Origin of the sequence: Parasedimentitalea denitrificans, assembly GCF_011813015.1 — a bacterium.
GTDB classification, from domain to species: domain Bacteria; phylum Pseudomonadota; class Alphaproteobacteria; order Rhodobacterales; family Rhodobacteraceae; genus Parasedimentitalea; species Parasedimentitalea denitrificans.
Window position 1 is genome coordinate 1 of sequence record NZ_QHLQ01000023.1, and the last position, 57,671, is coordinate 57,671.

Sequence of the window (57,671 nt, forward strand, 5' to 3'; positions counted from 1 at the left end):
TTTACTGCACTTGGCATCCCCAAGACAGAGGCGATAGGCTAAATCCGTCCGGTGTCAGGGGAGGTCCGACCTCAACCCTATTTGTGCAACAAAGCCGTTAACAGGCCGCAGATTGGAAGTTAGTTTCAGCAGATCCCTGTAGGGGCAGGAGGCTAACTTAGCTATGAGTTTTGGATTTTGATCTGCTTTGGCACAGGGTTGCCGAAAAATTTATCCTGCACCGAGGGGCTTGAGGTCAGCCGATGCCGCTATTCTAGCGGCAGTCAGCCGATATCTTATGTCGGGCGCACCGCCATTAACCGATCCTCGCGTGGCAGTAGTGTGCGTAGCGCCTTGAGGCAGCGGTAGTGGTTGTTCTGGATCACAGCCTCAGTTGCCTCTGCCAAAGAGGCGCGGCTGTCTGGGTCGGTGAACACCTGGCTCAGATCTTCGATCCGGCGCAGCATAGGCAGCCGATCTTCCTGGGCGTCGATGTCGCCAGTCAGGACCAATTGCGCAGCGTAACAGACACGACGCACCGGGGTGTTGGCTTCCTCGGGGTGGATCGCATCACGCAGGCGCAAAATGTTGGCGTCTGGTGTCACGATCGACAACCGGCTGCGGCGATCACCGTTTTCAATGACCGCGCCATTGACCAGGACGCGTTCTTTGGGGGCGAGTTTTAGGACTAATCCACTCATATCATGGGGCTCCGCTTCGTAGGCCACGCATGATGGCCGTGTTGATTTCAACCAGAGGTGCTACGCTGGCCTCGCGGGCCAGGACCTTGCTGGTGTGTTGTCGCGTGAACTCAGTCAGATAGGCGATGTGATCCTTCAACTCCGCAGGGAGCTCGTTGCTGGGGCTGGCAACATCGGCCATGAAGATGGTCCACAGCTTTCGATTGTCAGTCAGAGCGGCTACCAGAGTATTGAACCCGTCGGGTCCCTTTTTCGCAGCAGCAACCAGCCGGTGAGTAATGCGCGCGATGGCGTCGTACTCAAGGTTCTTTGGGGTGCGTGTCGGGGCTTTTGCCGCGGAGTAAGCTTGTTTCGCATGTCTGAGTGCGTTCACGTGAGTTCCTTACGTACTAATCTTCAGATTCTCTGAGACGGAAATCCGGGGCACGTGGGCGCCCCGGATCATAGTTGTTAGCGGAACAGCTGCATCAGTGCTTCTGGTGCGCCATTGGCGATCGACAGCGATTGCACGGCCAGTTGTTGTTGGGTCTGCAGAGCCTTCAGTCGAGCTGATGCTTCTTCCATGTCAGTGTCCGTCATTGAGCTGACACCCATTTTCATGGAGTCGGTCAGCTTAGAGACAAATTCGCCTTGATCCTTCAAGCGGGCACTGTCGGCACCCAAAGCGGCTGCACCGTTAATGGCAGTGGACAGGAAGGCCTCGATTTCGGTCAGGGCAGAGGCAGCGTCGGCGGAGTCTGTGATGACTGTCAGGTCTGCACCCAGATCAATGTTTGTGACAAAATCAAGAGCATTGATAGTGATCGGAGTACTTGTCGGAACGCCGGTTGCGCCAACACGGTCAAGCGAGGCCAGAACGCTCAGGCTTGTGGCTGTGCCGTCAATGGTATCCATAAGCAAGTTGGCACCGTTGAACTGGGCTGCAGCAATGATCGAAGCAACCTGATCACTTTTCTTTGCGATGTCGTTTTGGATCTTGGCGTGATCAACATTCTCGGATTGAGCGGAAACGATCAGCTCTTTAATTTCTGTCAGTTTCTCAACAATTTGCTCAGCACCGGCTGACGCTACTGCAACTGTCGCTTCGCCAACGTGTAGACTTTCTGAAATGGCTTCAAAGCCTGCGATGTCAGATTCCATGGTTTTTGAGATTGCCCAAACAGCAGCGTTGTCACTGGCGGCGCCGACACGTTTACCTGTCGAGATCTCGTTTTGAGCATCGGTCAGGTTGGTGTTGACAGCCGAAAGCGTCTGCAGCGCAACCATTGCGCCACTGTTTGTCAAAATACTGGTCATATCGTTTTCCTTGTTCTGCCAGGGTTTTACCCAGCGTAGTCTGCCCTGATAGGCATGGTTTCTCATGTCGTTTCTGACTGGTGCGTTCGGCCGGAAGCAGTCGTGCCACCCCGGTCCGAGGTGCAGGCAGACATTGGCCTAACAGGTGCTAAGGGAGTGCTAATGTCAGAAATTGCATACTTAGAATTTTCTCTAAATTGGCGACGTTAAGCTTGTCTTTAGAAATGCCATACAGGACAGCTCGGATGCTGGGCGGCGGAGTGAAGCGACATTGGGAACGATTGTTAATGTATTGGGAATGGTTGTTGATGAGTGAACTGTTCAATGGATGGGCGAGTCTATTTAAAAAGGCTGAGGAAAGGCAGAATCAAAATCTAATAGTCGCCTGCCTAAGGATGTTTCGGATGACTTGGGCTGTTGGTGTTGGCCTAAAGGTGCCATTCCGGCCACTTCTTAGTGGCGTGCCAAAATGCGGGAAGAACTACGCGGCAAAACGTAATCATTTCACGTGAGAGTAAGTGCGTATTTTCAGGGACTTGCTCACTGATGTGCTTTTTTTTGCCGGAAAGCTGCGAAAAAGCGGAAACACCGCTTGACGATGCCCGAGACCTAGGAATATTACAGCCCAACATTCAGCAGCGATGCTGGATGGGCAGCAAGCGGTTGTAGCTCAGCTGGTTAGAGTGCCGGCCTGTCACGCCGGAGGTCGCGGGTTCGAGCCCCGTCAACCGCGCCACGCTGCCTTACCCACCTTGGGGAATTCAAGGTCCGCCCCGGAGGGGACTAGATCGCAAGATCTGGTGAGAAGAAAATGCGCGGTTGTAGCTCAGCTGGTTAGAGTGCCGGCCTGTCACGCCGGAGGTCGCGGGTTCGAGCCCCGTCAACCGCGCCACTTCTTACTCAACCTTTCCTGATAGAATCAGGACCGCCCCGGAGGGGAGCGACCGCAAGGTCACTGCGCGGTTGTAGCTCAGCTGGTTAGAGTGCCGGCCTGTCACGCCGGAGGTCGCGGGTTCGAGCCCCGTCAACCGCGCCACTATTCCCCTATAGACGTTTTCTTCTGATACCCTGGATGGCCCTGCTGCACCACCGTTCTTGGCTTTCGGTGATTCTATTTTGTAGTGTAGTTGTGCGCCTGGGTGTTGGCGCAATTGTATTAGCGAGTGAATTCGACCTGTGGAGACGACACATGGTAATTTCTGTCAAAACCAAGATTCCCAAGCCAACTCAAAAGCCATTTTCTGTATCTGGTGTGGATATGACCGCGCTGGAAGATGCGCTGAATAAAAGGGACAGCTGGGGCAGTTACGCGGGTTATCCAGTATTTTCCGCCAAATTCGACAAGTCCAAGAAGGTGAGCGAGATCACTGTCAGTCTGAAACCGGTGACAAAGGTTCCAAAGTGGAAGGAATACGCAAAAAGCACCAAGAACCGGCAAGCCGAATGGGATCGAATGATCAAGGCGCTAGAGAAATATCTGTTGAGCCTGCACGCCCTGACACTTGAGGTAGTCGCCAAGTTTGCTGATTCTGTGAAGGACAAGGATTTAGATAAGGCCGGATTATCTACGGAAACAAAGGCCGCTAAGGCGGCCCTGGCTAAGGCTGTGGAGGATTACGCCAGCAAAACGTCAAACGGTAATACCGTTGGCGTCTCGCTCGAGTACATAGATCCCGATCCTGCCACTTTCAAAAAGACTGTACCTTCGCCTAAATCGTCGACCTACTCGGTGTCCGGTAAGACTATTAGGGCGGTTTTTGAGGCGCTGAAGAAAAGATCTTTCTGGGGGCGCTATCGGTCCAATGCCAGTTACAAGGCAACGTTTCAGCTGGATGGCCACATTGATGTCTTCACCCTTACCAGTAAGCCGTCCATCATCATGCCCAAGTGGAAGGAATACAGCAAAGGCAACACGGGGCAGAAAGCCAGCTGGGACAACATGTGGAAGAAGCTCAACACCCATGAGAACAACCACCACAAGATCTTTGAGGACTGTGTAGCTGATCTTGAGACAACTGTGACCACCACCGATGTTCTGGAGGCTGACGTTGCCAAATTCTGGAAAGACGAAACCAAGGGCTGGCAGGACATGCAGGATGCCTATGACAGCAAGACAAATCACGGGGTGAAAGAAGGGGTCGAGCTGGACGCCTCACATGATCCCTGACTTACAGCTTTCATCTATCCCAAGCATGCTCAAAGCGCGCTAGCGAGAGCGCGCAGCTGGCGTGTCCTGGCTGAAGCTGTTCAGCCAACCACCAGCGTTCCGTTCCCATAGCGAGGAAATATACATGACTTCGGTCTCGCTGCCGCCAACTGGGCGGTACTGCGCGCGATAACTTAGGAGCACTGCGTCGGGGGAAATGATCCTTAGTCGCGCTTGGCTCAGTTCATATGATTCCATGGTTGGCCCATCGGCCAGTTGTTCGCAGTGCCCTGCCTTGGCAGAGTAACCCGAGGGGTAGACGCCAAGGAAGTCTTCGGTCAGCATTTTTCCGTCGGCCTCGGCGTCGCCGGCCACAAGAGCTTCCCAGACCTTGGTTTCAAGTGCGATGATTTCGGCCAGCAATGGGCCATCTATTAGGTTTTGTTTTTTCATGCGGGCAAGGTGCTCTGAGGTTAGTCTCATTGCAAGCCCGGTGCGCTTTTGTTGACTTCCTGTTGAACGCTATACCTGCAGCTAGCAGGCAGAAGTGCCCTAGTCAGGAGAATGTAATGAATAAAAAGGTTCAGCCCCCCGACACTCAGCCCACGATTCGCGTGATTGCGATGCCAACAGATACCAACCCTGCGGGGGATATCTTTGGTGGATGGTTGATGAGCCAGATGGACCTTGCCGCTGGGACAATCGCCGCACGGGTCTCTAAGGGGCGGGCATCTACAGTGTCAGTAGACCAGATTCAGTTCCATCAGCCGGTCACTGTGGGGGATGAGGTGTCGTTTTACGCGGACCTATTGAAGATCGGGCGTACATCCATGCGAATCAAGGTTCGCGTGTGGAGCCGTGCACGGCATCAGGAGGAGAGTAATCCAGTGACTGAAGGTGTTTTTACCTTTGTCGCATTGGATGAAAACGCGCGTCCGCGTCCTGTTGTTCGGGACGCATAACCGGGGGCAAGGTGTAAAAAAGGGCAAAGACTGTGCTGTCTCTGCCCTTTGCTTTAGATTTCGTGTCGGACTTAGCCTTTGGTCAGCGCATCCAGGATACGTGCCCAAGAGCGGATGCCCTTGTGAAAGCTCTTCAGGTCGTATTTTTCATTAGGCGAGTGGATAGCATCATCGTCATTGGCATAGCCAACCAGCATTGCATCCATGCCCAGCACCGATTTGAAGAAACCAGCGATCGGGATAGATCCCCCCATACCGCAGAATACGGCCTCGCGGTTCCATTCGTCCGACAATGCCCCGCGGGCCGCTTCGAACTCGGGGCGGGAAATGTTCATCACCGAAGCTGGTGAACCTTCTAAGTCTTGATCCCAGACTACCTTGGCGTCAGGCGACAGTTGTGCGGCGACATGTGCGCGTATTTTTTCACGCAGGGCGTCAGGGTCCATGTCCCCCACCAAGCGACAAGTAATTTTGCAGTGTGCCTCGGACGGGAGTACGGTTTTTGAACCTGCACCGTTATATCCACCCCACAAACCGTTCACTTCCAATGTTGGCCGCGCCCATTGCTGTTCCAAAGTGGAATAGGCTTTTTCACCGTGTGCCTGAGAGTATCCAACTGAGTTCAGATACTCTGATTCGTCGAATCCGCAGTTTTGCCACTGTCGCAATTGGTCGGCGGGGACCTCGTGAACACCCTCATAGAAGCCTTCTACTGCAACCCGGCCGCTGTCCTGATCGTAGAAACTGTCGATGATTCGCGAAATTTCGCGCAGGGGGTTCAGGCCGGGGCCGCCATAGTGACCGGAATGAAGGTCGATGCGGGGCCCGATGATGGTGAACTCATCCTTCAACATGCCGCGCAGTTGCGAGGCAATTGACGGCACACCGCGCGACACCATCGAGGTATCACAGATCAGCGCGATGTCTGCCTTTAGCTCTTCGGCGTGTTCTTCCATGAAAGGAATCAGCGACGGCGAACCGGACTCTTCTTCCCCTTCAAAGAAGAAAGTGATGCGGCAGGGCAGGGAACCATGTACTTCTTTCCAGGCGCGGCAGGCCTCGACAAAGGTCATCAACTGCCCTTTGTCATCGGACGAACCGCGACCACGGATCACGGTGCCATTTGGAGTCTCTTCCAGCTGCGGTTCAAACGGCGGGTTGTCCCATAGGTCAAGTGGATCAACGGGTTGCACGTCGTAGTGGCCATAGAACAGTACATGCGGCACGTTGCTGTTTTCTTCACCGACATGCCCAACAACCATCGGATGGCCCGGGGTCGGGCGCTTCGCCGCATCAACACCGATGGTTCTCAGATCGGCAACAAGCCAATCGGCAGCCTTGTCGCAATCAGCCTTGTAGGCTGGGTCAGTTGAGATGGACTGGATCCGCAGCAGCTCCATCAGTCGGTTCGTGGCGGTTTCTAGATCGTCGTCGATCCGAGCCAATACATTATCAAGCGTCATCAATTTCTCCAGCCTATCGGGGTGTTTTGTCGCGGAGCCTAGCAGCGGCGAGGAGTGGGGGCCAGAGTAAGAAAACATGGTCATTTGTGATGTCCGATAAACGTCATCAGCTTCCTATCGGCGCCATTCTGCGCATATTCTGACGGTACTGAGACATTGCTGTTCTTGCCGGGGTTCAAACAAAGGTCTATTTGATCCACATCAAGGCTACGACGGTGCACCCGGACGTATTTGATTGATCGAAATTGGCGCTTAGGCTATTTATTCACAAACGTGAATATGGCAGGATCGCCTCAACTCCGGGGTGCCGGGATTAGCTATGGAGATGCCGGTGGACTATACCGCGAAACTCGACGCAGCCATCAACCAATTGCATGAAGAAGGTCGTTACAGAACCTTCATCGACATTGAGCGCTGTAACGGTCAGTTCCCGCACGCGGTCTGGACCCAACCCGATGGTAGCCAGAAAGTCATCACTGTTTGGTGCGGCAATGACTATCTAGGCATGGGGCAAAACCCGGTTGTGTTGCAGGCCATGCACGAGGCAATTGATGCCACAGGCGCTGGTTCGGGTGGCACACGCAATATCTCTGGCACAACCGTCTATCATAAGCGGCTTGAAGCTGAACTGGCTGATCTGCACGGCAAAGAGGCGGCATTGCTGTTCACTTCGGCCTATATCGCCAACGATGCCACACTTTCGACGCTGCCCAAGCTGTTTCCTGGTCTGATCATCTACTCTGATGCTTTGAACCATGCGTCGATGATCGAAGGCGTACGCCGTAACGGTGGTGCCAAGCGTGTATTCCGCCATAATGATGTCGAGCATCTTCGTGAATTGCTGGAAGCTGATGATTCGGCAGCTCCCAAACTGATCGCCTTTGAATCGGTTTATTCGATGGATGGCGACTTTGGTCCAATCGAAGAAATCATTGAACTGGCCGAAGAGTTTGGCGCACTGACCTATATTGATGAAGTTCACGCAGTAGGGATGTACGGTCCGCGTGGTGGTGGTGTGACGGAGCGGGACAATCTTGCGCATCGCATCGATATCATCAATGGCACCCTAGCCAAGGCCTATGGTGTAATGGGAGGCTACATCGCTGCCAGCGCAAAGATGGTGGACGCCATCCGCTCGTATGCGCCAGGCTTTATATTTACAACATCTTTGGCCCCAACAGTTGCTGCAGGTGCCGCGGCGTCGGTCGCCTATTTAAAGCAAGCACCTGAGCTGCGTGAAAAGCACCAGCAGCAGGCCAAGACCCTGAAAATGCGCCTTAAGGGGTTAGGCTTGCCAATTATTGATCACGGTAGCCACATCGTTCCCGTCATTGTCGGCAATCCTGTGCACACCAAGAAGCTTAGCGATATGTTGTTGGCAGATCATGGGATTTACGTACAGCCGATCAACTTCCCGACTGTGCCACGCGGTACTGAACGGCTACGCTTCACACCGTCTCCGGTGCATGGTCCTAAAGAAATTGATGCCTTGGTAAGTGCAATGGACGCCCTGTGGTCGCACTGTGCGCTGAATCGTGCCGATCTGGCTGGCTAAGTTACTAGCCCCCTGTATAAATATTTAGAATGTGTTACCTATTCGTCAACGAAAGAGTGCAATCGAATCGTTGGGACGGTTTTTTAGGCGCTCTGGATTGACAAGTGGCAGGCAGGAATAGGATTGCAGGGATGATTGGGCGCATCAAGCAGCGCAAGTCCAAAGTGCAAGAGGACAATGCACCTCGAAGCTTTGATGACTATGAATTTCGCCTCGGGGATGCAATGCGCGGTGAGCGTGCGACATTAGGCAAGTCGTTGCTTGATGTTCAGCGAGAACTGAGGATCAAAGCTTCCTATATCGCCGCAATTGAAAATTCTGATCCTTCCGTTTTTGATACCCCCGGCTTTATCGCTGGATATGTACGTTCCTATGCACGCTATCTGAGCATGGACCCAGATCAGGTGTTCGAAGACTTCTGTCGCGAAAGCGGATTTGAAGTTGCCCATGGGATGTCCACCAAAGCATCCGGTAAACGTACTGGCCCGCCTCCGATTGCTACTGGCATGGGGGGCTTGGAAAGCGACGCGTTTACCGCTCCGAATACCCCATTCTCACCTAACGAAAGCAGCTTCCTTTTAAATTTTGAGGCTCGCGCAATCGGATCTGTAATGGTCCTGCTGGCGTTGATTGGTGGCGTTGGTTTTGGCGGTTGGACAGTGTTGCAGCAGGTGCAGCAAGTACAAATGGCCCCAGTGGAGCAAACACCGGTGGTCCTTACCGAATTGGATCCGCTTTCTGCAGTTGATGATATGTCTCTTAATTCTGAGGCAGCGATCACTTCTGATGCGTTGAACCGGTTGTATCGTCCTCAGGCTTTGGATGTTCCAGTTCTTGCAGCGCGCGATGCGCCGATTTCAACACTGGACCCTAGCGCGTTTGGAAGCTTTGCCTCTACCGAGCAGCCGAGCTTGGTAGTTGCCGAGGCCAGAAGCTCGTCTCCGTCTACGGCTGTACAGCCGGTGCCAAGAGTTATGGAGCAGGCCGCTCCGCGAATGGAAATGGTGGCTGTTCGTGAATCCTGGGTCCGGGTCAGTTCTGCGGACGGCAGTGTGATCTTTGAGGGAATCATGCAGCCTGGCCAAAGTTATGAAATCCCTGCTACCGAAGAGGCGCCTTTGCTGCGCACCGGTGAGAGTAGCGCGATTTATTTTGCCTTGGATGGTGCGCATTTCGGTCCAGTTGGCGGCCGCGGCGAAGTGACTAAGAATCTGCCGTTGTCGATTGATAACGTCACCGATATATTTGATGTCGCCGATCTAGAACAGGATCGTGATCTGGCCAAGATGGTGGCACAGCTCGAGGCCGAAGTTTTCTCCGAATAAATTGACTGCGTTGGTTGTCGGCCAGTGTTGTCTCATGTGCCATTGCGGCGCATCGGATCCGAGCGTATCTAAAGGCAACTGACCTTTAGTCTGGATCCGCAAATGTCGATCAATCATATCCGTCCTTGGCGCAATATCGAGCGCCGAAAAAGCCGTCAGATCATGGTCGGCAATGTTCCTGTTGGTGGCGATGCACCTATTGCAGTGCAAACCATGACCAATACACTGACGACAGATGTGGCTGCCACAATCGCACAGGTGCAGGCCGCAGCAGAGGCGGGCGCTGATCTGGTTCGGATCTCTGTCCCGGATGAGGCATCGTCCAAGGCGTTGAAAGAGATCGTTGCGGAAAGCCCGGTGCCGATCATTGCTGACATTCATTTCCACTATAAACGCGGCATCGAGGCGGCAGAGGCAGGTGCGGCCTGCCTGAGGATCAACCCCGGGAACATTGGCAACGAATCCCGTGTGGCAGAGGTGATCAAGGCCGCCAAGGACCACAACTGTTCAATCCGTATTGGCGTGAATGCTGGATCGTTGGAAAAGCACTTGCTGGAGAAATACGGCGAGCCTTGTCCGGATGCGATGGTGGAAAGCGGGCTGGATCATATTCGTATCCTGCAGGATCACGATTTCCATAACTACAAGATTTCGGTCAAAGCATCGGACGTCTTCATGTCTGCTGCTGCCTATCAACAGCTGGCAGATGCCACAGATGCGCCGATACATCTGGGTATCACCGAGGCCGGCGGTTTTGTCTCTGGCTCTGTCAGATCTGCGATTGGACTAGGGCAGCTCTTGTGGATGGGTATTGGTGACACCCTGCGCGTCTCGCTTAGTGCCGATCCGGTGGAAGAAGTCAAAATTGGCTTTGAAATACTCAAATCCCTTGGCCTGCGCCACCGCGGCGTCAACATCATTTCCTGTCCGTCCTGTGCTCGGCAGGGATTTGATGTGATCAAAACTGTCGAAACTTTAGAAGAGCGCTTGGCCCATATCCACACCCCGATGAGCCTGTCGATCATCGGTTGCGTGGTCAACGGCCCCGGTGAAGCACTGATGACTGATGTTGGCTTTACTGGAGGTGGGGCAGGTGCCGGAATGGTCTATTTGGCGGGCAAGGCCAGCCACAAAATGAGCAACGATCAAATGGTTGATCACATCGTGCAAGAAGTTGAAAAGAAAGCGGCGCAATTGCAAACCGCTGCTGAAGCTGCCGAGTAATACAGCCTAGGCTGGAAAAGGGAGCGTGCTTGCACGCCCCCTAAACGGTTGTCAGCCGCGCTGATCGCGAATGTCTGCAGCAATAATCGACATTTGATTGGCAGGCAGATAGCCGCGCAATAGCTCGTCCTGCATAACGAATGTGGGTGTGCCAGATATTTTAAGCCGTTGAGCAAGAGCTCGGTTCTGGGCCAGTTCATGATTGACCGCTGTGTCGTTCATCATAGCCAAGATAGCATCAGCATCGAGCCCCAGTCCCTCTGCAAGACGTCGTAGGACCATTTCATTTGGTTCGCCAGTGAATTCGATCAGCGCGTCATGCACCTGTTTATAGGCATCGCCACCTGCAACCAGCCGGGTCGCGATTGCAAAGCGAGAAGAGATAACTGATGCGTCGCCAAGGATTGGGAACTCCTTGATGATCAGTTTGATATTGCCGTCTTCGGCAAGCAGTTGGGTCACATCAGTGGCCGCCCGTCGGCAATAGCCACAGCGGTAGTCCATGAATTCCACAAGCGTAATGTCGCCGTCCGGGTTTCCTCCGACCCAAGAAAAGCCGTCGTTGTGTAGCTCCTCCAAGTTCGTAGCGACCAACTCTTCGTCTTGCATGGCTTCGGCTTCGGCTTGACGCTCTTCCAGAAGGGTCACCGCTTCGATGATTACCTCAGGATTGTCTAGCAGGTATGCCCGCACTTCGGCACGAAATACAGCACGCTCGGCATCGCTCATAGCTGTCAGGTCCAGCGCCTGAGCAGGCGCCGTCAACAGTGCCAGTGACGTTGCAATACCCGTAAGGGCACGGGGGAAACGGATCATTTATTCTTCCTTTTTTGGTATTGTTCTGCAGCGACAAGCACATCTTGTGCCCGCCGCCAATTGGCTGAGCCGCGTGGCAGCAAAGAACTGGCACGTTTGGCGTGTCGGCCTGCATCTTCCATTCGGCCCTGTAGGGCATATCGTTCGGCAGTGACCAGCGCGGCCATGCCGTTCTGTCCTGCCTTGGCATAGGCGAGCGACATATCTCGCAATAGCCTAGCATCCCGGAAATCACGGCTGCGGGCTTTTTCCATCGCCTGAATGGCTTGCTTTGGTTTGCCTGCTGCCAGTAGGGCACGGCCATATCCACCTAGGATCAAGGGCTCCGAGGGCGCTAGGTTTACGGCACGTCCATAGGCGGCTAAGGCCTCGTTCCAGCGCCGGTTTTCCATCAGGATCTGGCCTTTGAGTTCGTAATAATAGGCGTCATTCGGAAGCTTCGCTAAGGCTCCGCTTAGTGATTTCAACGCCTTTTTCAGATTGTTCTGCCGGTGAAAGGCCACGGCTTCGCGCATCATGCGAACATCCGCCGCGCTTTCTTCGTGCGCGCGGCGTTTTGTCCATTTTGGCGATCGCTTGAAAGCCGACAGTTTGCCACGTACCCGAGCGAACCAGTAGTCAGCTTCGGCATTATGCGAGCTTCTATCGCCGTAGCTGGAAACATAAGATTTGGCAGCCCGTAGGCGGTCACGACTTAGGGGGTGTGACCGCATATAGGGGTCTTGGTTGGCTGCGCTCAGCAAGTCTTGTCCTGCAAAAATCTGGTGCAGATCAACCAAACCTTGGGGGCTGATACCAGCTTGTGTCAGGTACCCGGCGGCAGAGCGATCAGCCGAGGACTCTTCGGCGCGCGTGTGGGCCAGAAAGCTTCTGTAGGCGGAGCTTTGGGTGCCCGCTGCGATACCGCCTGCTGCTTCGCCTGCTCCGGCTGCGGCGGCCAACACAGCCAAGGCGAGACCAAGCCCAGAGATTGAACTGGCAGAGCGCATGTTCTGCATGCGACGTGACAAGTGACCGTTGGCAATATGTGCTGCTTCGTGACCTATCACCGCCTGAAGCATTTCTGGGCTGGAGACCTTTAGAATCAATCCGTAGTTCACAAAAATGGTTTGGGAATCCACGACAAAGGCGTTGAACGATGCGTCGTTGACCACCAGAACCCGAACGCGTTTGGCGTTCAGTCCAGCTGCAGTCAGAACAGGCGCTGCCAATTTTGTAAGCCCATATTCTATATCCGCATCGCGCAATAGACCAAGTGCCGCCGCAGGCAGCGCCGAGGCAACAAAGAACAGTGTGCTCAAAAGCAATGCCGGGATTGACGCCAGCCGATTTAAACGGTCAATAAACATGGCTGCACCATGGGAGATCAACATGCGAAACTCAACCCGATCAAATGTCGATCCCTTTATTGTGATGGATGTAATGGAGGCAGCCCGCAAAGCAGAGGACGCTGGCCGTCACATTATCCATATGGAGGTTGGTCAGCCATCGACCGGCGCCCCCCTGGGTGCTCGGCGCGCATTGGCTAACGCTCTTGAAGATAATGCATTGGGTTATACGGTGGCTTTGGGGCTTCCGGCACTGCGTCAACGTATCGCTCAGCTGTACGGAGAGTGGTATAATGTTGACCTAAATCCTAATCGTGTGATCGTGACGCCGGGGTCTTCGGGCGCCTTTTTGTTGGGGTTCACCGCGTTGTTTGACAGTGGCGACCGGGTCGGTATTGGCGCGCCTGGATATCCATCTTACCGACAGATCCTAAGCGCGTTGGGGCTAACGCCTGTCGATATCCAAACAGCGGCGGAAAATCGCCTGCAACCGGTGGCCGCGGATCTGGAAGGGCTGGATCTTGCCGGGTTGATGGTGGCTTCGCCTGCCAACCCAACGGGGACCATGCTGGATCATGCTGCCATGGGCGGCTTAATTGACGCCGCCAAAGCACAAAACGCCAGCTTTATCTCGGATGAGATTTATCACGGGCTGGAGTATGAGGCCAAAGCCGTGACGGCGTTGGAACTGACGGATGAATGCTACGTCATCAATTCCTTCTCCAAGTTCTTTTCGATGACCGGCTGGCGAGTCGGCTGGATGGTGGTGCCCGATGACCATGTGCGGGTGATCGAGCGGATTGCGCAGAACATGTTCATTTGCGCGCCTCATGCCAGCCAATTGGCGGCGTTGGCTGCTTTAGACTGTCAGGATGAGATGCGAGAAAATCTGGCTGTTTATGCACGTAATCGGGAATTGATGTTGCAAGGCCTGCCCAAGGCCGGGTTCACCAAGATCGCGCCACCCGATGGGGCGTTTTACGTTTATGCAGATGTTTCAGACTTGACCAAGGACAGTCGTGCCTTTGCGGCTGAGATCCTTGAGAGTGCCGGGGTCGCGGTAACTCCGGGTTTGGACTTTGATCCGGTTCGTGGGACCACCACGTTGCGGTTTTCCTATGCTCGGTCAACGGCTGACATCGAAGAGGGGCTGCAACGCCTTCAACAGTTCATGTTAACGCGCAGGCCTACAGTCTGATTGTGTGCGAAAAGGGCTTAGAAATATGAGCAAAGCACTGAAACTCATCGCTGTTGTTCTGGCGCTGTCCGGGCTGGGGGCTCCATCCTTTGCTCAAACAGAAGGGTTTAGTGGCCTTGCACGCATTGATCCCGCGTTCAGCCGGATTGAAGATCGTGGAACTGACGACGCCAGCATAGTGCTAAGCTTGAGCCAAGGAGTGCCCTATCGGTTGTTCACTTTGACCGACCCGCCGCGGCTTGTTCTTGATTTTCAAGAAGTGGACTGGCGTGGGCTGACGCCCGAAACTTTGTTGCAAGGGCAGCTTGTGACACAGGCGCAATTCGGCACCTACGTGCCCGGGTGGTCGCGGATGGTTCTGGAAATGGCTGAGCCACTGAAAGTGCAAAGTGCGGCGCTGGATATCAACGCAGTGACAGCACAGGCTGAGCTGAAACTTGAACTCACGAAAGTTAGCGCCGAGGTATTTGCCGACAATGCGGGGGCCCCAACAGATCCGCGCTGGGATTTGCCTGCGGCAGAGGTTTTGCCGGCACCGGTCATTCGAGGGGATGACGTGCCAATGTTGGTTGTACTGGATCCAGGGCATGGCGGCATTGATCCGGGCGCTGAAGTGAAAGGCGAGGGCGGGGCGGTGGTCGAAAAAGACTTGATCCTCGGCTTTGCTATTGAACTGGGCGACGTATTGGTGCGTTCTGGCCGTTTTCAGGTGCAGCTGACCCGAGATGGAGACTATTTTGTTTCCCTGGAGCGGCGCATCGCGCTGGCCCATCAGGCAGGGGCTGATCTGTTTGTATCCTTGCATGCGGATGCCCTGTCAGAAGGGCTAGCGCATGGTGCAACAGTACACGTTCTGTCGCCTGAGGCCTCGGATGTGGCGTCAGCAAAACTGGCAGAACGCCATGACCGCAGTGATCTGTTGGCCGGCGTGGACCTGAGTGATGCAGATGACCGCGTTACCGGAATTCTGTTGGACTTGGCACGGCAGGAAACCCAACCGCGCAGTGATGCTCTGGCCCAAGCGTTAGTTGATGGTATGTCCGGTCAGGGTGGGCCGATGAACCGCCGCCCATTACGTTCAGCGGGATTTTCAGTGCTTAAGGCGGCGGATATTCCTTCGGTTTTGATCGAGATCGGGTTCATGTCCAGTCCGCGAGATCTGGAAAACCTGCAAAACCCGGAATGGCGAGCAAAAATGGCGCGTGGAATTTTGAATGGGTTGGTGGCATGGCGTGAGGAAGACGCGGCACGGCGTGTATTGGTTCGGCAATAATTGTGAAAGGGCAGTTGGAGCGCTTCCCCAAACCCCGGGATATTTAGGGCCAGATGAAGATCCGGCTTGGGGGCGGCGGGGAAACGGCGCTTTCTCGCCATATGTTGTTTTGACCATTGGCGCTGGCCTGCCTATATAAGCCACATGTGCACAGGAAGGCAGTATAGTGCTTAGGATTATTCTCTCATTTTTTGGTTCCATCTTTAGTACCATCACGCTGGGTATAGCGATGGTGGCCCTGACGATTGGTGCAGTGTTTTGGATTTATGGACAGGATCTGCCCAGCCACGAATCTCTGGCCCAGTATCAGCCTCCGACGATCAGCCGGATTTACTCGGGCGAGGGGCAGCTGATTGATGAGTTTGCCAAAGAACGCCGGTTGTTCGCACCGTCAAATCAAATCCCTGATCTGGTGAAACAAGCGTTCATTTCGGCAGAAGATAAGAACTTCTATAGCCATAAGGGCTATGACATGCGCGGGATCGCGGCGGCTGCATTTGAGGCCGTACGTTCGCGAGGGTCCAATGTGCGCGGGGCCTCGACCATTACGCAGCAGGTCATGAAGAACTTCTTGCTGTCCGGTGACCGAAAAGCCGCCCGGAAGATCAAGGAACTTATTCTGGCGGCGCGGTTGGAAGAGACATTGAACAAGGATCAGATCCTTGAACTTTATATGAACGAAATTTTTCTGGGCCAAAATTCTTACGGGGTGGCGGCAGCGTCACAGACCTATTTCAATAAGACACTGGATGAATTGGCGCCGCATGAAGCGGCATTCCTAGCGTCACTGCCTAAAGCACCGTCGGACTTCCATCCGGTGCGCCGAAAAGAACGGCTGACAGAGCGGCGCGACTATGTGCTGCGGGAAATGTTCCAGAATGGATTTATTTCCGAAGCGGTCTACAAGGTTGAAGTCGAACAGCCGCTGCGGTCGGTTCAAAACGGTGATTTTGAAAGTTTCCGCACTGCACTGCCTCCACGCGACTATTTCACCGATGAAATTCGCCGTCAGTTGTCGGTTGATTTTGGCGAGGGTGAATTCTTTACCGGCGGTTTTACCGTGCGCGCTACAATTGATGAGGAAATGCAAACGGTTGCAGCGCTGTCCCTGCGTTCTGCGCTTGAGAAGTACGACCGTTCACGCGGGGTGTGGCGTGGCACCGAGCTGACCATTCCGGCAGACCAGCTAAATGATGACGCTGCATGGCGTGAAGCGTTGGCAAAACTAGAAGTGCCACGCGATGTCATTCTGGGCGGCGACTGGAAGGCCGCTGTCGTGCTGGGGGTTGGTGACAAGGAAATGCAGGTCGGCGTCGAAGGTGTTGACGCGCCTGGTGTTGTTCCACGCGCTGACATCAAATGGATGAAGGGCAGCTTCAAAGAAAACCTGACCGTAGGCGACGTGGTCCATGTTGTTGCCGTGACCAAGGATGACTCGTTCCAGCATTGGTCCCTGCGTCAAATACCTGAGGTGCAGGGCGGCTTTGTTGCGATGGATGTGAACACGGGCCGTGTTCTGGCGATGCAGGGCGGGTTTTCGTACCAGCACTCGGTGTTCAATCGTGCCACGCAGGCGCAGCGTCAGCCTGGTTCCAGTTTCAAACCATTCGTTTATGCGGCGGCGCTGGACAGTGGGTATAGCCCCGCGACCATCGTCGTGGATGCGCCGATTGAGGTCAACACACCGCAAGGCCTGTGGCGGCCGCGCAATTCGTCGAACAAGTTCTATGGACCAACACCGCTTCGTACTGGGATTGAGCGGTCGCGGAACCTGATGACAATCCGTTTGGCTCAGGAAATTGGTATGCCGGTGGTTGCGGGCTATGCCGAACGATTTGGTGTCTATGAAGAGATGGGGCCATATTTGGCGAACTCGCTGGGGTCTGAGGAAACCACGCTGTATAAAATGGTGACGGCCTATGCGATGTTTGCCAATGGTGGTGAGCGGCTGGAACCGACCCTGGTCGATCGTATTCAGGATCGTGAAGGACAGACTATCTATCGTCATGATGATCGTGATTGTGTGGATTGTTCATCAGCACTGCTACCCGAAGGTGCTGCGCCACGTATCGTAACCGATCGCGATCAGGTGATGGATCCGATTACCGCCTACCAGCTGACTTCGATGATGCGCGGTGTGGTGGAGCGTGGCACGGCTGCTGGGAATGTGAACCTAGGCGTGCCGACTGCAGGCAAGACCGGGACCACAAATGAGGCGCGTGATGTCTGGTTTGTTGGCTTTACATCGAACATTGTGGCGGGTTGCTATATTGGACATGACCGGCCACGACCATTGGGGCGTGGCACATTCGGTGGCAATACCTGTGGTCCAGTGTTCCAGCAGTTTATGAAAAAAGCCACGGCCAAGTATGGCGGCGGTCCCTTTGATGTGCCTCCCGGTGGCCATTTCATCAAGATCGACCGCTTTACCGGCGCCCGCCTGCCAAGTGAGGCCAGTGGTGACTATGTCGTTGCCGAGTATTTTCGCGACGGTGCCGAGCCGATTTTTGGGCTGAGCTACGATGGCGGGTTCGCCATGGGATCAAACTTGCCGCTTTTTGAAGAGATAAATCAATCTGGCCGACAGGTGACAACCTCAAGCGGGGGAACCGCTGTACTAGGCCCCAAGGCGACGTTTGGTACTGTCAGCTCCGGCGGGCTGTATTAACGCAGGATGCTGGCTTCCTTGCTCGACAGACATTGCCGTGCGGTCAACTCATAACCTAAGTTGCCCGTGCGGAGATCGGGGGCGATTTTGAATAGATCGTCGCGGACTTGTTCGTCCAGAGCACTCAGAGCCTGATCTCCCGGAAAGAAACTCTCGGTTGGTGCGTCTTCGGCAAAAATGATTTCGTGCTGATCCATAAGCAAGTGGAAGTAAGTGACCATCCCGCCGACCTGTCGGCGAATTGTCTGGTCATTGATCATATGTCTTGCGGTGACCAGTACTTCTGACTCGCCAAACAAGCACTGTGCCATGGACCCTTTGTATAGCATTCGGTGCTGAGGAGAGACCAACAGATCGCGTGTAGCCCCAAACTGGCCTTTGGCAATGCGGATTGGCGCGAGATCCCCTAGGGCAGGGGTGGTGGTTTGTCCTATCCAACGCACGGGCTGCGGGCCGTGGTCCCGTGTCATGACAAGGTCACCGGGCTGTAAGGTCTCAATTAACCGAGCGCCTGCCGGGGTTGCAATCCGGGTTCCAGAGGTGAAGCAAATGATGGTTTCAATGCCGGTAAAGGCAACGGTACTGCCATCCGTAAGCAAGGCAGTTCCGGTTAAACCTGTGACAGGGTCGGTAGACGTTATGTTGACGCTGCCGAGAACCAGGTTTCCGTTGAAATGGAGAGTGTCGCCCGCAATCTGGACGTCATTGCCGCCGATGATGTTGATGGATTGAGACCCGCTCTCCAACAGGTCGTCGATCACGAAATTGTCGTCACCAGACCCGCCGTCCAATGTGTCGCCCTGGGTAGCCCACAGCCAGTCGTCACCGGCACCACCTTCTACTTCATCGGCACCTTGCGCGCCTTTTAGAGTGTCGTTTCCTTCACCGCCAGTTAGGCTGTCGTCCCCATAGCCACCATCCAAGAGATCAGCGCCAGCGTCACCATGAAGGGTGTCACTGCCACCACCACCGTTAATAGAGTCATTTCCCTCACCGCCCATCAGAAGGTCACTGTCGTCGCCACCCATAAGGCTGTCATTCCCAGCGCCACCAACCAGTGTATCCTGGCCATAAGAGCCTTTGATGGTGTCGTTCCCGTCGCCACCAACTGCAAAGTCATCGCCGTCACCGCTAAACAGGGCATCGTCTCCGGCCTCACCCCAGAGCTGATCGTTGCCGTCGCCACCGGACAGAGAGTCGTTGCCAATCCCACCCATGACAGCGTCATCACCGGTGCCCGCGTCGACACTATCGGCTCCGTCTCCTGCATAGACCGTATCGTTGTCCGCGCCAGCAATGACGGTGTCGTCGCCGGCCCCAGCATTGATTGTGTCCTGATTTCCGCTGGTGCCACCGCCGCTGCCATTATCAACGCTGTCGCCATCGGAATCTACATAGTTTGCGTTGATTAGGTCACCGGTTGCGGTTCCATCAATAATTCCGTCTGCATCGGAGTAGCTTGGGGCTGTCGTTGCGGTGGCACTCTCCAGAATATCAACGGGTCCGTAATCTGGGACAAAATAGACAGTCCCGTCTGTTCCCTGATAATAGTTTCCGGTTTCGACCTCGTTCACATAGTAAGCCGATTCATCATCATCGTCAGTAACGTGTCCGGTCCAGGTCCAAGTCCCCGCGCCAAGCAGTGTGTCCGCTGTAAAAGTGGTGTAGGGACCAACAATAGTATCACCCGCGTCAAGCGAGCTGTCACCCAGTTGTACGATGTAACCCTGTGGCATTACTTAGTCCCTGCTCAGTCATTCGTTTTCAAACGGTCGTAAAACGTTCGTAAAACGACCGTGAAAATGAGCTACAGAACTAAAGTTACTTTTCTTTTTACTATGAAGAATTTTACCTCAGCCAGATTCCTCAATTTATAGATGAATTTAAATAAACTGTTGTGGTCAGCAGGAATTGTTCAGTTGGTTTAGTACGCTTGCCCGCAACGCGTGGGTGGTTTATCACGCAGCACTGACACGTCATTCCAAGGAAATCCCATGCGCGCCGAGATCCAAAACTTCGTGACTCAGATTGAAAAATCTCTGGAATTACTCGCCCAGCGAATGGACAAGGAAACCGCCGCCCATCGGCTTGAGGAATTCGATGCGCGTGTAGAGGATCCAAACCTGTGGGATGATCCCGAAGCGGCCCAAAAGCTGATGCGTGAACGCCAGATGCTGGTCGATGCAATGGACAGCTATAATGGCATCAAGCAGGACATGGCTGACAATATCGAGCTCATTGAAATGGGCGAGATGGAAGAGGATGACGAAGTCATTTCCGAAGCCGAAGAGGGGCTTCAGGCGTTGGCCGCTAAGGCTGCCAAGAAAGAGCTGGAAGCACTGTTGGATGGCGAGGCCGATAGCAATGACACCTTCCTTGAGATAAACTCAGGTGCAGGTGGCACCGAGAGCTGTGACTGGGCGTCGATGCTGGCACGGATGTATGTTCGTTGGGCTGAAAAGAAAGGCTACAAGGTTGAGTTGCAGTCTGAAAGTGCCGGTGAAGAAGCCGGAATTAAGTCAGCGGCCTATAAGATTACCGGCCACAATGCCTATGGTTGGCTAAAGTCTGAGAGCGGAGTGCACCGGTTGGTACGGATTTCGCCCTTTGACTCGGCCGCTAAGCGTCACACGTCATTTACGTCGGTCAAAGTGTACCCGGTTGTAGATGACAATATTGAAATTGAGGTCAACCCGGCTGACATTCGCATTGATACCTACCGGTCTTCTGGTGCTGGTGGTCAGCACGTTAACACCACTGACTCGGCTGTTCGGATTACTCACCATCCTACGGGCATTGTTGTTACCAGCTCAGAAAAGTCACAGCACCAGAACCGTGACATTGCCATGAAAGCCCTAAAATCGCGGCTTTATCAGATCGAGTTGGACAAGCGCAGCGCCTTGGTCAACGAAGCACACGAGAACGCTGGTGACGCGGGCTGGGGCAACCAGATCCGATCTTACGTTCTACAGCCGTATCAGATGGTCAAAGACCTGCGTACCAGCCATGAAACTTCGGACACCAAGGGGGTTCTGGACGGTGATCTGGATGGTTTTATGGCGGCCACGCTGGCAATGGATGTTTCTGGGAAGAGCCGAGCCGAAGCACAAGGCTAGACCGCCCTGCACTAAATTGGATAAAACGAAAGCCGGGACCTCCCGGCTTTTTTGCTGTTATCGGGGTCAATTTATCACCGTCGGACACCCGTTTTCGGGAAATGTGCATTTAAAAAAGATATATTTGAGTTGCGTGTTCATCTGCAAGGTTTCGCAGGTTAGGCTTTGATCGAAACTTTCGTGAACGCTCTTAGTCATGCTGCAAGCCTCTGTTCTGCCAATACTTCTCAGTCTGAGATTAGCGGAACATCTGGCAGTAGATTTCTAAGCTTAGTCATTGGAGGTAAGCGAATGTGACGCAAGGCAGGGCGAATGGCTCCTAACCTTGATGACACAAAACAACAGGTCATTGCTGACCTCATGGGCCTTTCACTCAGGTGTCAGGATAAGGGAGTCTTTGGGAGGAGACATTCATGATAACAGAAAAAGCTTTTGGCGTTCCTAAGCTTCGGCCTATGACAATGGCCATACTACGTCAGGCAGTACGTCGTGGCTGGAAGGATTTCCGGACGAGGCCTGAACTTGGGCTGATATTTTCCGGACTATATATACTGGCCGGTTGGGCCATGGTGTGGATTACCCAGGTAACTGGAACCACCTCCTGGTTGGTACTTGCTGCAATTGGTTTTCCGTTGGTTGGCCCGTTTGCCGCCGTGGGCCTTTACGAGGTTTCGCATCGGATAGAGCAGGGGAGATCCAAAAACCTGAGCGAGGTGCTACAGGCTGTATTGCAGCAGGGCAGTCGGCAGCTGCCGTCAATTTGCGCGATTATCGTAGTCGTATTTCTGTTCTGGTTTTTCCTAGGTCACCTAACATTTGCATTGTTTATGGGGCTATCCCCAATGACTAATGTGTCGTCTTCCATAGAGATCTTCCTATCTACCAGCGGTCTGATGATGCTCTGCGTTGGAACTGTGATTGGGGCATTGATTGCATTAATGCTATTCATGATAACCGTGCTGTCCCTACCGCTCTTGCTGGATCGAGAGATTGACTTTGTGACTGCAATAATCACTAGTTTTCAGTATGTTATGAATAATTTTCCGTTGATGCTCACCTGGGCTGCGTTTATTGCGATAACAACGTTTGTCGGGATGTTGCCGGGGTTTGTTGGGCTGTTTCTGGTCTTGCCATTGCTTGGTCATTCAAGTTGGCACATTTACCGCCTTATCGTCATCGAAGATGAGTGAACCAGCGGCACGTAGTTTGGTTCCAGATCGGTCTGAAGGCCTGAATGTACGTCAGATTAGCGGAACGGGTCACCGATCTGCAGCAATCTTCTGTGAAATGGATTTAAACCCGCTTCAGGAACGAAACCTGACTTGCGGGCTGCGCCGAGGATATCACTGAACTTTTTCCCCAGATGCTCATACACCATTCTGGTGGCCCGCACTCCACTGCTGCCTTCCCGCACGGTTCGGGTAACATATCCAACCCAGTAATTATTCTCTAGCGAGGCCACCCGAGCAAGATAGTTGAAGGAACAGGTCATTGCGCCTCGGCGTGCAATGATCAAGGAAACTCCATCATCCTGACGGGTGGCGTAGCCGCGAAACTCACGTGCGCGAGGGGATGATGGTAGGCCTTGGTGGTGCATTGCTTCCTTGGGCTCAAACCCTTTGATGTAGGTGACGCCGTCTGAGCGAAAAATATAGGACAGGCCAATAAGATACTGGCCTTCCTTTAGGAAACTACGTCGCGAAAACCGATAAATCCCAGATGGAAATGACTCTTCTGAAAGTGAACTGACTCCTTGTCCTAGGAAATCATTTAAAATCGGCCCGTTAAGGATTTTTCCTTTGGATTCAATGTCATTAACTGGTTCGAGAAGGATCCGAGCGTCCACCTCGAAAAAAGTGCAAATCCGGTCCAGTATGTCTGGTCTAGGGAAACTTTCGCCGGACAAGTAGCGATTGAACTGTGTCCTGTTGATACCCAACTGTCGTGATAACTCGGAAATGGACGGGTATTCTCTTGAGAGACGGCGCAAATTGGCACCGAACATGTTGCGCAAATCTGCCGGAGATCGGGATTCCTTTGACATTGGGATGCGACCTTAAAAAATAGTTAACTCAATAGTAGGTTACAGTGCCCGAAATTAAGATTTTGGGGCCGTATTGGTCTTGGTGACGCTCAGTAGCGACAGGTGTGACGCTACTTAACGTGAAAAGCTATCCTCTCAGACACAAAATGCAAGAGGCAGACGCCGAATTTGCCATGTTTGAACGTTCGTATTTAGAACAGAATTGAGAAGAGGTTAGTTGAGAGGTTTGTGATGCATGGTGTTGTACTATGGAGTGACGAAAGCCAGAACAAAGCTGTAATTTGGTGTGAGGATCAGGGTGACTTAGCGTTTTACTCTCAGAAGAAACCCCTGGAAACTGTTGATTTACACGAAGGTGACTTGATCTGTTTTGATCTGACTTTGCATCAGAATTGCCGGATGGCGGAGAACCTTCAGGTGCTAGAGCATTCAGCCAGCGTGGGCTTGGTGAAAAGCCTGACGACTGCGCAGGTTGAGAGTGCTTCAAAGCCGATCAGTGATCAGAATTCCGCTCAGGTCATTTCATTTTCTGCCCGTTTAGAGCAGAAGCAGCGCGAAAATGAACCGCGCCGCCATTGTGCTAGTTAGCCTTTTTAGGAGCGAGGCGTTTAATCGCCTCGCAATAGTGCAGCGACGCCAGTCCGGGCAACTTCTACCAGACCCAGCGGGCGCATCAGGTCTGCAAACGCGTCGATCTTGTCCGGCGCGCCAGTAATTTCAAACACAAAGCTGCTCAGGGTGCTGTCGACCACATTTGCGCGGAAGATGTCCGCCAAACGCAGGGCTTCGACCCGCTTGTCACCTTCGCCGGATACCTTAAAAATGGCCAGTTCCCGTTCTACTGTCGCACCCTCAACTGTGAGGTCATGTACGTCGTGGACCGTAACGATCCGACCCAGCTGGGCTTTGATCTGCTCAATCACCTGCGGGGTGCCCTTGGTGACGATAGTGATGCGGCTTAGGTGGCCGGTGTGGTCAACTTCGGCAACTGTTAGGCTTTCGATGTTGTAGCCACGTCCTGCGAACAGGCCTATGACGCGGGCTAGAACTCCGGGTTCGTTCTCGACCAGTACCGCAATTGTGTGCCGTTCTTGTACGTCCGAAAATGTAGGGCGTAGGTTATAGGCAGAGTGGCGGGTCGAGCCTTTTTTGATGTGTAGGGCAGACATTTATAGTCCCTTTCGGTTCTGTTTGGCCTGGAACTTTGGGTTCCGAGGCCGTTATCTGTTTCGAGAGCGGGGCAGGTTAAACCAGCACCGCGCCACCAGCCTGAATGGCACCTTCAGTGTCGGCCTCACCCAGCAACATTTCATTGTGCGCTTTACCTGATGGGATCATCGGGAAGCAGTTCTCATGTTTGGTCACGAGGCAGTCAAAGATAACTGGGCCGTCATGTTCAATCATTTCCATGATCGCGTCATCCAGATCGGCGGGATCTGAACAGATGATACCTTTGGCGCCAAAGGCCTCGGCCAGTTTGACAAAGTCGGGCAGGGACTCGGACCAGGACTGGGAATAGCGCGAGCCATGCAGCAATTCCTGCCACTGACGGACCATGCCAAGGCGCTCGTTGTTCAGGATGAACTGTTTAACTGGCAATTTGTACTGGGTTGCGGTGCCCATCTCCTGCATGTTCATCAACCACGATGCCTCGCCTGCAACGTTGATCACCAGAGAGTCCGGATGGGCCATCTGTACGCCGATCGAGGCTGGGAAGCCGTAGCCCATAGTGCCCAGTCCACCGGACGTCATCCAGCGGTTGGGATCTTCAAAGCCCAAGAACTGCGCAGCCCACATCTGGTGCTGGCCAACCTCAGTAGTGACATAGCGGTCGTATTTCTTGGTCAGTGCCTCAAGCCGCTGCAAAGCGTACTGTGGCTTGATGATCTCTTTGTCTTCGGCAAACTTAAGGCAGTCGACCTTACGCCATTCATCAACCTGTCGGTTCCACGACACTACGGCTTCGGCATTTGTTTTACGACCGCGTGACTTCCAGATTTTCAGGATGTCTTCCAGTACGTGGGCGACGTCGCCAACAATTGGGATATCAACGCGCACAACTTTGTTGATCGATGAAGGGTCGATGTCGATGTGGGCCTTGGTAGAGTTTGGCGAGAAGGAGCTGAGAACACCGGTAATGCGGTCATCAAATCGCGCACCGATGTTGATCATCAGATCGCAGCCATGCATTGCCATGTTGGCTTCGTACAGACCATGCATGCCCAACATGCCCAGCCAGTGCTTGCCGGATGCTGGATACGCGCCAAGACCCATCAAGGTAGAGGTTACGGGGAAGCCGGTTGAATCGACCAGTTCGCGCAGCAACTGGCTGGCTGCGGGACCAGAGTTGATAACGCCACCTCCGGTATAAAATACAGGGCGTTCTGCCTTCTCGATGGCCGCAACCAATTCGGTAATCGTTTCAATGTCACCCTTGACTGGCGGTTGGTAGTGCGAAGCGGAAGGTTTGGGGCCGTTATAGTTGCCTGTGGCAAACTGTACGTCCTTGGGAATGTCGATCAGAACTGGGCCAGGGCGGCCAGAGGTGGCGACATGGAACGCTTCGTGCAAAACGCCGGGCAGGTCGTCAGTGTCTTTTACCAGCCAGTTGTGTTTGGTGCAGGGGCGGGTGATGCCCACAGTGTCGGCCTCTTGAAAGGCATCGGAGCCGATCATGAAGCTGGGGACCTGCCCAGTCAGAACAATGATCGGGATCGAATCCAACAGTGCATCAGTCAAACCGGTAACCGCATTCGTGGCGCCGGGGCCAGACGTCACAAGAGCAACACCCGGTTTGCCGGTTGACCGGGCATAGCCCTCGGCTGCGTGGACTGCCCCCTGTTCGTGGCGCACCAGAATGTGCTGGATGTCGTTCTGCAGGAAGATTTCGTCATAGATCGGTAGGACAGCACCACCGGGGTATCCAAATACTGTGTCCACACCCTGATCCTTCAGGGCTTGAATCACCATTTTTGCACCGGTCATTTCACGTGTCATCTGCTTTGCTCCATTGACGTGGTCGTCTTGTCTTCAATTTCATTACGCATAAAAAAAGCCCCCGATTTTTTGTCGGAGGCGCATGGGTTCGAAAATGGTTTACCGTTACCGGCCCATGCGCTTGGTTCCTACGATGACGACTAGGGTGATCATAGCCCCTGACTCCTTTTGCGTTTCAACGGACATTATTGGCGGTAGGCGGGGCCGTCAACAGGCAATTGGGTCTGTTTTGGGGTGAATTTTGACATTTTATTACGCTGAGAGGTTGTTGTGCGACATTTTTGGAATGCTCGCCGGGTTTTGATGGCAAGTTGCGGCGATTTTCGAGATGCGATCATCACGGTGCACGGAAAACGCTGCTGTTTTGTCAGATTTACAGACTGGCGCCTGTTCCCTGAAGCACACCGTGTTCCAGCGCATATCGGGTGAGGCCGGCTGTGGAACTGATTCCCAGCTTACGCTTGATGTTTTTTCGGTGGGTCTCAACCGTGCGCACGGAAATGTCGAGCGCTAGGGCGACCTCTTTGTTGGACTTTCCCTGCGCCAGTTCCAACAGGATTGTCTGCTCGCGGGTTGTCAGTGACTCGCGCGCATTGCCGTCTTTCGGCTCAAGTGATCCTTTGGCGCCGGTGCACAGATATTTCTCGCCCTGCATTACTGCGTCAATGGCCAGTTTGATCTCGTCTGTGGGTACATCCTTGAGAATATAACCCATTGCCCCGTGGCTAAGGGCGCTGGATATGTATTCGGGGCTGTCATGCATCGTCAAGATCACGATGCGAGTAGTAGGAGCCCGCTCCAGCAGTATCTCGGTTGCACTAAGACCACCTAGGTCGGGCATGTTCAGATCCATCAAGATCACATCCGGAACCAATTCCGCAGCCTGATCGACGGCCTCGCGCCCATTGTTCAATGTGGCCACGACTTCGATGTCATCGTAGCTTTCAAGGATAGACTGGATTCCTTCGGCGACCATCGGATGATCATCCACTATTAGTACGCGGATTGGTTTGGTCATCGGCTTTCCCATAAGTGAACAGAGCGTTTCAGGTCCCCATACTCTGTATTACTGCATGGAGTTGGTGTCTATCCCACCGTCAGGGGGCAGAAGGTGGCTTAAGGGCAGCCGGGCTTCGATTACCGTGCCGCCTTGGGTGCCACGTGATGACAGAATGCGCAGGGTGCCGTCAAGCTGTTCGATACGCTCTTCCATATTGCGCAAGCCGATGCCGGGTCCGCCGCGGTCCTGACGCGCGGGCAGGCCTGTGCCATTGTCAGTGATGCGCATTGTGGCGCCTTTGGCGTGGCCGCGCAGATCCATGATGACATGCGTGGCGTTGGCGTGACGTTCGATATTTGTCAGCGCCTCTTGGGCGATACGATACAGCGCGATCTTACTGTCTTGATCCAATCGGTTACTAAAGACCACTGTGCTAAATTCGGTTTCAATCCCTGTGCGGGCTGCAAAGTCACTGGTCAGAGCCTTAAGGGCAGGGCCAAGGCCCAGATCGTCAAGAACACCAGGGCGTAGGTCACGGCTAATCCTACGGACCTCGGAAATTGCGGTGCCCAGATGTTCGAGCCCTTTGTCGAGCGGCGGCATTGCGTTACCGGGGTCTCCGCGGGCCATCCGTCGGCGGGCGTTGTCGAGGGTAAAACGAACGCCCACCAGAATCTGACTAATGCCGTCATGTAATTCCCGCGCAACTCTGCCGCGTTCCTCTTCCTGCGTGTCGAATACCCGCTGGGTCAATTCCTTCAGTTTGGCATCTGCCAAACGCCGCTCGCGGATATTCAACATCATACCCGACGCAAACACCACGATCAGAGCGATGAGGGCAATGGCACCGATGTAAACAAAAGTACGTTGCACGCGCGCCTCAACTTCTGCGCGGGCGGTCGCAACCGAGGCCAGCACATCATCGATGAACACACCGGTTCCTACGGCCCACTGCCAGTCTTGCAGTCCAACCACATAGGCAACCATTTGAGCGGATTCACCGGTGGAGGGCTTTTGCCACATAAAGCTGTGCCAGCCTGCACCCTCGCGCGCTAGCCTTATGAATTCATCTACCACCGGGACACCATTGTCATCAGTCAGGCCGGACCAGTTCTGATTGATAAACTCGGTCTGGCGCGGGCTAACTAAATTGGTGCCATCGTAGTCATACACAAAGAAAAAACCGTCTGTTCCATAAATCATCGAAGACAGAATTTGGGTTACTTGTGTTTTGGCCGCTTCATCGTTGGGGTGGGCGCGGCCGTATATAAAGGAGAACCCGTTGCGGGCTTGGGTAACATAATTCCGCAGTTCCGCCTTTTTGGCCTCAAGCAACTGGTGCTCCAATGCCTGTATTTCACGCTCAGCCAAGGCGCGGGATTGATAAGCCACCAGAACAGCGATCGCGGCCACTGCCGTAAGAAGAGGCAGTGTCGCCAGAAGTGACAGCTTTTGAGCGTAGTTTGGGCGAATAAGGGGACGAAAGAAGCGCATGAAGCGAATCGATACGCAATTGATCACGGAAATCAAAGGTCGGATGTGAATTTGGATGGGTTTTTGTACGAAAGGCGCACAGGTGGTGGGGCGGAGGCGGGAATGTTCCCTCGAATTCAGCTTTTTGGTCCAAAAAAGACCGGATCTACGCAGTAGTAGGTATTCACATTGAAGGCGCCATAGCTAGGCTATCGCCACTTGTATCGATCCGTCTTGCGCTCTTGACGCAGGGCAATCCGAATTTCTGGGAGGAATAACACTAATGGATCGTCGTTCATTTCTAAAAACATCCGCACTTGGCGGTACAGCTGCTGCCGCAACCACTCTGGCCGCTCCTGCTTATGCCACCGGCAAGCGCACCCTGACTATGGTTACGTCCTGGGGCCGTGGCCTGGCAGGCGTATTTGACGCTGCTCAGCACGCTGCCGACAGCATCAACGCCATGTCCGACGGCTCTCTGACCGTAGACATCAAAGCTGCCGGCGAGCTGGTTGGCGCGTTCGAAGTCTTTGACGCTGTGTCCTCGGGCCAGGCTGACATGTATCACGCTGCTGATTACTACTTTGTTGGCCAGCACCCAGGCTACGCCTTCTTTACGTCTGTTCCATTCGGCATGACTGCTCAGGAACTGCTGAACTGGTACCTTCACGGTGAAGGCCAAGCGATGCACGACGAACTGGGCCAGATCTTTGGTCTGAAGCCATTCCTGGCTGGTAACACAGGCGCACAGGCTGGTGGCTGGTACTCCAAAGAGATCAACGGTCCAGAAGACTTCAACGGTCTGAAGTTCCGTATGCCTGGTCTGGGCGGCAAAGCACTGGGTAAACTGGGCGCATCTGTTCAGAACATCCCAGGTTCCGAAGTGTACCAGGCTCTGTCCTCGGGTGCGATCGACGGAACTGAGTGGATTGGTCCATGGGCTGATGAAAAAGCCGGTTTCCAGGAAATCACCAAGACTTACTACACTGCTGGCTTCCACGAGCCAGGTGCTGCTTTGACACTGGCAACAAACCTCGACGTATTCGAGAGCCTGTCGCCTGCGCACCAGAAGATCATCGAAGTTGCTGCTGGTGACACTCACCAGTGGAACCTGGCTCAGTTCCTGAACAACAACGGTGCAGCACTGCAGCGTCTGCAGGCTGGTGGCGTTAAGGTTCTGGAATTCCCTGACTCGGTTTGGGATGCATTCGGCAAGGCTTCGGCAGAAGTCATGAGCGAAAACATGGGCGACGACCTGTTCAAGAAAATCAGCGACAGCTACACCGCGTCGATGAAAGAATCGTCTTCCTGGTTGAAGCAGTCGTCGGGCACTTACACTGCTCAGCGTGACCGCGTTCTGGGCTAAACCGCCTAATTGAAACCACTAGGATCCTCCGCAAACGCGGGGGGTCCTTTTACTAATTGCAGCAGACAGCATGGCGCACAGCCTGACAACTGCGGGCAATGACCGGGGGCAAAATGCAGGAAGAGAGTAGCATCTCCATGGCAGGGATATTCGGAGGGCTCTTTGATGGGCTCTGGTGGCTGGTGCAAAATATTGGCATGGCCTTTTACAATGTAGGCTACGCGATTAGCCATCCTCAGCTTTGGCTGGACTGGGTGACCTGGACTGGCACCACTGAGGAAAAACAATCCGTCATGCGCTTTGTCTACTATGGCGCCTCGGTTGAGTTCTTTTTTGTGGCGTTTACAGGCTTTTTGATCCTGACCGCCATTGGTTTGTACCACCGCGGTTTTATGTGGGGCATGGTTCGCGGGCTAGAAGGTTTCGCGAATACAGTGGGGCGCTTCTTTGCGTGGGCTGGTCTGCTGATGGTCGTGCAACAAATCATCATCGTGTTCATGCAACGTGTGTTTACACGGCCGGACATGAGTTTTGGTTTGGGTATCCCGCTAGAGATGGACATCAGTTGGTTTGCTGAAGAACTGAAGCTGTACAACGCAATGGTTGTCTGCCTTTGCGCAACATACACGTTTGTTCAAGGCGGCCATGTGCGTGTCGATCTGATCTACGCAGGAGTCAGTTTCCGTACCAAAAAGGTCATCGACATGATTGGTTCCATGATTTTCATGGTTCCGACTGCAGTGTTGATCTGGATGTATGGCTGGTTCTTTATGTGGCGGCATCTGATCGTACCAAAGCCTTCGGCGAGTGATGCGCTGGAACGGCTGGTTATGAAGTCCCGCGCGTTGCGTTGGAATGTGGAAACCATCGGGTTCAGCCCGAACGGATTTAACGGGTATTTCCTGTTCAAAATTCTGCTGGTAGCTTTTGCCGGCATGGTATTCCTGCACGCGATTGCATTCTTCTACCGCTCGTACCTCGAGTTTATCGAAGGACAGGGTAGCGAAAACAAATACCTCGACAAGGATAGCCTTGGTGAGGGTGAAGAAGCCTATGAAGGCGCTCATTAACTTAAAGGACATCGGATATGGGATTCGGTCTTGATGGCGTCGAAATCGGCTTGCTCATCGTGTTTTTCTGTCTCTTCGGAGGCATCCTCTCTGGTTTCCCGGTGGCTTTTGCCATCGGTGGAGCCGGTATCATTTCATTTGGTATCATTGCGTCATTGGACTCGGCTGGACTGCTGATCCATCAGGCGATTGATACCTCTTCTCAGGCCTATACAAATCTGATCAATTCAGGTGTCAAAGCAGATGTCGTATCGGTGTTCCGATACCCAGATCTGCCACGCATTGCCGAGCCGGTGTTTATCAACGGCTGGGAAACTGCGATGGACCGCAACATATCGTTCATCGTGAACCGCATGAACGAGCGGGTTCTGGCTGGTGCTTCTATCGAGACACTGCTGGCGGTGCTGATGTTTGTTCTGATGGGGATTACCCTGGAACGCTCAAAGATCGCTAATGATCTGCTGACCACCATGGCGCGGGTGTTTGGTCCGTTGCCCGGCGGTTTGGCTGTGTCGATTGTTGTCGTAGGTGCATTCCTTGCGGCGTCGACCGGTATTGTTGGTGCCACAGTGGTCACCATGGGTCTGCTGGCATTGCCCACTATGCTAAAGAACAACTACTCGCCTGAACTGGCGACGGGTGTGATTGCGGCCTCTGGTACGTTGGGGCAGATCATCCCGCCGTCGATTGTGATCGTTCTGTTGGGAACCCTGGCTGGTGACCTGTATTCTACTGCTCAGGAATCGCGCGCTATGGAGGCGGGGTGCTCTGATGCTCTGACCTATCTAGGCGAACCAGCTGTTGTATCAGTTGGGACACTGTTCCAGGCCGCGTTATTACCAGGTATCATGCTGGCGCTGCTCTATGCGTTGTATGCGTTTGGCTATGCGATGTTGAACCCGGACAAAGCCCCTGCAGTGGCGATGTCGGACAGTGGCAACGAGCCAATTACCCGTGCCGAGGGATTGACTTGGTTCCTTGCGGCTCCGATCGGTCTGATCGGCGGCGCTATGCTGCTCGGCTCGGTTGGTTTGATTGGCAGCCAGGACATCACGGTCTCATCATTCTCGGATATTGGCAAAACAGCTTCGCTGCGCACAAACGTTGGCGCCGAGTGTCAGGCGTCGATGATCGAACTACATGGGCAGGAATCCTGGGATCTGGCCGCGTCTGAGCAGGCAGCAATTAACGATGCCGGTGGCGTTAGCGAGAGCAAACGACTAAGCGACGAAGATTTGGCGGCTGCCAAGGCTGCCAAGATCGCAGCAACTTCACCAATTGGCACCGGACTGACTGTACTGATGGTGCTGATGGGGCTGACGCTGATCATCGGGCGTGGTGTTTCACCGTCCGGTGATACCAAGCCGCTGATCTTGGGTGCTGTTGGCATTCTGCTGATTGCACTGGTGGATGCTGTTTGGGTTGCCCCGACAACGACGCCAGGTGCCACTGTTGTGATGATTGCTTTGCCTGCTTTGTTAGCGCTGTACGGATGTCGCGAGGCAGCAGCCCGTTGTGCCCGAAACGATCTGATCCGGGTGGTGTTCCCACCTTTGGTTCTGATTATCGCGGTGCTGGGGTCAATTCTTGGCGGTATCACCAACCCAACACCCGCTGCGGCATTGGGCGCGGGTGGTGCTATCATGCTGGCAGCCTATCGTAAGCTGCAAGATGAGGGCCGGTCTGGTAAAATCATCATCTGGTCTACTTTTGCCGTGATGATCAGCATCCTGATTGGGGTGAATTTTGATCTGCGGATTAATCAGTCCAACGTCAGCTTTGAGACCTGGGTGGCCTTTGCATTTGCTTATGCCGCTTACCTTTATGCGCTGTTTGGCCTGTTGTTTGGCTGCTGGGTGCTGTTCAAGGGTGGAGTGCTGTCGCCGATCGTACGGGAAACCGCCAAGGTGACCTCGATGGTGTTCACCATCCTGATCGGATCGCAGCTGTTGAACCTGGTGGTGATCTCGTTTGGAGGTGAGCACTATATCCAGCAGTTCCTGCGGAGTTTTGACAACGAGCTGACGGTGTTCCTGATCGTGATGCTGGTTCTGTTCTTCCTTGGGTTTGTGTTGGATTTCCTGGAGATCATCTACATCGTGATCCCAATCGTTGGGCCGATTATCTATGGCGGGTCGTTTGATCCTAAGTGGGTGACCATCATGATCGCGGTGAACCTGCAGACGTCGTTCCTGACGCCGCCATTTGGCTTTGCGCTGTTCTACTTGCGTGGGGTGGCGCCTAAGGAAGTCACTACAGGGCACATCTATCGCGGCGTAATTCCGTTTGTGCTGATCCAGGTGGCCGGGCTTGCGTTGTTGTGGTTTGTCCCGTCAATCGTGACAATCGTTCCGGCGTTGATCGGGAACTGATTTCGCTGTAGAGCCGAACAAAGAATGACAAGGGGTCCTGCGGGGCCCCTTGTTGCATTCAGGGCAGGGGGCTCTGACCCCTCTTGGCCCATGGGGCCAATTCACCCTCGGGATATTTCAAGCCAGATGAAGGACACGGATCTTCAGATGAAGAGTGTCAAACAGGTCAAATGTGGTGAGTTTTGCCTAGGTGGGCTGAAGTAGATCCCAGCGATTTCCGAAGGGGTCCTGCCAGACTGCGACGGTTCCGTAGGGCTCGTTGCGTGGGGATTCTTCAAAAACCACACCCTTTGCGACCATGGCTGCGTGGTCACGGGCAAAATCATCCGTATGTAAGAATAGTCCGACCCGGCCCCCGAACTGGTTGCCGATGGCTGCGCGCTGTTGATCGTCGTCGGCACGGGCCAGAATGATGCTGCCCTGAGTGGCGCCAGGTGGCATGATGCGGATCCAGCGCTTGCGACCTTGGTCGACATCATCAACCAATTGAAAGCCTAAGGTGCCGCAATAGAATTCAATCGCGGCGTCATAATCTGGGATCACCAGTGAAAAGGCATGAAGAAATTGCATCAGCGAATTTTCAACCGACGATCAGGCAGGTTGATGTTCGCAACCTGCTCGGCGATGGGGTCGGTTGAAAGTGGGTGCAGATCTGCCTCAAAGGCTGCGGCATCCTGCATGGGCTGCCAAGCACCACGGCTGTAAATCTCAAGCCCGGAGAAACCGGCCTTGTAGCCCATCTTGGGGCTGCCAGGCACCCAATAGCCAAGGTAGACATAAGGCAGCCCAGCCTCGCGGGCGATTTCGATGTGATCGAGGATCATATATGTGCCAAGGGAATTCTTTGGTAGGTCAGGGGCGTAGAAAGAGTACACCATGCTGAGCCCGTCTTCGAGCACATCGGTGAGAGAGACGGCTGTGAGCTGATTATTCTCGGTGTTATTGTATTCGACTACTCGGCTGCGGATCGGTGTTTCTTCGATCATTGCAGCAAACTCGAACACATCCATATCCGCCATACCGCCGTCTGCGTGGCGGCTGTCCAGATACTGCCGAAATAAGGCGTACTGATCTTCTGATGCCCAAGGTGATGTGGCTCGGCGCTCCAGATTGGCATTGCGGCGCAAGGTGCGCTTTTGGCTGCGTGAAAGCTTGAATTCGGAAACTTTGATACGGGCGGACAGGCAGGCGGAACAGTCGGCACAAGAGGGCCGATACAACACGTTCTGTGATCGCCTGAACCCCTGTTGCGACAGGCTATTGTTCAATTGCTCTGCTTCATCACCTTGAAGGGCAGTGAACAATTTTCGCTCCATCCTGTCCGCCAAATAGGGGCAGGGCTGCGGGGCAGTTACATAAAACTGCGGGGCAATCGGGAGCGTATGGCGCATGGAAATCCAAGATGATGAGGCCGGATGTTCCTTGATGATAACAACCCAGATGGAATGCGCCAAGAGCCGATCTTAGAAATGGTTTCAAACTCGTCTATTGAGCGCTGCAGTGCCGAGAAAGGCGTCTGTAAGGCCTTGGCCCCGTGACGACGTCAACATCATGACAATCGAGATAATTTGCAGAACAGGTATCGCCAGAGAAATCGAATAGCCAGCGGTGTGGAGTACAGCAAGACGCATGTCGAATTTTTGACCGGACAGCGTGCGCAGTTCAATTCCGGCAAAACTCATCCCCCAGGTGGCAGATCCATTGGCGATGGTGACCACTCGGTAGGCAAAGCCAAGTACCAGAAAAAGTAAGGGCCAGAAGAAAAAGCCGATGAAAACCGTCATTATCGACACGCCAAAACACAATATGGCGATAATGACGCTGTCGATTACCCAGGCTAACAGGCGTTTACTGGCCACTGCCTGATAGAATTGGGGTTGATAATCTGGGTCGGGCAGGGCGGTCATTTTCTTATTCATCCTTACAATATGATTGCCCCGCCCGGTTAGGGGCAGGGAGAGGCCTAGGGGGAAAGCGAATTTAGCTTTCCTTAGCCGAGTCTTCGGAGCCTGCAGCTTTGGCACGTTCATCCATGAAATCGTCAAATTCAGCCTTGTCCTTGGCGTCGCGTAGACGTTGCAGGAAGCTTTCAAAGTCGCTCTGCTCTTGCTCTAGACGTTGAAGAGTGTCCTCTTTGTAGGCGTCAAATGCGCTGTTGCCGGTTGAAGACATCGAATGGCGAGCCCAGCGTTTGCTTGCGCTGCGGTGACGAAACGAGGATGAGAACATCTTTTTGCTCCAGATCATGTAAAAGAGAAGGGCCAGTCCGATTGGCCAAAAGAAGACGAAGCCGAGTACCATGGCTGCAATCCAGGCACCTTTGCCTTTGCTGTCCAACCAGGATTCGCTGCGGGAAAACCATCCTTGTTCGCTATGTAGCGGGGCGGCGGTTTCAGTGTAGGTGGTCATCTAATATCTCCCTGGGTACAAGTGAATGTAAATTCCTTTCACATTGTGGTATATCGGATCGCGCCTGAGGCTTTGCAAGAGGTATGTAAATCTTTTTTACATTTTTCGAAAGCTAGCCTTCTAACGAACTTTTAATTGCGGCCAATAGATCTGCTCGTCGTACAGGCTTCAGCAGGCGGATGTCCTCAGGTCGCAATCCGTCGCCCTTTGTCGTCTCTTCGCTTGCGTAACCGGACATGAAGATAACGGGCAGGTCTGGCGCTCTTTCCCGGATTGCCCCGCTTAGTGCGATCCCCTGCAGGCTTCCGGGCATCATGATATCTGTCAATAGCAGGTCAATTGTCGGATCTGCCTCAAACAATTCCAGCGCCTCGTCACCGGACGTGGCAGCCGTTACACCGTACCCCGCTTTTTTAAGAATTTTGACAATGATAGGAAGGATTGCCTTGTCATCCTCTGCAACTAGGATTTTCTGGTGGTCACCCCGCAAATTTTGGGCCTTTCGAGGTTTTGTCTCGCTAGTTGGGAGTTCTTCGGCAGAAGCCTTGAAAAAGAGCTTGAACGTCGTCCCGACACCAGGTTCCGAGAAAACCTGTATCATGCCACCTGACTGCTCCATAAAGCCTAAGACCATAGACAGCCCTAGTCCTGTTCCAGCATTGGGCGCCTTGGTTGAAAAGAAAGGCTCGAAGATGTGGACCAGTTTGTCGCTGGGAATGCCATGCCCTGCATCGCTAACAGACAGAACCACGTAACGGCCAGGTTCCATTTTCTCTTGGCGCGCATCAACGTTGCCTTCGCCCAGGTCCACATTTGCGGTTTCGATCGAGAGTTCCCCCCCCTCGGGCATGGCATCACGTGCATTGACGATCAGGTTCAATAACGCACTTTCGGTCGAGCTAATGTCTGCCTTAATTGGCCATAGACCGGGCATCAGGGACGTTCTAACGTAGATGCTGGACGGAAGAGTGCGTTCGGTCCAATTGCGTGTTTCATCCACGATTGAATTGAGATCGATGATGCTTGGGTCCAGACTTGCTCTGCGTGCAAAGGCCAGCATGCTGCGGGTCAATTCAGCACCACGCTGGGTGGCATTGATGCCAGCGTCGATCAGGGACAGGTGCTCATCATCCATTTCGTCGTCGCGCAACAGCTCAAGATTGCCCATAATTGCGGCCAGCAGGTTGTTGAAGTCATGTGCCACACCGCCGGTCAATTGACCGATGCTGTCTAGCTTTTGGGCCCGTGCAGCTAACTTTTGTTGCTCTTCCAGTTGTTGTTGGGTTTTAACCGTAGCAGTGATATCAGTAACAAATCCAACAGTTCGGGTGACACCTTCTTCTTCCATGTATGCGCTTGTGTGTGTTTCCAACCATTTGCGCTCGCCGGATCGAGCTGTAATCTGGTAGCGGCTTGAATAGGCTTCGAGATTATCAATGGTCTTGGAAAACAATCGCGTCATCCGGATGAAGTCATCTTGGTCAATAGTCGTTTCTAATATGCCGTGTGTCGTGTAGACCTCTTCGGGTGTATAGCCCCAGATGTCCGTGCATTGGGGGCTAACGTAAACGGTTGTCGCGCCTTCAGATTTTGTGATCCGGCGACTGAACACTGCCCCCGGTAGGTTCCCAATGATCCTTTCAAGTCGAGCCTGGACACGGGCAGTGTTCCTTTCGGCTTCGCGTCTTGTCGAAATATCGCGAACAACCAGAACCAACTCATCTGTCCCAGAGATGGGACAGAGATGCGCCTCTCGATCCCGGCGCCTTCCTTTAAAATCAAGTTGGTATTCCCAAGTTACAACCTCCCTTGTGTCGAGTTGTTTGCGCATATTCTCTTCAAACAGCGCTAAAGGGCGCGGGGGGAAAATCTCCGCCATATTTCGGCCAAGGAAGGAGACCGGATCATCGACCGGACCGGCTCCGGGGCGGACCCGATAGTCAAGAATTTTCCCATATTGATCGATGCGAAAATAACTATCTGGAAGTGCGCCAAGTAAAGCAGCCATCTGCTTGGTTCGGTCCATGGTTGCATCTTGCGACTGCTTTAGGTCGTGTTTCAGCTTAACCAGTGCCCTCCCAATTTGCCCCAGTTCGTCGGAGCGGGTGGCAACCGGAAATTCGCTATCCAGATTGCCTTCAATCAAGGTATCCATGCTATCACGAATTTTGGTGATCGGCCGTGTAATGGTCCGCGAGGTTAGCCAAACGATTACAAGCAGGCCTAATCCGCCCAGAGCTACGCCAAGCAATATATTTTGAGTTAGGATATATGCGACATCAAGAGAGGGCTGGATATTCTTGCGGACCTCAAGCACCCCGCGTACATCCCCCATTTCCCAGTCTGTTTTTGGTGAATCTGGGTGAGAGTTGTGGCAGGAAACACAGACTTCGGCGACCATCCGATCCGCCACTGCAACCCTCAAGTATTTTACGCCATTCTCGACCGCCTGACGTTTATAGGTTCCATCAGGGTTTATTTTTAAATAGGCCCAGGACTCTTTCATGAAGCTGTCCAATTGCCGGCTCGATCGGCCCGGAAATGGAAAGCCACTGTACAGAGTCAAGGTGATATTCTGGTCGCTTATCAACCTGCTTAAATCATGGATGAATGTGGCTGGAAGAGGAATGGTTCTTGGGTCGCCTTCGTGCTCGATACCCACTGATAAGTCACTTGATGCCTCGACGTCCGCTATCACGTTCTTGGTGTAGTATTCGCGGATTTTCTTAACTTGGATTGCCAAGTCGGTCGCAGACGCGGTGGCCGCAGCTATGGTACTGTTCTCAAGGATGCGAGGAATCGTGACCCAAGCGATGCCCATGCACAGAAGAAAAAAAAGAGGAATTGGAATGGATAATCGAAAGACAATTGATTGAACCATTTTCCACATACTGTGACTCCACCATTCGAACACGGTACCACATGGGGTAAACTATCAAGAAACAAGCAAATCCGATGTGTAACGCAAGGACGGTAGTCTGCTGAGTTTTGCCAGTTTGATACTGGAGATAGCTTAGGTCCAATTCTTGGCAATCTCTTGTGAGAATAGCCAGTTCAAGAAAATATTGCCAAAATCATTTCGTAATTTGGTTTCATACGATCAAATCGTAAGGGCCCTAAGTATAATTGAAGGTCCCAGCCAACCGTTAGCGCAGTGCTAAAATGAGGATGGAAATCAAAAGTTGTAGCAGCTGCATCGATGCAGCTGATGCTGTCGTCAACAGCCCCGAAGTTTAAGTTCGAGGTTGCTATAATGTGGGGGGCTGTTCAAACGCCGGGCTTGGATTCTTATTCGCTATTGGGGCGAACGCGCGCAGCGCTCTTGTCTGCAAATGCAGCCAGACGGGCACGTGCGTCCGGTTGCGTATTTACGACACCAGCTACTACAGACTCGGCATAGGCAGCATCCATCGCTGACATGTTCTGCATGTGGCTAACGGCCGAGCAGATCGCGAAATTTGACAGCGGTAGGTTTTGAGCAGCCTTACGCGCCAGTTCCATCGCGTAGTCCAGGCTCGAGCCGTCGACAATATACTGGGCAAGGCCCAGATCGACGGCTTCTTGTCCCTGATATACGCGGCCGGTAAGCATCATGTCGACCATGCGAGCTTTTCCGACCAGATCAGTGACCCGGATGGTTGCTCCACCACCGGTAAACAACCCGCGTTGACCTTCGGGCAGTGCGAAATAAGCAGTTTGGTCCATAACCCGTACGTGGGCAGAGCTGGCTAGCTCCAGACCGCCGCCGACAACTGCGCCTTGTAGGGCTGCAATGATTGGAACGCCACCGTATTCCATCTTGTTGAAAGCCTCATGCCAGCGCAGGCAGATATGCATGAAATCAGCCGGGCTGCGGTCGTCGTTATGGTGTTCAACCAGGTCAAGTCCTGCACAAAAGTGATCGCCAGAACCAGCCAAAACAACTGCTCGAACACCCGCGCGGGGGGCGGTTGAGAAAAAGTCCACCAGTTCTTCGATGGTGTCAGTATCCAGCGCGTTGCGTTTCTTTGGGCGATTTAGAGTCACAACCCAAACCCCGTCGTCATGGTCCTCAATCGAGAGGTTCTTAAAGCGGGAGATGTCAATCTGCAGGGGCATATTGGTGTCCTTATTAGCAGGTTAGAAAGGGGGATTCCCCCGTTTCAGGGGTTACAGAGCAAAGTCGAGCAGGCTCTTGGCGCCTTCCATAACGCGGTCGCGCTGTGTTTCCGTATCGGGCAGGATGTGTTCGGCATAAAAGCGAGCAGAGGCGATTTTGGCTGCCATGAACGCGGGGTCATCTCCGGCAGCCAATGCTTCTTCGGCGACCAAGGCGGAACGAGCCAACTGCCAGCCTGAAATCAAATTGCCGGCCAACATCAGATAAGGAACACCACCGGCGAATGTGGCGTTGATGTCTTGCTTTCCGGTTGCCAGCATGTAGTCCACAACGGATTGGAACGCTGTGCGTGCTTTGGATAGCCGTGCCGATATCGCCCTTGCCGTGCTTGATCCCTGAGACAGGTCCTGTTCGGTCTGCTTTATCATTTCAACCATGCGCAGGGCTGTCGCGCCGCCATCACGCAGGGTTTTACGGCCGATCAGGTCGTTGGCCTGAATGGCGGTTGTACCCTCATAGATTGGCAGGATGCGCGCATCTCGGTAGTGCTGCGCCGCTCCGGTCTCTTCGATGAAACCCATACCGCCGTGAATCTGCACCCCGTTTGAGGCCGTCTCTACGCCCATCTCTGTGCAGTAACCTTTGACCAGTGGTACCAGAAACTCGTGGATAGAAGTGGCCTCGGCCCGAACTTCGGGCGTTTCACCATGCAAAGACAAATCTTGCCAGCCCGCAGTAAACGCTGCCATTGCACGGCAGCCTTCGGTCATCGCCCGCATGCGCGCTAATAGGCGGCGTACATCAGGGTGGTTGACTATTGCGACGGCGTCTTTTGATGATCCATCAACTGGGCGCCCTTGAATGCGCTCTTTGGCATAAGCCAGCGCAGCCTGAGTGGCGCGTTCTCCAATGGCGACACCCTGCAATCCTACAGTGTACCGAGCTGCGTTCATCATTTTGAACATATAGCTCAAACCGGCGTTTTCCTCGCCAATTAGGAAACCAGTCGCGCCCTCAAATTCCAGCACAGCCGTGGGGCTGGCCTTGATGCCCAGCTTGTGCTCGATGCTTTGGCAGCGCACTGAATTTTGGTCGCCCAATGATCCATCCGCGTTCACCATGTATTTTGGCACTAGAAACAGGCTGATACCTTTGACGCCAGCAGGGGCATCCGCTGTGCGTGCCAACACCAGATGAATGGTGTTCTCCGACATGTCATGTTCGCCGTAGGTGATAAATATCTTGGTGCCGGTGATCTGATATGAGCCATCATCCTGCCGGTCAGCCCGACTGCGCAACAAGGCAAGGTCACTACCTGCCTGTGGCTCTGTCAGGTTCATTGTTCCGGTCCATTTGCCGGAAACCAGATTGGTCAGATAGGTGTCTTTGGTTTCTGCAGAGCCAACGGTTAGCAATGCTTCTATAGCACCGTCCGTCAACAAGGGACACAGAGCAAAGCTCATGTTGGCGGCGTTCAGGATCTCGGTGGCTGCGGCCCCGACAACCCTCGGCAAGCTTTGCCCGCCGTACTCCTCTGGGTGCGGCAGGCTTTGCCAGCCCATGTCGACAAATTGCGTATAGGCATCTTCGAACCCGGACGGCATGATGACTTTGCCATCCTTGAACTGTGATCCGACCTCGTCGCCTGGGGTATTCAATGGTGCGATTTCTTCGGCACAGAACCGGCCCAGTTCCGACAGGACAGCGGCGACATCTTCTAGTTCTAACGTTCCATAAGGTGGCAAGTCATTCACCTCTGACCAGCCCGAGAGGTGCTCAATATTGAAAAGCATATCTTTGATCGGTGCTTCAAAAGTCATCTGCTTGTCGTCCTTGCTGGATTTGCTATTTGAGCCAGATATCTGAACACCAGACACGTGGCTATCTCTCTTGCAGACGGAAAACTTGCAAAAAGTGACAAAACTTGCAACAGAACGGTTCTATGAATCGAGATAGCCGTCTACCAATCCTGCCCACCGTTTCACGAGCCTTTCTTGAGGATTGGTTGGCGGGGCTGCGCACCTATTGCCCACCGCAGCAATTGGCAGGTTTTCTGGATCAGATTGGCCTAACCGATACCGTCCAGCCCCATGCTCGGGTGACACACGACCAGATCGTGCGATTGTATCAGCTGGTTGCGGTTGAAACCGGAGATGAGATGACCGGCCTGTGGAGCCGCACTATCCGTACCGGCGCGCTCAAGCATCTTTGTGCTTCGATGCGGGGTGCGTCATCGCTGTCAGCGGCCTTGTTTCGGTTCTCGTCATTCTGGAACCTGTTGCTTGATGACTATGCCGTTGTACTTGAAACTGAAGAGGAGGCTCTGCGGTTGATGCTGGTGCCACGCGGACCACAGGAGGCCCAACGGTTCGGTCATATGCTTCTTCTGAAACTGGCGCATGGCATCGCCTCGTGGCTTACAGGCCGAGAATTGCCATTGCGTGATGTCAGTTTCGTCTTTGACCGTCCGGATTTCGCCGAAGACTATCCAATTCTTTTTCCCACACCGGTTCGTTTTGGTCAGCCTCAGTCCAGCATCATCTTTTCCGGTTTGGCTGGCAGCTTGCCGGTGTCGCGCAGCGATTCCGAGATGCAGGACTTTTTGCTCCGCGCGCCGCGGGATTGGATTTTTACCAGCTCACGTGAACATGCTTTACCCCTACGGGTGCGCGAACTGCTATTGTTGTCAGACCGGCTGGATTATCACCTTGGCGATGCCGCGCTGGCGTTGAACCTGACGCCCCGTACATTGATCAGGCGGCTTGATGCAGACAGCACATCATTTCAGGGGATCAAGGACGGTCTGCGCCGCGACATCGCAATCCGTGATTTGTCCCATGGGAATAAGAGTATAGAGGCGATCTCACAGGATATTGGTTTTGCCTCGGCTGCGAATTTTCACCGGGCGTTTAAACGGTGGACCAGCGTTACCCCGGGCGCCTACCGGCGACGTAACGCTGGGAGGTGAGCCGTGCCTGATAGTCTGGACGTCGAATGATCAGACTATTACCGGGAATACGCTTGTTTTTTTGACCACACCGTAGACAAAACTTGTGTCGATAGACGCGATGCCCCCAATGGGGTGCAGCCGTTTTCGCACAAAGTTCTCATAATCATTTAGATCAGCCACGACGACCCGTAGCAGATAATCTGACATGCCGGTCATCACGAAACATTCCAGCACCTCGTCAACTTGACTGACACTTTTCTCGAACTGTTGCACGCAGTCGTCCGTGTGCCGTTCAAGTGAGACGCGAACAAATACCGTGACCGGCAGTCCGTAAGCCGCGGCATCGACATCGACGCTAAAACCTTTAATCGCACCGCTTTTCTCCAACAGCTTTAACCGGCGCAAGCAGGGCGATGGCGAAAGGTTGACCTCTGCCGCTAGATCTTGATTCGTCATCCGGCCATTTCGCTGCAATGCGCGGATAATCTGGCGATCTTTGTGGTCCATCTGGGGCTCCGTTGGCAGAATATGCTAATCTATGCACCGGTAATGGCATTGATCGCAATATCTGCCGTGTCGAATGGCTCTACTCTTCTGTAAAGAATTGAGGAGACACCCATGCGCAACCAATCCGATAGCTTTGCCACCCGTGCCATTCATCATGGATACGACCCGATGGAAAATGAGGGATCGCTTGTTCCTCCTTTGCATCTGACATCTACCTTTGCTTTTGAAACGGCCGAGGCCGGTGGTGATATGTTTGCGGGTGAACGGGCAGGGCACATCTATTCGCGCATTTCCAACCCGACGTGTGATCTGCTGGAAAAGCGTATCGCGGTACTAGAAGGCGCAGAGGCCGGGTTGGCACTGGCCTCGGGCATGGGCGCGATCACCTCTGCGATCTGGACTTTGGTGTCTCCTGGGGACGAGGTTATCTTGGATAAGACCCTCTATGGTTGCACGTTCTCCTTTATGCAGCACGGGCTGGCTAAATTTGGCGTCACAGTCACCCATGTTGACCTGACCAACCCAGAAAATCTGTGCGACGCGATGAGCGAAAAGACAAAGGTTGTCTATTTTGAGACACCGGCGAACCCGAACATGCGTCTGGTTGATATTCGGGCAGTTTCCGACATCGCGCATCAGGGCAATGCTACGGTGATTGTTGATAACACCTATGCAACACCGTATCTGACCCGTCCGATTGAATTGGGTGCTGATCTAGCACTGCATTCAGCGACCAAATACCTTGGCGGTCATGGTGATGTTGTTGCTGGCCTGCTGGTTGGTAGTGCTGAATTAATCCAAGAAATTCGTCTGTATGGCATGAAGGACATGACTGGTGCAGTTATGGCGCCTTTCAACGCGATGTTGGTGCTGCGTGGCTTGAAGACACTGGAACTGCGAATGGACCGTCACTGTTCCAGCGCCCAGGCAATTGCTGAAATGCTCGAAATGGCGCCGGGTGTGCAAAAGGTTTGGTATCCGGGTTTGCCAAGCTTTGAACAGTACGATCTGGCCGCACGTCAGATGTCGCAGTCCGGCGGCATGATTGCTTTTGAACTAGAGGGCGGGCTAGAGGCCGGCCGCGCCATGATGAACAAACTGGAACTGATCACACGGGCCGTGTCGCTGGGCGATGCGGAAACCCTGATCCAGCATCCAGCCAGCATGACCCATTCCACCTACACCCCAGAAGAGCGGGCCGAGCATGGTATCAGCGAAGGCTTGGTGCGATTGTCTGTTGGGCTGGAGGGGATCGACGATATTCTGGCTGATCTTCGTCAGGCCTTGCCGCAAACACCAATGTCCAACGCGGCGTAAGCAAGAAGAAAGAGGGGGAGAGGCATGACTGAACACGAAACGCATCTTAAAACCATTGAACAACGGTTGCTTTGGTTGTCACATTGGATGATCCACAACGCCAACCACATCCGGCCCAAGTCGGATGGCATCAAGGTCGGCGGTCATCAGGCTTCGTCTGCGTCGATGGTATCGATCATGACTGCGTTGTATTTCTCGGCGCTGCGGCCTGAGGATCGTGTGGCGGTGAAACCGCATGCCTCTCCTATCTTTCATGCCATTCAATATCTGATGGGCAATCAGACCCGTGAAAAAATGGAGAACTTTCGTGGGTTTGGTGGTGTGCAAAGTTACCCCTCGCGGACCAAGGACATCGACGATGTTGATTTCTCAACCGGCTCAGTTGGACTTGGCGTTGCGGTTACGTCCTTTGCGTCGATTGTTCAGGATTACACTCAGGCCAAATCTTGGGGCGAAGATCTAAACCTTGGTCGGATGGTTGCACTGGTAGGTGATGCCGAGCTGGATGAGGGTAACATTTATGAAGCTCTGCAAGAGGGCTGGAAGAACGACCTGCGCAATTGCTGGTGGGTGATCGACTATAACCGCCAGTCGTTGGACAGTGTGGTGCGCGAAGGCCTGTTTAAACGGGTCGAGCAGATTTTTGACGCTTTTGGCTGGGATGTTGTCCGGGTAAAATACGGCCACCTTCAGAAAGCTGCATTCAAAGAACCCGGTGGAGAGGAGTTGCGCAGCTGGATCGACAATTGCCCCAACCAGCTGTACTCGGCGCTGACCTTTATGGGCGGCTCTGTCTGGCGTGAACGCCTAATGGAAAGCCTGGGCGATCAAGGTGATGTCACGGCCCTGATTGCTCGTCGTAGCGACGACGAATTGGCGGCGCTGATGGAGAACCTTGGCGGTAACTGCGTACAGACCATGGCAGAGACCTTCGAAGCAATCGATCATGACCGCCCGGTCTGTTTCCTTGCCTATACCGTCAAGGGCTGGGGTACGCCAATTGCCGGTCACAAAGACAACCACGGCGGGTTGATGAACAAAACCCAGATGGCAGAATGGCAAAAGCACATGGGTGTTGAGCCGGGGCAGGAGTGGGAAAAGTTCGCCACTGTAGCCGACCCTAAGGCGTTACAGGAATTTTGTGATCAAACAGCATTCTTTGCCAAAGGTGCACGTCGTTATCATGATGATATCATTGACGTGCCGACCATTGAATTATCTTCTGATCGCGACACCTCGACACAGATGGCCTTTGGTAAGATCCTAGATGATCTGTCGAAAGGTGACAGCCTGCTGGCTGAGCGCATTGTGACCACTTCACCTGATGTCACCGGAACCACAAACCTGGGCCCTTGGGTGAACCGGCGCAAACTGTTTGCTCGCACCCATCAAGAGGACACCTTCAAGGCGGAAAACATCCCGTCGACTGCGAAATGGGAATTCGCGCCCAATGGCCAGCATATCGAACTGGGCATCGCCGAGATGAACCTGTTCCTGCTACTGGCTGCAGCTGGGTTGTCGCATTCAGTGTTTGGCAAGCGTCTGATCCCAATTGGCACGGTCTATGACCCTTTCATTGCTCGCGGTCTCGATGCGCTGAACTACGCCTGCTATCAGGATGCGCGTTTTATGATCGTGGGTACGCCATCGGGTGTTACTCTGGCCCCAGAAGGTGGTGCGCACCAGTCTATCGGCACTCCGCTAATCGGGATGTCACAGGACGGGCTGGCCGCGTTTGAACCTGCCTTTGCCGATGAATTGGCTGTTATCATGGAGTGGGCTTTCGCCTATCTGCAAAAAGACGGCGGAAGCGACCCGGATGAGCGCACATGGCTGCGTGATGAAACCGGTGGCTCTGTCTATCTTCGTCTGACGACCAATCCGATTGAGCAACCGGGTAAACGCGTCGACGAGGATTTCCGCCAAGGGGCTATCGACGGGGCATACTGGCTGAGAAAACCCGGTGCCAATTGCGAGATTGTAATCGCTTATCAAGGGGCTGTGGCACCCGAGGCAATCAAAGCGGCTGGGATCATCGGCGAGGGACGCCGAGATGTTGGGGTCTTGGCCGTGACATCCGCCGACCGGCTGAACGCAGGTTGGACAGCGGCACAGAGGGCACGGTCAAACGGCAACGCCTCTGCCTGCTCTCATGTCGAGACGCTGCTGAAGGATCTGCCGCGCCATTGTAAACTGATCACTGTCATTGACGGCCACCCTGCAACGTTGTCTTGGTTGGGTTCAGTTCATGGCCATCAGACGGTGCCGCACGGTGTTGAACACTTTGGGCAAACAGGATCGATTGGTGACCTATACAAGCATTTCCGCATTGATGCGCAGGCACTGGTTCGATCCGTTGATGGATTGACCAAGGGGCGCACAATTCCTTACCTATCGGCGGCGTCGTAATGTTGGATTTTGACTACTTGATCGCCGAATTCGGTGAGACCGCTTGGCTCAATATATAAACCAACGCATGTCGGAATTCCTGCAGCTAACTCATAGTTTTAACCAAACTGTTTGCTAGCGGGCCTTGGTTGTGTGTGCTGCACTGTCTAAACGGGAATTGTCTCGGAAATGAATTTTGTAGGAAGCTGTTTTGTAAACGGCGATGCCTCTAGCGTGGATATCACATTGATTATTGCAATGTAGTTCAAGACAGCAGGTGCAACCAAGATAAGGATCTAGTTGCGCCTGCTACTATCTGCATCGATTAGTACATAGTGTAGAGAGCGTTTTACCGCCCTCATTGTAAACCGTGCCTAGAGCTCGACGGCCTGAATTTCGGTGCTAAGCGTGACAATACGGTCCAATTGCGCCGAGATCCTGCCCTGAAAAACGCCTAGCTGATCGATGATGGCGGTTAATGCCTCTCCTTCGGTGGGCAGCCGGGCGCTCTCGATTTTACACAAAACACGTGTAGAGCTGAGCCCAAGGAAATGGCGATGCATGACTTTGCAGGCATTCAGGATGCGGTCAGCCTCGGAATTGACATTCATAAAACCCGCGCGCGCGCGCTCTCGCTGGTCAGATTCGAGTTTCGCAAGGATATTGCGCTCCCCCTCCATGGAAATGCCATCAATAGTGCGGCGCTCTTTGTTTAACTCTGTAGTACACTCGACCAAAATTCGGGCCACGCATTCAACGAACATGCTGTCGTTCACAGCACTTTTGATTGAAGCAAAGTTGCTTTCCTCGCCCAGAACGTGGGTCGCAAACCAATCCGACATGGTGCGCGACATTGTCCCGTAGTTCTGAGATAGAACCGTCACTGGTCCACCGGCAGGTTCGATGCGGGATGCGATGACACGCAAGTTATGTGGGATGGTTCGCATGGCTTCAAACTCTTGAACCAGAGCATCTGTTTCCTTGGTCAGATCCTCAGAATTCTGAAGCATAGATCGGAAATCTTTGATCTTCCGATCTTCTTCATTCTTCAGTCCAGCATCTCTTGCCATCAATTCTTCGGTCAGTGCATGAGCGGCAAAGCTGTGATAGTCGGGAAAGCCAAGTTCTTTTAGCCTGTCGAGAAGGCGTAGCGCACTGTCTTCTGGGCTCAGGCCTTCTTTTTTCTCGGCCGCCAGAAGATCTTCATATTCAGTGACGATTTTTGTGAATAGAGGGCTGGTAGGCTTGATGCGTGCAGATAGAAAACCATCTCCGCAAGGCACTACAACTGCAAATACCCAGTAATGCAGTCCGTCTGCTGCTTTGTTTTTGACATAGGCCCCAATGACTTCACCGGCCTTCAAAGTATCCCAGAACACCTGAAACACGCCGCGTGGCATGTCAGGGTGGCGGATCATCTTGTGTGGTTTGCCCAACAGATCTTCGGGCTGATAATCTGACACACGCTGGAAAACGTAGTTGAAGGCACGTATGACACCGCGATCGTCAGTACGAGAGAAGAATACTTCGCCCAAACCAAATGGGGCTTCACCAGAAAGTGGTCGGCTTTCTTTACGACGATCCTGAAAAGACAATTTTTTGATCCGATTCTGGTTATGTTGTTCGCCATAACTCTTTAATGGACATTCCTTCCAAAACTCTTAACTTACAATCATGTGGGGAGTGGGGCGTCGCTCTTGATTTGGTCCATAACAATCTGGCTTTGAACCCTTGCTACAGCTGGATGTGGTAGTAGGACGTCATGCAGCAATGCGTTCAATCCGGGCAGATCTGCGCAATATACGCGTAAAAGGTAATCGGCGTCTCCGGTCATCGTCCAGGCAGAGGTGATTTCGGGCCGCGTGCTGATCAGACGGGCGAAACTGGATGACTGTTCCGGACCGTGGCTGCCCAGGTGAACTTGTACAAACCCTTGGATCAAAAGCCCTATTTTTGTTGCGTCAAGCCGCGCAAAGTACCCTTGAATATAGCCCTCGTCTTCCAGCCTTTGGCGACGTCTTCCTGCCTGGCTGGGGGAAAGATTTAGCAGCTCACCCAGTTGCTGAGCAGTCAAATGTGCGTTCTCTTGTAATGCTGCGAGTAGGGTCGTGTCTGTGGGGTCTAGCATTTACGTATCTTCGTCAAAATTTTGGATGAAATCGACATTTTTGCGCAGTTAGTGCCTACATTATGCAGGAAACTTTGCAAATCAACAGCTTTCGCGCGGGTTTTGATCTTTTTATGCGAGATTGTGCAACCAAGTGGAAAACCGCCGTTTAACATTGTTGGATTTCGTCACCTTCCTAACCCTATAAATAATTGTTTGCGCGCAAATGAAGTTGGTTTTATCGTTTATTTTGTGGTGTGGATGCAATTATCGGTTGAGCGTACTCGCTCTAGCGGAAATTTAATGTCAGACTAAACAAGTTAACAGAACTTTCGGTTTCACAACGTCTGGGCGTCAATAGAACAACGTTAGAGGCCAAGTTTGGGCGATATGCTGGGTGATATCACTTTTTGAGGGGCGTTTTTGCCTCTCAGCTTCTGAAATGCCAACTTGTGGGGATTGTTTGCTGATTGGTTTCAAAACCGCATCAAATTGCTTGCATAAAAGCAGTAGGAAACTCGTTGCATCGGATAGTTCAACGTCGTCGTTCAACAAATCCCGGGGCGCTACCCGTTGGGAATTTTCAAGGTCACGTTGCGACCGCCTTTTTGGTAGCGTAACTCAGCATCTCCGATGGCCACTACCTGACCCCCATCAATTCTATCGCCGACTTTGACCTTTTTGTATCGCCCCGAGGACAGCCGAACCAGCGCGCGGCGATTAGAGGGTTTTCCATACACGCCGATCAAATTTACCTTACGCAGGTTAATTGAGTTCTCCATCGTAGCCTGCCTTGCGACCGATGCAGAGGTAGGGATCGACGGCGTTACAGTGGCAGGGGCCACCGACGAAGGCTGATTGAGAATGCCGGCAGTGGAAGCCGAAGCCGAGGCAGGCACATTATTATTGGTGTTCCGCTGTGCTCGATCGACGAGATTGGCAAAGTTGGCCGGTCGTGATCTGGGAACAGTTGATGTGGCGATTGCTTGTTCTGTAGTGGGGAGGCTGTCTTCGTTGGCTGGTCTTGAACTGGCTGGCCGAGACCGAGGCCGCTTTTGTCCCAGTTCAGCCAAGCTGAGACCTCCTAGCTGTGCGCGTTCTGCCCGCTCCACCAAGTCATCAGGGCGCGCACGTGGCCGAATTCTTGCCAATACTGCCTGTTGTTCACTTACCTCAGCTTCGGCCTCTGGGTCGGGGCGACTGGGCGTGGGTGGGGGGACGCGACTGGGACGGCCCAAGTAGACCATTACTCCGTCAGGGTTCATCGTACCTTCAGGAGTGGCGCGTACCAAACCACGTTCGTCTAAATCGAACGCACTGCCGGCTGTAGCTGGAGAAGTGATTGAATTCAGTGCTTCGTCGGTGGTCAAAGTATCCGGCAGTGGCAAGGCAACGGCATCTTGCGACAGATCAGTATTATCAATCGATGCAACATATAGGTCATCAAGGCTAATTACTGCCGGCAATTTCGGAACCTCAGGCACGCGCTGCCAAATTCCTACTGCTGCATACTGAGCGGCCTGGGAAGGCTCTGTAACGGTAGGTGTCTGCGGGCCGTTTTCGACGCCATCAGATATGGCTTCGACGTCCAGATCTGTGCGGGTTGGCTCACGCAGTGCGCCAAGAACGGCAATGTCGGGACCCGTCAGCGTTTCAGCGAGGGGGGCGGTTGCGACAGGGCTAGTAGCCCTATCTGTCAGGTTTTCTGGTAGTGCGCTGACCTGAGGGACAATGATTTCAAGCGGTTGGTCCGGTGTCGCCTCAATTTTTGGGACAGCAAGTGACGGGTCGGCGTCAGGCGGTTTGGGCGGCACGATTTCTTCGACTGGCGACGGGGCAGAAATGGCGTCTTCAGCGCTAGTGTCCCGGTCAAAAGAAAGCCACGTAGTCTTTGAATAGATAGCCCAAGCGGCGACCGCAGCCATGAACAGCAACAAAGCTGCAACTAAAATGGGGCCGAGAAAACGGGGTTTGCCACCAACGTCCATGGGTTCACGTGACCCAAATGGAGAGTTGCCGAGCTTTCCGGGTTTCGCTGACTTAGCTGGAGATGGTTGGTTTCGAGTTGCCTTGCGGGGAGGATTTGATTTTTCCGGCGCAGTTTCAGGCTGCCGGCGACTTGTGAATGCAGTGTCGTTCCCAGATGGTTGTGGTGCAGCAGGAATTGGATCCCGGTCCGGGCCGGTGACGGTAGGCGTTGGTATCTGTTCTGGTGGTATTGACAGAAAAGGGTCGGATGAAACCCCCTCTGGAGGGTCAACGGCCTCAGCTGTGGGGGCCCGTATTGCCATTTCAGTAGGCTCGGGGGGGGCTGAATCGGCATCCTGAGAAGGGACCGGGTCTGAAGCTACAATTGGACTGCCTGCTGCCGGAGGTGTCCGGGTCGCGCCTTGCAGAACTGGGGCCCCATTAGATGGTTTGTGACGTCGGCTACTGAAAGCTGGAGCGGCAATTGGGGGTTCGTCGCTTGGAATGGATAGGTCAACCAAGTCAGTTTCGATGGGTTGATCAGGTGCCCCATGGCTGAATTGCGCCTCTGTGTCGGTGCTCTCAGAGATGTCGTCGATAGATGGTGCTGGTTCAGGATCAGGTTGTGACGCGGGAATTTCGGCTGGGCCGATATTCACCACAGCAATGCCATCGGGTTCTACATCGGTGCCTCTGATCGATCGGGTGGTGCCAAAGAAAGGCTCGCCCAAAAAGGCCTGATCACCGGGTGCGGCAACAAAACTTGTGGGGGCAAAGCCGTGACTGTCAGCAAATGACTCGGCCTCTTCCAAGGTCTCGATGGCAACAGCAGCTACGTGGGTTAATGGCCCGTCCTCTGACAGGTCAAAGGCCAGTTCGTCCACTGGATACGGTGTGGCGCCGTCCAGAGCTGCCAGTGCAAGGTCCATTCGAGCGTCGGCATCAACCGGGCCGGTCTCTAACGTAATGTAGCGGATTTGGCTATTTGGGACGATCAGCTTGCAGAATATCTTACCAGGAGCCAGCTGCACTGCCTTTGCGCGTAAACCCGCAAGTGCTGCACCAAGATCAGAGGTATCAAGAGCGACACTTCCGACCAGCCGCCAGCCTCCGGCGGCCCGGTGTAATAGGGAAATGCCATCCGGAGATAGCGATAGCGCAAAGCTTGGTTTCATTATGTGGTTTGACCATCCAAATCGTTTGTGCCCACGACGGTGTTGCAACCATGTCGTCCTGCCCCCCGTACTCTAGAGTATGGGAGGGCCGAGGAAAAGTAAAACACACATGATCAGCCTTGTAAGTGCCCAACTTTGCCACCATTTTTCTGGTTTCAGAAAGGATTTCCAAATGAAGTGTAATCGATTTGTTGTATCAACCCTGATGCTCGTGCTGTCTGGCGGCTTTGGGTTGGCGGCCGATTTACCTGCGCAACGGCAGATCTCGGTCACCGGCGAGGCCCAAATTGAAGTCCCCCCATCGTTGGCCATGATTACTTTGGGCGTCACCGACGAGGCCGATCAGGCGGTTGACGCAATGCGGACTGTGTCCAAATCAATGGTTGCGGTGATCGACCGGTTGCATCGGGCTGGTCTTGATCCAGATGATATGCAGACCCAGCAGATATCAGTCTCACCTAATTGGGCCCGAGCCGGGTCACTGAGCAGTAGTAACGATCGCAAAATTACTAGTTTTACGGCTAGCAACACTTTGCAAGTGCGGGTTCGGGACCTGGACAGTCTAGGAGAGATTTTGGATCAGGTGTTGCAAGCTGGGGCCAATGAGTTCCGGGGGTTGCAGTTTGGCGTTGCTGATCCAGCTGAGGTTCAGAACCAGATACGTGGCACAGCAGTGAAAGACGCCATTCGCAAGGCTGAACAATTGGCTGAGGCTGCAGAGGTTACTCTGGGTCCCGTTCTGTCGATAACTGATCATGGTGGCGGTGGAGGTGGTCGTCCCATGGCTATGGAAATGGCTCGCAGTTCGGCAATGCCGGTTGAGGCAGGACAGTTGAGTTTTTCTCACAATGTTTCGGTGGTTTTTGCCATATTACCGTCTGAAGAAGTAAAATAAAAAAGGCCGGGAACATCGCCCGGCCTCTTCCACATATTGTTTTGCATTATTTAGCCGCAGGCTTTGGCCAGCGCCTGGTCCAAGTCCGCGATCAAATCCTTGCTGTCTTCGATACCGATAGATAGGCGCACAACGTTTGGACCAGCCCCTGCAGCCTCTTGTTGCTCGGGTGACAGTTGCCGGTGTGTGGTCGAAGCAGAGTGGATGATCAGCGACCGGGTATCGCCAAGGTTAGCCACGTGGCTGAAGATTTCCAGTGCGTTCACCAGCTTGACGCAGGCATCATAGCCGCCCTTGACGGCAAAAGTGAACAGCCCGCCGGCGCCTTTTGGGTAGCAGCTTTTGGCGCGGTCGTAGTAAGGCGACGACGGCAGCCCTGCGTAGGTCACATAGTCAACCCGGTCGTCATTCTCTAACCAAGTGGCAACCGTTTCAGCGTTTTCCACATGGCGCTGCATCCGCAAGGATAGGGTTTCAATGCCCATCAGCGTATAGTGCGCTGCTTGTGGGTTCATGGTCATGCCCAGATCCCGCAGACCGATGGCAATGCCGTGAAAGGTGAAAGCCAACCCGCCAAAAGTCTCGTGGAACTTCAGCCCATGATAGGCTGGTTCCGGTGCACTGAGAGAGGGGAACTTGTCGTTGGCAGACCAATCGAAGTTTCCTGAATCAACAATACAGCCACCTGTAACGGTGCCGTTGCCTGTCAGGTACTTGGTGGTCGAATGCACGACCAGTGTTGCGCCTTGTTTGATCGGGTTACACAGATACGGTGTCGCCGAAGTGTTATCGACGATCAATGGAATGCCAGCGGCATCCGACACATTGGCCAGTGCACGAATGTCGGTGACATAGCCGCCCGGATTGGCGATGGATTCACAGAATACCGCGCGGGTGTTTTCGTCGATTGCGGCAGCCACCGCATCCAGATCGTCGGTATCGACAAACTTGGCTTCCCAGCCAAAGCGCTTGATAGTCTGGCTCAGCTGCGTAACCGTGCCGCCGTACAGGCGGGTCGAGGCCACGACATTACAGCCCGGCTGCATCAGTGGAAACAGAGCCATGATTTGAGCCGCATGGCCCGAAGAGCAGCATACCGCGCCTACGCCACCTTCCAAAGTAGCAATCCGTTCCTGAAGAACAGCCACGGTGGGGTTTGTTAGACGCGAATAGATGAACCCGACTTCTTGCAGATTAAACAATGCTGCCGCGTGGTCTGCATCGCGAAACACATAGGCCGTTGTCTGATAGATCGGCGTCTGGCGTGCACCAGTCGCTGGGTCAGGCTTGGCACCTGCGTGAATTTGCAAGGTATCAAAACCATGGGTGGGGGCGTCGGTCATCGTGCTGTCTCCCTAAACAAATAACGTATTGGTCGGGCACTAAAACACTCGATTGCCTAGCACAACGCAAGCGTGAACACACATTTTGAAACCGCAAAAGAACAGGAAGTCTAATTCTGGGGCTTACCGCATCCAGAATCCGGCCTTCTTGATTTGATTTCGGATCGCCTGTTCGCGTCGAGGCAGGTTTTCGCGATCAAACATTGCGCGCACTTTTTCGCCACGTCCCTGAAATACCATGCGTTTGATGGCGTCAGATCCCTTTAGCACCTTTTTCAGCTTGTTGGGGGCGCTTATCTCTTGCAGGACCTCGACAACCCGATCACTTTCGCGGGCGTAAAGCAGCGGCAAAAACCGATAATGGCAGCTGACATCCCCGTCCAGATATCCGGCTGGCAGGGTATCACGACCGCCACCAAAGGATTGTATCACCAGTGGCAAAACAATCTGATCCAGCCAAGGATCCAACGATTGCCCAATCAATTCGGGCGGTAGGTCATTGCGTACTGACTGGGCGTAGACCAAAAAGCGCTTTCCAAAGGCCCGTGGGCAGGCACTGTAGAAGAAACCAGCGTTGAAATAGAGATACCGTTGCCAGTACTCATCTGGTTGGGTCAGGTCCAAGCTGCTGTCAAAGTCGAGCCCAAACCGGGTGTAAAGAGAACGCCAAATCTCGGTGTATCCGGGGCCATAGAGCGTTGGTTTCGGCCAAGTTCCTTCGCGGCGCAGTGAGGCAGAGGGACGAGAGAAATCAAAAGGCACCGACATTAGATCACCGGTGATCAGGGTGTCAGTATCAAAGAACACAAACGGTTCGCCCTCGGGCATTTCTTTTAGGGCCTCGATTTTGTTGCCGTAGGGGTAGTCCTGCCCAAACACAGTGTTTTCAAACGGCAGAATTTCAGCCCCTAACTGTTCTAGCGCCTGCAGGACTGCCATATCGCGGATACTGGGGTCATTGTCCCAGTTTGGGCCGCGCTGCGGCACGGCGACAAACAGACGGCCGTCAAAATCGGGCGAGCAGTGGCGTAGCGAGGCAGCAAACAGCAGGGCCTCATACTGGAGGCGCCCTGATTGACCTACAATCATCACGTTAAATGAAGTTTTGCCCATGTCGACCTCGTGTTGCAGCCTTGCCAAGGACCACTGTTCTCTGTTGGCACGACTATAGATGTGGCAACACCGGTCCAAAAGTCTACAATCGTGTCACAGCGAGATTTTCTTCGCATAGTTGCAAGTATTGGAGTTTGAAGGAATGTTTGATCTTTTTGTGGCTGTATTGGCAGCAGGGATACAGTCAGCAAGTGGTGGGAGTGTGTCGACAGGGTCCGTGACTGTCGCGCCTGTCGAGGTGCCGTCTCAGCCAACTGAGATGGCACTCGTTGCAGAGCCGCAGGTGCCTTCTGGTCAGTTCACCACCGCAGTTGAAGTGAAACCCATACTGGGAATGACCAAAGGAAATTGGATTTCAGTCCGTGAATTTGACGGACAGGATCTTCTCTATGTTACCCATCTATGGGCTTGGCGCTGTGGTTTGCTGGAAATGAAGCTGGGTATTAATGGGGCTACACCCGAAGTTTGGCCCTTGCCTGAGTGTCATTTGGATCAGGGTGCACCCAATGGGATTACGGATGCAGATGGCCTGCCGTACCGCAGTTTTGAACTTGGGTCAGTCAACCGGATCGAAGTTCACATCACCTATGACGATCTGACAAAAGAGCAGGTGATATTCAACCGAATGGGGCAGCCGCAGAACTGAAAATGCGCTGTCCTGCGGTGCGCTATGTTTCAGGCGTTAGTCAGGTGTTGCCAACGTCATGACGGGCCACCGAAACAGATTTAACGATGGCATGACACGGTAATCCGGGTTCAAGATGCAACGCATTTGCTGACCGTTGGGTGATGCGCGCCAATAGTAGGTCGCTTCCACATCGCATTTGAACGACGACACCTGGCCCTCCACCCGAGCGGATGTCGGTAATAGTGCCTGACAGGACATTCAGTGCGGATAAACCTGCCGGCAAATCGCGCGACAGGATCACATCCTGCGCCAGAATTCGAACGCGGGTACTAGCAGTGGGTGGTAGGTTGATCTGTGGCAGGAATAGTCGACCACCCGACACAGACAATTCTGTCAGCCCATCGTTGTGATGTTCCTTTACTTCGGCAGGTAGAACAGAGCCCGCTTTTCGAATGCCGAGTTGGCGCACCATTGCAGGATCTGAGAATACTTGCTCTGTTGAGCCAGCCTGAACCATTTTTCCATTCTCTAACACCACTACCGTTGTCGCCAGCCTTGCGACTTCGGCGACTGAATGGCTAACATAAAGAATGGGGACGCCAGTTGTATCGCGAAGCTGCTCCAAAAAAGGTAGGATTTCATCCTTGCGCGCAGAGTCGAGCGCGGCAAGAGGTTCGTCCATCAGCAGCATTCGTGGGTGCGATAGCAGTGCGCGTCCGATAGCTACACGCTGCTTTTCGCCGCCAGACAGAGATCCCGAACGACGATGCAGTAGGGGAGTAATGCCGAGCAGTTCGGTGATGTCTTCTAGGTTTGGGCCTGTGCTTTGTTTGGGTGCAAAGCGCATTCCGTAGGTTAGGTTTCCTTGCACAGTAAGATGTGGAAACAGGCGCGAGTCCTGGAAGACATATCCCAGTCGTCGGCGGTGCACCGGCACATTAATCTTGGCGTTGCTATCAAACAGAACCTCTGACTGTGTGGCTATTCGTCCGTCATTCGGTGTGAGTAGACCTGCGACTGCATTGATGACTGTTGTTTTGCCAGAACCGGATTTCCCAAAAAGAGCGGTAATCCCATTGGGAGCCTGAAATGCTACATCAACAGTCAGGTCGCCGATTTGGTGGCTGATATCTACAGACAGGCTCATCGTCCACTGATCCGTTTTGCAGCTTTGCGGGCCAGCACTTCGGACGCAATCAGCGCCGCCATGGCAACTACAACTGAAACAATTACCAGCTTCAGGGCGTCGGTTTCCCCGTCTGGTACTTGCAAGAAACCATAGATGGCCGATGGCAGGGTTTGGGTTTGGCCAGGGATGTTGGACACAAAGGTGATGGTCGCGCCAAACTCACCCATAGCCTTGGCAAAGCCAAGAACGGCCCCGGCGATTAGCCCTGGCA

The 57,671-nt window shown here is 53.6% G+C and carries 48 protein-coding genes and 3 tRNA genes (1 of these 51 running past the window's edge); 22 read left to right on the forward strand and 29 right to left on the reverse strand.

Going from position 1 to position 57,671, the window contains the following annotated elements; genetic code table 11:
• Positions 1 to 275: 275 nt before the first annotated feature.
• The 3 genes from flbT to DL239_RS18000 all read right to left on the reverse strand — a co-directional run bounded on the left by flbT (position 276) and on the right by DL239_RS18000 (position 1,976).
• Positions 276 to 680: a flagellar biosynthesis repressor FlbT gene (gene flbT / locus DL239_RS17990; RefSeq protein ID WP_167685490.1), complete on the reverse strand. Its 405-nt coding sequence runs from the start codon at positions 678 to 680 to the stop codon at positions 276 to 278.
• Between the two features lies 1 nt (position 681).
• Positions 682 to 1,053 (reverse strand): flagellar biosynthesis regulator FlaF, encoded by a 372-nt coding sequence (gene flaF / locus DL239_RS17995; protein WP_167685491.1) that lies wholly within the window; start codon positions 1,051 to 1,053, stop codon positions 682 to 684.
• A 77-nt stretch (positions 1,054 to 1,130) separates the two neighbouring features.
• Positions 1,131 to 1,976, reverse strand: coding sequence for a flagellin N-terminal helical domain-containing protein (locus tag DL239_RS18000; protein WP_167685492.1), 846 nt, complete (start codon positions 1,974 to 1,976; stop codon positions 1,131 to 1,133).
• A gap of 659 nt (positions 1,977 to 2,635) precedes the next feature.
• On the opposite strand from DL239_RS18000, the gene DL239_RS18005 reads away from it, so the two are divergent.
• The 4 genes from DL239_RS18005 (at position 2,636) to DL239_RS18020 (ending at position 4,143) form a co-directional block, all read left to right on the forward strand.
• A tRNA-Asp gene (locus DL239_RS18005) sits at positions 2,636 to 2,712 on the forward strand.
• A 79-nt stretch (positions 2,713 to 2,791) separates the two neighbouring features.
• Positions 2,792 to 2,868: transfer RNA gene (locus tag DL239_RS18010), tRNA-Asp, on the forward strand.
• A 67-nt stretch (positions 2,869 to 2,935) separates the two neighbouring features.
• Positions 2,936 to 3,012 (forward strand) — tRNA-Asp (locus DL239_RS18015).
• 153 nt (positions 3,013 to 3,165) lie between these two features.
• Positions 3,166 to 4,143: a DUF922 domain-containing protein gene (locus tag DL239_RS18020; protein WP_167685493.1), complete on the forward strand. Its 978-nt coding sequence runs from the start codon at positions 3,166 to 3,168 to the stop codon at positions 4,141 to 4,143.
• A gap of 39 nt (positions 4,144 to 4,182) precedes the next feature.
• On the opposite strand, the gene DL239_RS18025 is transcribed toward DL239_RS18020, so the two are convergent.
• Positions 4,183 to 4,575, reverse strand: a complete 393-nt coding sequence (locus tag DL239_RS18025; RefSeq protein ID WP_167685494.1) for a nuclear transport factor 2 family protein — start codon at positions 4,573 to 4,575, stop codon at positions 4,183 to 4,185.
• A gap of 116 nt (positions 4,576 to 4,691) precedes the next feature.
• Between DL239_RS18025 and DL239_RS18030 the strand changes: the two genes are divergently transcribed.
• Entirely contained in the window at positions 4,692 to 5,084 is a 393-nt protein-coding gene (locus DL239_RS18030; RefSeq protein WP_167685495.1) for an acyl-CoA thioesterase, read from the forward strand.
• A 71-nt stretch (positions 5,085 to 5,155) separates the two neighbouring features.
• Here DL239_RS18030 and DL239_RS18035 read toward each other — a convergent pair whose 3' ends face one another.
• Positions 5,156 to 6,547 carry a M20/M25/M40 family metallo-hydrolase gene (locus tag DL239_RS18035; protein ID WP_167685496.1) on the reverse strand — a complete coding sequence of 464 codons (1,392 nt, stop codon included), beginning with the start codon at positions 6,545 to 6,547 and terminating at the stop codon, positions 5,156 to 5,158.
• Between the two features lie 331 nt (positions 6,548 to 6,878).
• Between DL239_RS18035 and hemA the strand changes: the two genes are divergently transcribed.
• The 3 genes from hemA (at position 6,879) to ispG (ending at position 10,651) form a co-directional block, all read left to right on the forward strand.
• A complete protein-coding gene (gene hemA, locus DL239_RS18040) occupies positions 6,879 to 8,102 on the forward strand; it encodes a 5-aminolevulinate synthase (protein WP_167685497.1) in 1,224 nt (407 codons plus the stop codon).
• Between the two features lie 131 nt (positions 8,103 to 8,233).
• Complete coding sequence (locus DL239_RS18045; RefSeq protein WP_167685498.1) at positions 8,234 to 9,427, forward strand: helix-turn-helix domain-containing protein; 1,194 nt, start codon at positions 8,234 to 8,236, stop codon at positions 9,425 to 9,427.
• A gap of 102 nt (positions 9,428 to 9,529) precedes the next feature.
• Positions 9,530 to 10,651 carry a flavodoxin-dependent (E)-4-hydroxy-3-methylbut-2-enyl-diphosphate synthase gene (gene ispG / locus DL239_RS18050; protein WP_167685499.1) on the forward strand — a complete coding sequence of 374 codons (1,122 nt, stop codon included), beginning with the start codon at positions 9,530 to 9,532 and terminating at the stop codon, positions 10,649 to 10,651.
• 51 nt (positions 10,652 to 10,702) lie between these two features.
• Here ispG and DL239_RS18055 read toward each other — a convergent pair whose 3' ends face one another.
• Both DL239_RS18055 and DL239_RS18060 read right to left on the reverse strand, forming a co-directional pair.
• Positions 10,703 to 11,467, reverse strand: coding sequence for a DsbA family protein (locus DL239_RS18055; RefSeq protein ID WP_167685500.1), 765 nt, complete (start codon positions 11,465 to 11,467; stop codon positions 10,703 to 10,705).
• Positions 11,464 to 12,840 carry a M48 family metalloprotease gene (locus tag DL239_RS18060; RefSeq protein ID WP_167685501.1) on the reverse strand — a complete coding sequence of 459 codons (1,377 nt, stop codon included), beginning with the start codon at positions 12,838 to 12,840 and terminating at the stop codon, positions 11,464 to 11,466. Before DL239_RS18060 ends, DL239_RS18055 begins: the two co-directional genes overlap by 4 nt.
• On the opposite strand from DL239_RS18060, the gene DL239_RS18065 reads away from it, so the two are divergent.
• From DL239_RS18065 to DL239_RS18075, 3 genes are all read left to right on the forward strand, one after another.
• Positions 12,839 to 13,993 (forward strand): pyridoxal phosphate-dependent aminotransferase, encoded by a 1,155-nt coding sequence (locus tag DL239_RS18065; RefSeq protein WP_167685542.1) that lies wholly within the window; start codon positions 12,839 to 12,841, stop codon positions 13,991 to 13,993. The genes DL239_RS18060 and DL239_RS18065 overlap by 2 nt on opposite strands.
• A gap of 25 nt (positions 13,994 to 14,018) precedes the next feature.
• The gene (locus DL239_RS18070; RefSeq protein WP_167685502.1) at positions 14,019 to 15,266 is read left to right on the forward strand and encodes an N-acetylmuramoyl-L-alanine amidase; all 1,248 of its coding nucleotides are present in this window, start codon (positions 14,019 to 14,021) and stop codon (positions 15,264 to 15,266) included.
• Positions 15,267 to 15,432: 166 nt separating this feature from the next.
• On the forward strand, positions 15,433 to 17,934 hold the full coding sequence (locus DL239_RS18075) for a penicillin-binding protein 1A (RefSeq protein WP_167685503.1): 2,502 nt from the start codon (positions 15,433 to 15,435) through the stop codon (positions 17,932 to 17,934).
• On the opposite strand, the gene DL239_RS18080 is transcribed toward DL239_RS18075, so the two are convergent.
• Positions 17,931 to 19,670: a Hint domain-containing protein gene (locus DL239_RS18080; RefSeq protein WP_167685504.1), complete on the reverse strand. Its 1,740-nt coding sequence runs from the start codon at positions 19,668 to 19,670 to the stop codon at positions 17,931 to 17,933. The two genes, DL239_RS18075 and DL239_RS18080, sit on opposite strands and share 4 nt — an antisense overlap.
• Before the next feature lie 258 nt (positions 19,671 to 19,928).
• On the opposite strand from DL239_RS18080, the gene prfB reads away from it, so the two are divergent.
• Positions 19,929 to 21,050 carry a peptide chain release factor 2 gene (gene prfB, locus DL239_RS18085; protein ID WP_167685505.1) on the forward strand — a complete coding sequence of 374 codons (1,122 nt, stop codon included), beginning with the start codon at positions 19,929 to 19,931 and terminating at the stop codon, positions 21,048 to 21,050.
• A gap of 413 nt (positions 21,051 to 21,463) precedes the next feature.
• Complete coding sequence (locus DL239_RS18090) at positions 21,464 to 22,240, forward strand: DUF2189 domain-containing protein (protein ID WP_206188519.1); 777 nt, start codon at positions 21,464 to 21,466, stop codon at positions 22,238 to 22,240.
• 56 nt (positions 22,241 to 22,296) lie between these two features.
• Here DL239_RS18090 and DL239_RS18095 read toward each other — a convergent pair whose 3' ends face one another.
• Positions 22,297 to 23,094, reverse strand: coding sequence for a helix-turn-helix domain-containing protein (locus tag DL239_RS18095; RefSeq protein ID WP_167685506.1), 798 nt, complete (start codon positions 23,092 to 23,094; stop codon positions 22,297 to 22,299).
• Between the two features lie 231 nt (positions 23,095 to 23,325).
• Between DL239_RS18095 and DL239_RS18100 the strand changes: the two genes are divergently transcribed.
• Positions 23,326 to 23,682 (forward strand): hypothetical protein, encoded by a 357-nt coding sequence (locus DL239_RS18100; protein WP_167685507.1) that lies wholly within the window; start codon positions 23,326 to 23,328, stop codon positions 23,680 to 23,682.
• 20 nt (positions 23,683 to 23,702) lie between these two features.
• On the opposite strand, the gene ilvN is transcribed toward DL239_RS18100, so the two are convergent.
• The 4 genes from ilvN to DL239_RS18120 all read right to left on the reverse strand — a co-directional run bounded on the left by ilvN (position 23,703) and on the right by DL239_RS18120 (position 28,585).
• Entirely contained in the window at positions 23,703 to 24,263 is a 561-nt protein-coding gene (gene ilvN, locus DL239_RS18105) for an acetolactate synthase small subunit (protein WP_167685508.1), read from the reverse strand.
• Between the two features lie 76 nt (positions 24,264 to 24,339).
• Positions 24,340 to 26,091, reverse strand: coding sequence for an acetolactate synthase 3 large subunit (locus DL239_RS18110; protein ID WP_167685509.1), 1,752 nt, complete (start codon positions 26,089 to 26,091; stop codon positions 24,340 to 24,342).
• A gap of 373 nt (positions 26,092 to 26,464) precedes the next feature.
• Positions 26,465 to 27,109 carry a response regulator transcription factor gene (locus tag DL239_RS18115; RefSeq protein WP_167685510.1) on the reverse strand — a complete coding sequence of 215 codons (645 nt, stop codon included), beginning with the start codon at positions 27,107 to 27,109 and terminating at the stop codon, positions 26,465 to 26,467.
• A 48-nt stretch (positions 27,110 to 27,157) separates the two neighbouring features.
• Positions 27,158 to 28,585: a cache domain-containing protein gene (locus DL239_RS18120; protein ID WP_167685511.1), complete on the reverse strand. Its 1,428-nt coding sequence runs from the start codon at positions 28,583 to 28,585 to the stop codon at positions 27,158 to 27,160.
• A 262-nt stretch (positions 28,586 to 28,847) separates the two neighbouring features.
• Between DL239_RS18120 and DL239_RS18125 the strand changes: the two genes are divergently transcribed.
• From DL239_RS18125 to DL239_RS18135, 3 genes are all read left to right on the forward strand, one after another.
• The gene (locus tag DL239_RS18125) at positions 28,848 to 29,930 is read left to right on the forward strand and encodes a TRAP transporter substrate-binding protein (protein WP_167685512.1); all 1,083 of its coding nucleotides are present in this window, start codon (positions 28,848 to 28,850) and stop codon (positions 29,928 to 29,930) included.
• A 113-nt stretch (positions 29,931 to 30,043) separates the two neighbouring features.
• Entirely contained in the window at positions 30,044 to 31,000 is a 957-nt protein-coding gene (locus DL239_RS18130; RefSeq protein ID WP_167685544.1) for a TRAP transporter small permease subunit, read from the forward strand.
• Between the two features lie 17 nt (positions 31,001 to 31,017).
• The gene (locus DL239_RS18135; RefSeq protein WP_167685513.1) at positions 31,018 to 33,372 is read left to right on the forward strand and encodes a TRAP transporter large permease; all 2,355 of its coding nucleotides are present in this window, start codon (positions 31,018 to 31,020) and stop codon (positions 33,370 to 33,372) included.
• A 186-nt stretch (positions 33,373 to 33,558) separates the two neighbouring features.
• Here DL239_RS18135 and DL239_RS18140 read toward each other — a convergent pair whose 3' ends face one another.
• From DL239_RS18140 to DL239_RS18170, 7 genes are all read right to left on the reverse strand, one after another.
• On the reverse strand, positions 33,559 to 33,942 hold the full coding sequence (locus tag DL239_RS18140; protein ID WP_167685514.1) for a VOC family protein: 384 nt from the start codon (positions 33,940 to 33,942) through the stop codon (positions 33,559 to 33,561).
• Positions 33,942 to 34,763 (reverse strand): arginyltransferase, encoded by an 822-nt coding sequence (locus DL239_RS18145; RefSeq protein ID WP_167685515.1) that lies wholly within the window; start codon positions 34,761 to 34,763, stop codon positions 33,942 to 33,944. The genes DL239_RS18140 and DL239_RS18145 overlap by 1 nt, the downstream gene beginning before the upstream one ends.
• A gap of 84 nt (positions 34,764 to 34,847) precedes the next feature.
• Positions 34,848 to 35,279 carry an RDD family protein gene (locus DL239_RS18150; RefSeq protein WP_167685516.1) on the reverse strand — a complete coding sequence of 144 codons (432 nt, stop codon included), beginning with the start codon at positions 35,277 to 35,279 and terminating at the stop codon, positions 34,848 to 34,850.
• 73 nt (positions 35,280 to 35,352) lie between these two features.
• Entirely contained in the window at positions 35,353 to 35,781 is a 429-nt protein-coding gene (locus tag DL239_RS18155) for a DUF2852 domain-containing protein (protein ID WP_167685517.1), read from the reverse strand.
• A 112-nt stretch (positions 35,782 to 35,893) separates the two neighbouring features.
• On the reverse strand, positions 35,894 to 38,671 hold the full coding sequence (locus DL239_RS18160) for a response regulator (protein WP_369410588.1): 2,778 nt from the start codon (positions 38,669 to 38,671) through the stop codon (positions 35,894 to 35,896).
• A 398-nt stretch (positions 38,672 to 39,069) separates the two neighbouring features.
• Complete coding sequence (locus DL239_RS18165; RefSeq protein ID WP_167685519.1) at positions 39,070 to 39,879, reverse strand: crotonase/enoyl-CoA hydratase family protein; 810 nt, start codon at positions 39,877 to 39,879, stop codon at positions 39,070 to 39,072.
• 51 nt (positions 39,880 to 39,930) lie between these two features.
• Positions 39,931 to 41,700: an acyl-CoA dehydrogenase family protein gene (locus tag DL239_RS18170; protein WP_167685520.1), complete on the reverse strand. Its 1,770-nt coding sequence runs from the start codon at positions 41,698 to 41,700 to the stop codon at positions 39,931 to 39,933.
• 122 nt (positions 41,701 to 41,822) lie between these two features.
• Here DL239_RS18170 and DL239_RS18175 point away from each other — a divergent pair, with 122 nt between their 5' ends.
• Positions 41,823 to 42,848, forward strand: coding sequence for an AraC family transcriptional regulator (locus DL239_RS18175; protein WP_167685521.1), 1,026 nt, complete (start codon positions 41,823 to 41,825; stop codon positions 42,846 to 42,848).
• A 30-nt stretch (positions 42,849 to 42,878) separates the two neighbouring features.
• Here the strand turns inward: DL239_RS18175 and DL239_RS18180 are convergent, their stop codons facing one another.
• Complete coding sequence (locus DL239_RS18180; protein WP_167685522.1) at positions 42,879 to 43,337, reverse strand: Lrp/AsnC family transcriptional regulator; 459 nt, start codon at positions 43,335 to 43,337, stop codon at positions 42,879 to 42,881.
• Positions 43,338 to 43,448: 111 nt separating this feature from the next.
• Between DL239_RS18180 and DL239_RS18185 the strand changes: the two genes are divergently transcribed.
• A complete protein-coding gene (locus tag DL239_RS18185) occupies positions 43,449 to 44,654 on the forward strand; it encodes a methionine gamma-lyase (protein ID WP_167685523.1) in 1,206 nt (401 codons plus the stop codon).
• A 24-nt stretch (positions 44,655 to 44,678) separates the two neighbouring features.
• Complete coding sequence (locus DL239_RS18190) at positions 44,679 to 47,063, forward strand: thiamine pyrophosphate-binding protein (protein ID WP_167685524.1); 2,385 nt, start codon at positions 44,679 to 44,681, stop codon at positions 47,061 to 47,063.
• 353 nt (positions 47,064 to 47,416) lie between these two features.
• Here the strand turns inward: DL239_RS18190 and DL239_RS18195 are convergent, their stop codons facing one another.
• The 4 genes from DL239_RS18195 to DL239_RS18210 form a co-directional block, all read right to left on the reverse strand.
• Complete coding sequence (locus DL239_RS18195; RefSeq protein ID WP_167685525.1) at positions 47,417 to 48,637, reverse strand: PAS domain-containing protein; 1,221 nt, start codon at positions 48,635 to 48,637, stop codon at positions 47,417 to 47,419.
• A 77-nt stretch (positions 48,638 to 48,714) separates the two neighbouring features.
• Positions 48,715 to 49,170, reverse strand: coding sequence for an Lrp/AsnC family transcriptional regulator (locus DL239_RS18200; RefSeq protein ID WP_167685526.1), 456 nt, complete (start codon positions 49,168 to 49,170; stop codon positions 48,715 to 48,717).
• A gap of 333 nt (positions 49,171 to 49,503) precedes the next feature.
• Positions 49,504 to 49,701: a hypothetical protein gene (locus DL239_RS18205; protein ID WP_167685527.1), complete on the reverse strand. Its 198-nt coding sequence runs from the start codon at positions 49,699 to 49,701 to the stop codon at positions 49,504 to 49,506.
• 14 nt (positions 49,702 to 49,715) lie between these two features.
• Complete coding sequence (locus tag DL239_RS18210; protein ID WP_167685528.1) at positions 49,716 to 52,292, reverse strand: hypothetical protein; 2,577 nt, start codon at positions 52,290 to 52,292, stop codon at positions 49,716 to 49,718.
• Between the two features lie 172 nt (positions 52,293 to 52,464).
• Here DL239_RS18210 and DL239_RS18215 point away from each other — a divergent pair, with 172 nt between their 5' ends.
• A complete protein-coding gene (locus DL239_RS18215) occupies positions 52,465 to 53,187 on the forward strand; it encodes an SIMPL domain-containing protein (protein ID WP_167685529.1) in 723 nt (240 codons plus the stop codon).
• A 50-nt stretch (positions 53,188 to 53,237) separates the two neighbouring features.
• Here DL239_RS18215 and DL239_RS18220 read toward each other — a convergent pair whose 3' ends face one another.
• Together DL239_RS18220 and DL239_RS18225 are read right to left on the reverse strand one after the other, a co-directional pair.
• Entirely contained in the window at positions 53,238 to 54,530 is a 1,293-nt protein-coding gene (locus tag DL239_RS18220; protein ID WP_167685530.1) for an O-acetylhomoserine aminocarboxypropyltransferase/cysteine synthase family protein, read from the reverse strand.
• Between the two features lie 123 nt (positions 54,531 to 54,653).
• Positions 54,654 to 55,643 carry a GT-B fold glycosyltransferase domain-containing protein gene (locus DL239_RS18225; protein WP_167685531.1) on the reverse strand — a complete coding sequence of 330 codons (990 nt, stop codon included), beginning with the start codon at positions 55,641 to 55,643 and terminating at the stop codon, positions 54,654 to 54,656.
• Positions 55,644 to 55,785: 142 nt separating this feature from the next.
• On the opposite strand from DL239_RS18225, the gene DL239_RS18230 reads away from it, so the two are divergent.
• A complete protein-coding gene (locus tag DL239_RS18230) occupies positions 55,786 to 56,289 on the forward strand; it encodes a hypothetical protein (RefSeq protein ID WP_167685532.1) in 504 nt (167 codons plus the stop codon).
• 40 nt (positions 56,290 to 56,329) lie between these two features.
• Here DL239_RS18230 and modC read toward each other — a convergent pair whose 3' ends face one another.
• Together modC and modB are read right to left on the reverse strand one after the other, a co-directional pair.
• A complete protein-coding gene (gene modC, locus DL239_RS18235; protein WP_167685533.1) occupies positions 56,330 to 57,418 on the reverse strand; it encodes a molybdenum ABC transporter ATP-binding protein in 1,089 nt (362 codons plus the stop codon).
• Positions 57,415 to 57,671: the final stretch of a molybdate ABC transporter permease subunit gene (modB, locus tag DL239_RS18240; protein ID WP_167685534.1), read on the reverse strand. It continues 442 nt past the right edge of the window; the window shows 257 of its 699 coding nt (coding positions 443-699); the start codon falls outside the window, past its right edge; the stop codon is at positions 57,415 to 57,417. Before modB ends, modC begins: the two co-directional genes overlap by 4 nt.

Coding starts and splice junctions, on each gene's coding strand:
- DL239_RS18140 (WP_167685514.1), bottom strand. CDS start 33,942: ATGCAATTTCTTCATGCCTTTTCACTGGTGATCCCAGATTATGACGCC.
- DL239_RS18125 (WP_167685512.1), top strand. CDS start 28,848: ATGGATCGTCGTTCATTTCTAAAAACATCCGCACTTGGCGGTACAGCT.
- DL239_RS18230 (WP_167685532.1), top strand. CDS start 55,786: ATGTTTGATCTTTTTGTGGCTGTATTGGCAGCAGGGATACAGTCAGCA.
- DL239_RS18210 (WP_167685528.1), bottom strand. CDS start 52,292: ATGAAACCAAGCTTTGCGCTATCGCTATCTCCGGATGGCATTTCCCTA.
- DL239_RS18160 (WP_369410588.1), bottom strand. CDS start 38,671: ATGTGGAAAATGGTTCAATCAATTGTCTTTCGATTATCCATTCCAATT.
- DL239_RS18025 (WP_167685494.1), bottom strand. CDS start 4,575: ATGAAAAAACAAAACCTAATAGATGGCCCATTGCTGGCCGAAATCATC.
- flbT (WP_167685490.1), bottom strand. CDS start 680: ATGAGTGGATTAGTCCTAAAACTCGCCCCCAAAGAACGCGTCCTGGTC.
- DL239_RS18060 (WP_167685501.1), bottom strand. CDS start 12,840: ATGTTGATCTCCCATGGTGCAGCCATGTTTATTGACCGTTTAAATCGG.
- DL239_RS18130 (WP_167685544.1), top strand. CDS start 30,044: ATGCAGGAAGAGAGTAGCATCTCCATGGCAGGGATATTCGGAGGGCTC.
- DL239_RS18045 (WP_167685498.1), top strand. CDS start 8,234: ATGATTGGGCGCATCAAGCAGCGCAAGTCCAAAGTGCAAGAGGACAAT.
- DL239_RS18225 (WP_167685531.1), bottom strand. CDS start 55,643: ATGGGCAAAACTTCATTTAACGTGATGATTGTAGGTCAATCAGGGCGC.
- DL239_RS18095 (WP_167685506.1), bottom strand. CDS start 23,094: ATGTCAAAGGAATCCCGATCTCCGGCAGATTTGCGCAACATGTTCGGT.
- modC (WP_167685533.1), bottom strand. CDS start 57,418: ATGAGCCTGTCTGTAGATATCAGCCACCAAATCGGCGACCTGACTGTT.
- DL239_RS18120 (WP_167685511.1), bottom strand. CDS start 28,585: ATGCGCTTCTTTCGTCCCCTTATTCGCCCAAACTACGCTCAAAAGCTG.
- DL239_RS18000 (WP_167685492.1), bottom strand. CDS start 1,976: ATGACCAGTATTTTGACAAACAGTGGCGCAATGGTTGCGCTGCAGACG.
- DL239_RS18215 (WP_167685529.1), top strand. CDS start 52,465: ATGAAGTGTAATCGATTTGTTGTATCAACCCTGATGCTCGTGCTGTCT.
- prfB (WP_167685505.1), top strand. CDS start 19,929: ATGCGCGCCGAGATCCAAAACTTCGTGACTCAGATTGAAAAATCTCTG.
- DL239_RS18020 (WP_167685493.1), top strand. CDS start 3,166: ATGGTAATTTCTGTCAAAACCAAGATTCCCAAGCCAACTCAAAAGCCA.
- ispG (WP_167685499.1), top strand. CDS start 9,530: ATGTCGATCAATCATATCCGTCCTTGGCGCAATATCGAGCGCCGAAAA.
- DL239_RS18145 (WP_167685515.1), bottom strand. CDS start 34,763: ATGCGCCATACGCTCCCGATTGCCCCGCAGTTTTATGTAACTGCCCCG.
- DL239_RS18175 (WP_167685521.1), top strand. CDS start 41,823: ATGAATCGAGATAGCCGTCTACCAATCCTGCCCACCGTTTCACGAGCC.
- DL239_RS18100 (WP_167685507.1), top strand. CDS start 23,326: ATGCATGGTGTTGTACTATGGAGTGACGAAAGCCAGAACAAAGCTGTA.
- DL239_RS18170 (WP_167685520.1), bottom strand. CDS start 41,700: ATGACTTTTGAAGCACCGATCAAAGATATGCTTTTCAATATTGAGCAC.
- DL239_RS18200 (WP_167685526.1), bottom strand. CDS start 49,170: ATGCTAGACCCCACAGACACGACCCTACTCGCAGCATTACAAGAGAAC.
- DL239_RS18080 (WP_167685504.1), bottom strand. CDS start 19,670: ATGCCACAGGGTTACATCGTACAACTGGGTGACAGCTCGCTTGACGCG.
- DL239_RS18065 (WP_167685542.1), top strand. CDS start 12,839: ATGCGAAACTCAACCCGATCAAATGTCGATCCCTTTATTGTGATGGAT.
- DL239_RS18155 (WP_167685517.1), bottom strand. CDS start 35,781: ATGACCACCTACACTGAAACCGCCGCCCCGCTACATAGCGAACAAGGA.
- DL239_RS18135 (WP_167685513.1), top strand. CDS start 31,018: ATGGGATTCGGTCTTGATGGCGTCGAAATCGGCTTGCTCATCGTGTTT.
- DL239_RS18190 (WP_167685524.1), top strand. CDS start 44,679: ATGACTGAACACGAAACGCATCTTAAAACCATTGAACAACGGTTGCTT.
- DL239_RS18055 (WP_167685500.1), bottom strand. CDS start 11,467: ATGATCCGTTTCCCCCGTGCCCTTACGGGTATTGCAACGTCACTGGCA.
- DL239_RS18070 (WP_167685502.1), top strand. CDS start 14,019: ATGAGCAAAGCACTGAAACTCATCGCTGTTGTTCTGGCGCTGTCCGGG.
- DL239_RS18185 (WP_167685523.1), top strand. CDS start 43,449: ATGCGCAACCAATCCGATAGCTTTGCCACCCGTGCCATTCATCATGGA.
- DL239_RS18110 (WP_167685509.1), bottom strand. CDS start 26,091: ATGACACGTGAAATGACCGGTGCAAAAATGGTGATTCAAGCCCTGAAG.
- DL239_RS18090 (WP_206188519.1), top strand. CDS start 21,464: ATGATAACAGAAAAAGCTTTTGGCGTTCCTAAGCTTCGGCCTATGACA.
- DL239_RS18115 (WP_167685510.1), bottom strand. CDS start 27,109: ATGACCAAACCAATCCGCGTACTAATAGTGGATGATCATCCGATGGTC.
- DL239_RS18035 (WP_167685496.1), bottom strand. CDS start 6,547: ATGACGCTTGATAATGTATTGGCTCGGATCGACGACGATCTAGAAACC.
- ilvN (WP_167685508.1), bottom strand. CDS start 24,263: ATGTCTGCCCTACACATCAAAAAAGGCTCGACCCGCCACTCTGCCTAT.
- DL239_RS18180 (WP_167685522.1), bottom strand. CDS start 43,337: ATGGACCACAAAGATCGCCAGATTATCCGCGCATTGCAGCGAAATGGC.
- DL239_RS18030 (WP_167685495.1), top strand. CDS start 4,692: ATGAATAAAAAGGTTCAGCCCCCCGACACTCAGCCCACGATTCGCGTG.
- DL239_RS18150 (WP_167685516.1), bottom strand. CDS start 35,279: ATGACCGCCCTGCCCGACCCAGATTATCAACCCCAATTCTATCAGGCA.
- DL239_RS18220 (WP_167685530.1), bottom strand. CDS start 54,530: ATGACCGACGCCCCCACCCATGGTTTTGATACCTTGCAAATTCACGCA.
- DL239_RS18165 (WP_167685519.1), bottom strand. CDS start 39,879: ATGCCCCTGCAGATTGACATCTCCCGCTTTAAGAACCTCTCGATTGAG.